The 54,011-nt window shown below is 45.5% G+C and carries 40 protein-coding genes; 23 read left to right on the top strand and 17 right to left on the bottom strand.

Going from position 1 to position 54,011, the window contains the following annotated elements; genetic code table 11:
- Window positions 1-13: 13 nt before the first annotated feature.
- Both GVO63_RS13010 and GVO63_RS13005 read left to right on the top strand, forming a co-directional pair.
- Window positions 14-823, top strand: coding sequence for a DVU3141 family protein (locus GVO63_RS13010; RefSeq protein ID WP_236552142.1), 810 nt, complete (start codon window positions 14-16; stop codon window positions 821-823).
- On the top strand, window positions 813-1,334 hold the full coding sequence (locus tag GVO63_RS13005; protein ID WP_159493936.1) for a hypothetical protein: 522 nt from the start codon (window positions 813-815) through the stop codon (window positions 1,332-1,334). The genes GVO63_RS13010 and GVO63_RS13005 overlap by 11 nt, the downstream gene beginning before the upstream one ends.
- 196 nt (window positions 1,335-1,530) lie before the next feature.
- Here the strand turns inward: GVO63_RS13005 and GVO63_RS13000 are convergent, their stop codons facing one another.
- The 7 genes from GVO63_RS13000 to GVO63_RS12970 all read right to left on the bottom strand — a co-directional run bounded on the left by GVO63_RS13000 (window position 1,531) and on the right by GVO63_RS12970 (window position 9,087).
- Window positions 1,531-1,722, bottom strand: coding sequence for a CsbD family protein (locus GVO63_RS13000; RefSeq protein ID WP_136782577.1), 192 nt, complete (start codon window positions 1,720-1,722; stop codon window positions 1,531-1,533).
- Between the two features lie 199 nt (window positions 1,723-1,921).
- Window positions 1,922-2,695 carry a siderophore-interacting protein gene (locus GVO63_RS12995; RefSeq protein ID WP_159580414.1) on the bottom strand — a complete coding sequence of 258 codons (774 nt, stop codon included), beginning with the start codon at window positions 2,693-2,695 and terminating at the stop codon, window positions 1,922-1,924.
- Between the two features lie 672 nt (window positions 2,696-3,367).
- A complete protein-coding gene (locus GVO63_RS12990; protein WP_159580412.1) occupies window positions 3,368-4,615 on the bottom strand; it encodes an MFS transporter in 1,248 nt (415 codons plus the stop codon).
- Between the two features lie 695 nt (window positions 4,616-5,310).
- Window positions 5,311-7,194: a tetratricopeptide repeat-containing diguanylate cyclase gene (locus GVO63_RS12985; protein WP_159580410.1), complete on the bottom strand. Its 1,884-nt coding sequence runs from the start codon at window positions 7,192-7,194 to the stop codon at window positions 5,311-5,313.
- Between the two features lie 395 nt (window positions 7,195-7,589).
- Window positions 7,590-8,387: a 5'-nucleotidase, lipoprotein e(P4) family gene (locus GVO63_RS12980; RefSeq protein WP_159493987.1), complete on the bottom strand. Its 798-nt coding sequence runs from the start codon at window positions 8,385-8,387 to the stop codon at window positions 7,590-7,592.
- A 62-nt stretch (window positions 8,388-8,449) separates the two neighbouring features.
- A complete protein-coding gene (locus tag GVO63_RS12975; protein WP_236552141.1) occupies window positions 8,450-8,569 on the bottom strand; it encodes a hypothetical protein in 120 nt (39 codons plus the stop codon).
- 110 nt (window positions 8,570-8,679) lie between these two features.
- Complete coding sequence (locus tag GVO63_RS12970) at window positions 8,680-9,087, bottom strand: nuclear transport factor 2 family protein (RefSeq protein WP_159580408.1); 408 nt, start codon at window positions 9,085-9,087, stop codon at window positions 8,680-8,682.
- A gap of 392 nt (window positions 9,088-9,479) precedes the next feature.
- On the opposite strand from GVO63_RS12970, the gene GVO63_RS12965 reads away from it, so the two are divergent.
- Window positions 9,480-10,250 (top strand): sulfite exporter TauE/SafE family protein, encoded by a 771-nt coding sequence (locus tag GVO63_RS12965; RefSeq protein ID WP_159493989.1) that lies wholly within the window; start codon window positions 9,480-9,482, stop codon window positions 10,248-10,250.
- 47 nt (window positions 10,251-10,297) lie between these two features.
- Here the strand turns inward: GVO63_RS12965 and GVO63_RS12960 are convergent, their stop codons facing one another.
- Window positions 10,298-12,673: a TonB-dependent receptor gene (locus tag GVO63_RS12960; protein WP_159580406.1), complete on the bottom strand. Its 2,376-nt coding sequence runs from the start codon at window positions 12,671-12,673 to the stop codon at window positions 10,298-10,300.
- A gap of 350 nt (window positions 12,674-13,023) precedes the next feature.
- On the opposite strand from GVO63_RS12960, the gene GVO63_RS12955 reads away from it, so the two are divergent.
- Window positions 13,024-14,367: a dienelactone hydrolase gene (locus GVO63_RS12955; protein WP_159580404.1), complete on the top strand. Its 1,344-nt coding sequence runs from the start codon at window positions 13,024-13,026 to the stop codon at window positions 14,365-14,367.
- Window positions 14,368-14,447: 80 nt separating this feature from the next.
- On the opposite strand, the gene GVO63_RS12950 is transcribed toward GVO63_RS12955, so the two are convergent.
- The 3 genes from GVO63_RS12950 to GVO63_RS12940 all read right to left on the bottom strand — a co-directional run bounded on the left by GVO63_RS12950 (window position 14,448) and on the right by GVO63_RS12940 (window position 18,432).
- Window positions 14,448-16,565 (bottom strand): TonB-dependent siderophore receptor, encoded by a 2,118-nt coding sequence (locus GVO63_RS12950; RefSeq protein ID WP_159580402.1) that lies wholly within the window; start codon window positions 16,563-16,565, stop codon window positions 14,448-14,450.
- A 71-nt stretch (window positions 16,566-16,636) separates the two neighbouring features.
- Window positions 16,637-17,047, bottom strand: coding sequence for a hypothetical protein (locus GVO63_RS12945; protein WP_159580400.1), 411 nt, complete (start codon window positions 17,045-17,047; stop codon window positions 16,637-16,639).
- Window positions 17,048-17,109: 62 nt separating this feature from the next.
- Window positions 17,110-18,432, bottom strand: a complete 1,323-nt coding sequence (locus tag GVO63_RS12940) for a sigma-54-dependent Fis family transcriptional regulator (protein WP_159580424.1) — start codon at window positions 18,430-18,432, stop codon at window positions 17,110-17,112.
- Between the two features lie 151 nt (window positions 18,433-18,583).
- On the opposite strand from GVO63_RS12940, the gene GVO63_RS12935 reads away from it, so the two are divergent.
- The 6 genes from GVO63_RS12935 (at window position 18,584) to GVO63_RS12910 (ending at window position 25,972) form a co-directional block, all read left to right on the top strand.
- Window positions 18,584-19,186, top strand: coding sequence for a DUF3365 domain-containing protein (locus tag GVO63_RS12935; protein WP_159580398.1), 603 nt, complete (start codon window positions 18,584-18,586; stop codon window positions 19,184-19,186).
- Between the two features lie 368 nt (window positions 19,187-19,554).
- Window positions 19,555-21,135, top strand: coding sequence for a cytochrome ubiquinol oxidase subunit I (locus GVO63_RS12930; RefSeq protein WP_159580396.1), 1,581 nt, complete (start codon window positions 19,555-19,557; stop codon window positions 21,133-21,135).
- Entirely contained in the window at window positions 21,132-22,268 is a 1,137-nt protein-coding gene (gene cydB / locus GVO63_RS12925) for a cytochrome d ubiquinol oxidase subunit II (protein WP_159580394.1), read from the top strand. Before GVO63_RS12930 ends, cydB begins: the two co-directional genes overlap by 4 nt.
- 10 nt (window positions 22,269-22,278) lie before the next feature.
- On the top strand, window positions 22,279-22,392 hold the full coding sequence (gene cydX, locus GVO63_RS12920; protein WP_012519975.1) for a cytochrome bd-I oxidase subunit CydX: 114 nt from the start codon (window positions 22,279-22,281) through the stop codon (window positions 22,390-22,392).
- A gap of 207 nt (window positions 22,393-22,599) precedes the next feature.
- On the top strand, window positions 22,600-24,312 hold the full coding sequence (locus GVO63_RS12915) for an ABC transporter transmembrane domain-containing protein (RefSeq protein ID WP_159580422.1): 1,713 nt from the start codon (window positions 22,600-22,602) through the stop codon (window positions 24,310-24,312).
- On the top strand, window positions 24,305-25,972 hold the full coding sequence (locus GVO63_RS12910; RefSeq protein ID WP_159580392.1) for an ATP-binding cassette domain-containing protein: 1,668 nt from the start codon (window positions 24,305-24,307) through the stop codon (window positions 25,970-25,972). Before GVO63_RS12915 ends, GVO63_RS12910 begins: the two co-directional genes overlap by 8 nt.
- On the opposite strand, the gene GVO63_RS12905 is transcribed toward GVO63_RS12910, so the two are convergent.
- From GVO63_RS12905 to GVO63_RS12895, 3 genes are read right to left on the bottom strand one after another with little or no spacing between them, the layout of a single operon-like run.
- On the bottom strand, window positions 25,962-27,536 hold the full coding sequence (locus GVO63_RS12905; RefSeq protein ID WP_159580390.1) for a sugar porter family MFS transporter: 1,575 nt from the start codon (window positions 27,534-27,536) through the stop codon (window positions 25,962-25,964). The genes GVO63_RS12910 and GVO63_RS12905 overlap by 11 nt on opposite strands.
- Before the next feature lies 1 nt (window position 27,537).
- Window positions 27,538-28,539 carry a LacI family DNA-binding transcriptional regulator gene (locus GVO63_RS12900; RefSeq protein WP_159580388.1) on the bottom strand — a complete coding sequence of 334 codons (1,002 nt, stop codon included), beginning with the start codon at window positions 28,537-28,539 and terminating at the stop codon, window positions 27,538-27,540.
- Window positions 28,540-28,557: 18 nt separating this feature from the next.
- The gene (locus tag GVO63_RS12895; RefSeq protein WP_159580386.1) at window positions 28,558-29,916 is read right to left on the bottom strand and encodes a GH1 family beta-glucosidase; all 1,359 of its coding nucleotides are present in this window, start codon (window positions 29,914-29,916) and stop codon (window positions 28,558-28,560) included.
- Window positions 29,917-30,134: 218 nt separating this feature from the next.
- Between GVO63_RS12895 and GVO63_RS12890 the strand changes: the two genes are divergently transcribed.
- From GVO63_RS12890 to GVO63_RS12855, 8 genes are all read left to right on the top strand, one after another.
- Complete coding sequence (locus GVO63_RS12890; RefSeq protein ID WP_159580384.1) at window positions 30,135-31,397, top strand: sugar MFS transporter; 1,263 nt, start codon at window positions 30,135-30,137, stop codon at window positions 31,395-31,397.
- A 12-nt stretch (window positions 31,398-31,409) separates the two neighbouring features.
- Window positions 31,410-33,962, top strand: a complete 2,553-nt coding sequence (locus GVO63_RS12885) for an exo 1,3/1,4-beta-D-glucan glucohydrolase (RefSeq protein WP_159580382.1) — start codon at window positions 31,410-31,412, stop codon at window positions 33,960-33,962.
- A gap of 606 nt (window positions 33,963-34,568) precedes the next feature.
- Window positions 34,569-37,520, top strand: a complete 2,952-nt coding sequence (locus tag GVO63_RS12880) for a TonB-dependent receptor (protein WP_201285106.1) — start codon at window positions 34,569-34,571, stop codon at window positions 37,518-37,520.
- A gap of 120 nt (window positions 37,521-37,640) precedes the next feature.
- Entirely contained in the window at window positions 37,641-39,221 is a 1,581-nt protein-coding gene (locus tag GVO63_RS12875) for a tryptophan halogenase family protein (RefSeq protein ID WP_159580380.1), read from the top strand.
- Between the two features lie 9 nt (window positions 39,222-39,230).
- A complete protein-coding gene (locus tag GVO63_RS12870) occupies window positions 39,231-39,947 on the top strand; it encodes a SapC family protein (RefSeq protein WP_159580378.1) in 717 nt (238 codons plus the stop codon).
- Between the two features lie 18 nt (window positions 39,948-39,965).
- A complete protein-coding gene (locus GVO63_RS12865; protein ID WP_236552138.1) occupies window positions 39,966-41,033 on the top strand; it encodes a cupin-like domain-containing protein in 1,068 nt (355 codons plus the stop codon).
- 13 nt (window positions 41,034-41,046) lie between these two features.
- Entirely contained in the window at window positions 41,047-42,531 is a 1,485-nt protein-coding gene (locus GVO63_RS12860) for a tryptophan halogenase family protein (protein ID WP_159580376.1), read from the top strand.
- Window positions 42,532-42,662: 131 nt separating this feature from the next.
- Window positions 42,663-43,613 carry a cation diffusion facilitator family transporter gene (locus GVO63_RS12855; RefSeq protein ID WP_159580374.1) on the top strand — a complete coding sequence of 317 codons (951 nt, stop codon included), beginning with the start codon at window positions 42,663-42,665 and terminating at the stop codon, window positions 43,611-43,613.
- Here the strand turns inward: GVO63_RS12855 and GVO63_RS12850 are convergent.
- From GVO63_RS12850 to GVO63_RS12840, 3 genes are all read right to left on the bottom strand, one after another.
- On the bottom strand, window positions 43,610-45,337 hold the full coding sequence (locus tag GVO63_RS12850) for a solute:sodium symporter family transporter (RefSeq protein ID WP_159580372.1): 1,728 nt from the start codon (window positions 45,335-45,337) through the stop codon (window positions 43,610-43,612). The genes GVO63_RS12855 and GVO63_RS12850 overlap by 4 nt on opposite strands.
- 16 nt (window positions 45,338-45,353) lie before the next feature.
- Window positions 45,354-47,420: an alpha-xylosidase gene (locus tag GVO63_RS12845; protein ID WP_159580370.1), complete on the bottom strand. Its 2,067-nt coding sequence runs from the start codon at window positions 47,418-47,420 to the stop codon at window positions 45,354-45,356.
- Window positions 47,421-47,622: 202 nt separating this feature from the next.
- Window positions 47,623-48,375: a sulfite exporter TauE/SafE family protein gene (locus GVO63_RS12840; RefSeq protein ID WP_159580368.1), complete on the bottom strand. Its 753-nt coding sequence runs from the start codon at window positions 48,373-48,375 to the stop codon at window positions 47,623-47,625.
- Window positions 48,376-48,473: 98 nt separating this feature from the next.
- Between GVO63_RS12840 and GVO63_RS12835 the strand changes: the two genes are divergently transcribed.
- The 5 genes from GVO63_RS12835 (at window position 48,474) to GVO63_RS12815 (ending at window position 53,976) form a co-directional block, all read left to right on the top strand.
- Complete coding sequence (locus GVO63_RS12835) at window positions 48,474-49,223, top strand: GntR family transcriptional regulator (RefSeq protein WP_159494012.1); 750 nt, start codon at window positions 48,474-48,476, stop codon at window positions 49,221-49,223.
- Window positions 49,224-49,610: 387 nt separating this feature from the next.
- Entirely contained in the window at window positions 49,611-50,564 is a 954-nt protein-coding gene (locus GVO63_RS12830; protein ID WP_159580366.1) for an aldo/keto reductase, read from the top strand.
- A gap of 9 nt (window positions 50,565-50,573) precedes the next feature.
- The gene (locus tag GVO63_RS12825; protein ID WP_201281912.1) at window positions 50,574-51,581 is read left to right on the top strand and encodes a TauD/TfdA family dioxygenase; all 1,008 of its coding nucleotides are present in this window, start codon (window positions 50,574-50,576) and stop codon (window positions 51,579-51,581) included.
- Window positions 51,582-51,585: 4 nt separating this feature from the next.
- Entirely contained in the window at window positions 51,586-52,611 is a 1,026-nt protein-coding gene (locus tag GVO63_RS12820) for a YeiH family protein (RefSeq protein ID WP_159580364.1), read from the top strand.
- Between the two features lie 108 nt (window positions 52,612-52,719).
- On the top strand, window positions 52,720-53,976 hold the full coding sequence (locus tag GVO63_RS12815) for a sulfite oxidase (protein WP_236552139.1): 1,257 nt from the start codon (window positions 52,720-52,722) through the stop codon (window positions 53,974-53,976).
- The last annotated feature ends 35 nt before the right edge of the window (window positions 53,977-54,011 follow it).

The following is a 54,011-nucleotide window of genomic DNA, read 5'->3' as shown; positions in this document are numbered from 1 at the left end:
TGACGCTGTAGAGATGGAAATGGTTCGCGAGGCAATAGCACAAGACGCCACTGTTTCAGACCGACTTGCCGCACTTGCAGACGTAGACAGAGTCGTCAAAGCCGCCGCAGAGAAGGCGACGTCCGTAGCACTACCAGAAGAAATTGTGGCCCTTTTAAGCGATGAAAGCGAAAGCAGAGTCGAAAATAGAACAATCAATGAAAACGAAGCGCCAGTCTCTGATGTGAATTCAGTCAATGAGGGCGTCGCTGAGCCAAGCGCAAAGAGCTCTTCAACTGAAAATATTACGCCGTTTGTGTCAAAAGCGAATATTTCTCGTGGTAGTTCAGGTACACAAACAACGTGGAGAACACCGTTCGCTATAGCCGCAAGTGTGGCAGTGCTTGCAGGTTTGGTATTGTTCAATCAACAAGGCGCTGATACAACGCAGCCTTCACATTGGGCTAACGTGTCGTCCGTGCTTGACAGCAACCTTACGGGTGAATCAACCACGTTTGAGTCTGGGGTTACGGTTACCCCCCAGTTGTCTTTTTTAAACACGGACTTTAACTATTGCCGACAGGCGAAAATAGCATCACAAGATGAGCTGAATGTAATGATTGCATGTAAAGACAGCCAAGGCTCATGGATGCTTGCCGCGAGCAAATTGGACGAGTTAGGCGGAAATACAGGTGAATATCAAACCGCGAGTAGCGCTAAATTATTAGAAGATGAGTTGAATAAAATGATGGCCTCTGCGCCGTTAAATCGAGAACAAGAGCAAAATGCAATTGAAGCAACTTGGCTAGCTGAAAAAGCCGAAGGAGTAAACGATGAAAACTAAGATTATGTTAGTACTTGCAGTTTTAATTATGGCGGGCTGTGCGAGTCAACCCGACTATAGACAGGCTGAAAAAGGTGGCTTTGGTTACACCGAAACGAAGTTAAGCGATACGCAATATCGCGTGCATTTCAAAGCGAAGGGATCGGATAAACCTAAAGCGATGGATTACGCCATGTTGCGCGCTGCCGAGCTTACGCTGTTAGAAGGTTACGATTGGTTCGTCGTCACCGACCGCGAAACCTTAGTAGACAAAGAAACGGTTCAAACTACGCCTACAGCGGGGTTTAGCCAGCGTTACGCACGCGTAACTGACTGTGGTGTGCTTACTTGCCGTACATCGTATCACCCTACTACCCAGTTCGAGACCGGTGTATTTGTAGGCGGTTCTCAACAAAGTGAAATCGAGAGTATTTTAAACATTGAATTGGGTAAAGGTACTCGCCCCACGTCGGCAACCAGTTTTGATGCAAGGGAAGTGCGTGAAAACCTTCAGCCGAAGATAGATGAATAGACGATTACGGGCTAGGTAAGGCTGTGCGCAGCGCTGTCTGACAGTCTTGCTGCAGCGCTAGACCTGAGTGCGTATGGAGCTAAGCACTAAATAGGGCCACAACATCACGTTGTGGCCCTTTTTAATTGTGTCTAAGCAAACAGCGTCTATTAAAAAGACGGCCTTTGCATTCGCACGCTAAGGTGGATACGCGCGATTAATTGAAGTATTCGTTCACTTCTTTTTCAGCTTCATCGCGCGTTTTACCGTACTCTTGCTGAATCTTACCTACTAACTCTTCACGGCGACCGTCGATCACATCTAGGTCGTCATCGGTAAGCTTGCCCCACTTCTGCTGCACCTTACCTTTCATTTCTTTCCAATTACCTTCAATACGATCACTGTTCATAATTTGCTCTCCTTATCTAAACAATTGGTTGAGAAAACTGGCAAAAAAAGTAGCCAGCTATATTAAGTGAAGCAAATGCTGTTCCTTGATATAAGTTTATGATAATTATAGTTTATATTGATTTTTAATCTAAAATGAAGCGCCTTTTTATACAAGATTTACACGCTTTTGCAAACACTACAGAGCTGTGTGTGAGTCGTTACGTGAGTGATTGTGCAAACGCTTCACTGTCCAGCCTCTTTTCTATTTTATGCTGATCTTCACTACGACCTTTTTTCCAATAGCTACTAATATAAATATTCTTGTGCGCAACCGCTTTTTCATCTCTAAGCCATGCCCTTATCGCTCGCATATCAGAGAACTCGCAGGCTACCCAAATCGCAGGTATGCCTTCCAACCAAGTCAGTTGAGTAAGACGAAAAGGTAACGGTTGTTCATGTTCCCATATCACTGTCACTCCATCAGGTTTTTTAAGTGCAACCGCGTCTTGTTTATCTTCAATTTGGATTACCGCATAACCTCTGACATGCAAAGGAAGCTCTGCAAGGTGATTTCTAATACTGGGAAGTGCTGTCATGTCGCCCGCTAGCAGTACCCAATCATAATCTTCACTTAACCCTTTACTTGAGCCCGGGCCTGCCAGTGTAATTATGTCACCAGGTTTAGCACTGGTAGCCCATGCTGAAGCGGGCCCTGTTTTTCCATCGTGGGCATGAATGACCATATCGAGAGTCATCTCAGCTGTATCAGCATTAAAGTGGGAAACCGTGTAAGTGCGCATGGCGACTTCACTCATATCGGTGGGTTGGCTAAGCGGATTTCCGAATTTATCGAACATAAGCTTTACGTAAGCGCCTGCAGATACGGCAGGAAAAGCGCGAAGATCTTCACCACCTAAAACAATACGCTGCATAGTAGGGCTTATACGAACGGACTGTATAACAACAGCTTGGCGAGGTTGTGGTCTAGACATTAGCTTCTCCTTGGAAATTTAATCAATATTTTATATGATAATGGTTATCATTTATATTTCTTAAGGTGGAATGATAAGGTTTGTTTTGTTCTACTTTTCAGATTGAACGGTGGATGATGCTAGAGGAGCGCATCAATTGGCCAGATTTATAGAGGATACGTGCTGAAAGTCGCACTTTAATAGAAAAGAGCAGGCAAAAGAAAAGGGGCTAAAAGCCCCTTAAAAACCACAACATAACTTGGAAAACACATTTACACACCACAAAGACGCACACTCAACGACTTTATGTATAAGTTAAGATAGCCTAATTCAAAAAAGGTTCCGTTTTTTTAAAAATAAAAGGTAAAAATTTAAATACCTTTGCATTTAGCTGTTTCAAAACCCGTTAAGATCTTGTTATACCATTAATCCGCATAGCTAATAGCCCACTCAGAAGGTGCCGGTAAGTTTCCTGGCGAAGCGTAGGAATGCAGGAGTGGCTGTTGCCTTTCAAATTCCCAGATGAAGCTTGCCAGACCTTCCCGTAGGGCGAGTTTAAAATGTCCGTACTCTTTGTTGTGTCACCTTGATATATAACCACTATACCTACAGTAACACGCCGCGATTACGAACATTTTAACTCTCGCTGAATGGGTAATTATCTATGCGGACTGGTATTATTGCTTTCACACGTTAGTTTGATTTCTTGTGTTGTCTCAGCGTTATATATGTCGTACATGCTGTAATAGCAATCAGCAATGCCGCCGTAGCGAAGGGTAAGGCGATGTCAAACTGATATATCAACGCGGCGAGTGGAGGCCCTATAATATAGCCCATCGCTGTTGTTGCTGTTATCAACCCTGTTATCGATGACTGCTGAGCGGGAGTGCAATAGGTGGTGGCGGCAGCTGCTAAAGAAGGGTAAGCCATACCCATGCCCAAACCCATGAATGTCATTGCAGTATAAAGAATGAATAGCGAACCCTGCAGGAATAGCAACAGATAGGCCAAGCCGAGAAGCGGTAACGAAAGCATGATCATTGTCTCTTTACTAACACGACCTTTTTGAACCCATCCAAATTGTGCAGTGAGTGATGCTGCCGCACTCACCATCATGGCAAACCCAACTTGTCTCGCAGCTTGCACAGGCGTGTAGTGATAAAAATCAATAAAGAAAAAGCCCAGTGTTTGTTGCATCATCGCCATGGCGCAAAAAACGCAAACGCATGCGCCAACAAATATGTAAGGAGTTTTGGTCTTAGATGGGGCGCCAGACTCAATGACTTGCGTTGGATGTTGTTGGGACGGTGGGGGAAGAACCGGCAGCTTGAAATACACGAGTGCCAATGCCAACAAGGTGAGTATAACAATACTATACAAAGGAGCGAGCAAGCCGAAGCCCACCAATAAACCCGCATAGGCAGGGCCAATAATCTGCCCTACATTGCTCGCCGATGTGACTTTACTTATTGCGCCTACTCGCCCCTGCGCAGAACTTATTGCAACCGCATAGCCCACCGCTGACGGAGGCGTTGCTGACATAATAGTGGACTGCATGCTGCGACTAATTAGCAGGGCCAAGAATAGGTTGGTTCCACTAATAATACCGGAAAAGCCCGCCATCCAAGCGCTTGCAAAGGCCAACGTACCTAAGCTATAACCAGTCAAGCCCACCATAAGAATGCGTTTGAACCCGGCACGCTTAGCTATTTTGCTCCACACATTTGTACCTATGGCGAAGATAAGCGCAGAGCTAGACATGATGGTAGCAATATGAAATTCAGAGAGACTGGCCTGTCTTCCTAGGGAAGGAAGTGTAGTGAGCATAACACTTTGGCCAATAGACGTAGCGAGCAATGCACAAAAAAGAATTCTGAATACGATGGTCGTGGAAGAAGGCGAAAGCACGCAATGAACTCTTCTAGTAGGTGATGGAGACATAATCGATCTTATCATAAAGGAAGATAAAAAAATGCCCGCCAAAGGCGGGCCAAAATCAGAGGTATGTAAAGGCCGGGATGGGCCTTTGAGGGGAGAGGAATGTCGTCGGGTGACAACTCACTAATAACATCGACGACATTACCAGTGTCCTCACTATGGTCTCGCTGAAGCAACACACAGGTACGTTCAACGAATCCAAATAGGGTCAACAATCCTTTGCTGCACGAGACATCACTGTCAGTGCTTGCGATGTAGGTACTCGGTGCCTGTTTGCAATCCTTATGAAACAAGGCCTTTGCATCCTGCGAGTTTAATTAGGGTGTCTTTTCCCTAACCTCATCATCGACCAGCAGTTTAACGAATCTTCACCAGTCATCCTTAAGTTTAAATACTGATGTGTCCTTTCTTCCTTGGCGACCACTCCATGTACTTCCTGTGTCGTCACCTTCAGTATCATCAACCTGCGCAGTTTGGCCTCTCCGTCGCTAAAGCTATCCTAGCTACAAGCTGCACTCTGTTGTTATCCGTTAGTCTAATGTATGCTGCATTTGTGCCATAGTTTTATTGTTGCTAATAAAATATTTTAAATTATTGATTTTATTGGGTTATATTCTATTTCCGGGCTTGTGGGTAAGAGGGAGGATTCTGTGAGGGAGAACGGGGCATGTAGTTTTTTCCCATTAGTGTGTATCAAATTACAAACATTTAATTATGGCGGTTTTATCTCTGCCGGTTTCTTTCGCTTCGTAAAGTGCTCTATCCGTATCTTCTAAAATAGCAGTCGTACTTTGCGGTGAGTTAACGACCTTAAGCCCTGCAGAAAATGTTAGTTTGATCTCCTCGCATAGCTGGTGGGTAGAAGCCGTTTTCAGCATCTGACGAAAGCTATCGAGTTGTTCATAAATTTGGTGTTCATCAGTACCGTGAAAGATAAACAGGAACTCTTCACCACCTAACCTACCCATATCGACGTGATTAGGAAAACGCTGTCGCGCAGTGTGAGCGAAAAGACGCAATGCATCATCTCCCATTTTATGACCATATTTGTCGTTTATAGATTTAAAGAAGTCGATGTCCAACATGACAACGCAGAATTTTTGGTCGGTGTTTTCAATATTTTTCAGACAGCCATCTAGCAGTTCCAGAATTTTAGCTCTGTTGTAAAAACGGGTTAATCCATCGGTAGTGGCAAGCCGTTCAAGTCTTGTCTGGTATCGCGCGCGCTTGACGTAGAGTATAAATAGTAGGGCGCTTAGTATGAGAAATAAGCCTGTGATCACTGCTAGTAAGACGTTGCGCTGCTGGTTCAGTGCAATTTTGTCCGCTTGTAAATTTGTTATTGCTTTTAAATCGCTATTTTCAGCTTCAACTTCATCTAACTCATAAAGTGTACGTAATATTTGTATCCTAGACTTATCTAGTGATTCTGTTATCGCCTCATTTAATGCAATATATTGCTTCAGTCCATCAATAGTGGCCTGCTTGTCGCCAGAGGCCTCTAGAATAGTAAGTTTGAGGTAGGCTGCTTCAAGATGGGGGAAGCCTACTTCAGTATTCTCTATTACTGTTTCCGCAAGTTTCACCTTTTCTAACGCTTGTGCTTTATCCCCATTAGCGAGAGCGAGACGAGAAAGTGCGATAAGCGAATCAAAATAGATACTTTTAGACTCTAAATTGCGTGCAAGGCTGGCTGCTTCCTCAAATAACAAATGCGCGGTGTTAGTTGTCTTTACTGTGTTTTCTTGGCCTAACAACATTTTTCCTTTCCCAATGAGTGCGCTGGTTAGAAGGGGGAAATCGTTATTTTTTCGCGCAATATTTATGGCCGTATCATAAAACTCCATGGCGGCAGTGAAGTTTGAGAGCCCTGACTCTACACGAGCAAGCTTTTCAGCCAAATGACTTTGGTTAACACTGTTTTTCTTTTTAACGGCAAATTCATAGGCTTCATTGAGATAACTTTTGGCTTCAGCAAATCTAGATTGTTGTAAAAAGATAGCACCGATCAAACCCGCAATATGGGAAGGGGGAACTTGAGTCTTAAACTGTGTCGCTAAATCGTAAGCTGACAGGTAGTTATTAAGGGCAAGCTTTGGCTCCTTAATATTTTCGAACGCAGCGCCTAGCGTCATTAAGGCACCAATATTTAATTGGATCACGCCATGGTTCATAGACCATTGTTTTATCGTGTTGAGAATGCCAATTGCCTCTTCAATATCACCAGTATTTGAAAGTATTTTGGCTTTGAGCAATTTAGCGCGCTGCTGCATAAGGGCACTCGTATTGGCATCATCAATACAGCGTTCTACTAGAGTAAGTGCCTCTCCATATTCACCTCGTTTTTCTTTTCCCAAAGCATACAGGTATAACCATTCATGCCGCTTGGCAGAGGATTGATTCGAGTCAAGAAGCGACTTTAATCGGGCCATTTCTTTCTCAGGTGATCGATGAAGGGCTTTTATACCGGCTATAACGTCATCGTTCGGTGCTGGATTTATTAGGTTTGTTTTGGGGAATGCAGGCTTTAACGCAAAAAAAGTAATTAATAAACTTGTGACAAAAAGTCCAGTTTTAGTCATACCGCCATGTGCCTTTTGCAGCGAAACTCCATTCCCTCAACTATAGACGCTATTTTCGAGCTTCGACAATATTGAAACAACTTTCTTGCTGTGAGGTGTTCAACCAACATTATGCACAGAAAAACGGAGGGTGATTTTTTTGAATACAAAGAAGGCACTACAGTTAAAAACTTGTATGGCCCCTATTGATTTGAAAGCACGGTAAAGATAGGCAATCACTAAAGCGTACCGGGCCTCTCTGCCTATTCACTAGCGCTAGACAGCTTTGTACGTTAAGAGGAATAACTGAATTTAAAAGAAGCTCGACTCAGCTAAAGCTCAAACTCAAACTCACGTAGTGGCGTTAGGTGAAGTACGTTAACCTAACGCCACAAGTATTAATCTTATTCTGTCGCTCACCAAGAGCCGTACATTGGGTTTGGCAGAATAAAAATCTCTGTGCCCACTCGCGGCATGAGCGATTCAACGTTGGCGGATTCTTGGGTTACGCCGCCCACATCTTCAATGTTGTCACCAATTTGCATGATAATAGTGTGAGGCACTGCCCATGTAGACGTGGCGTCTTTAGACGTATTTGAACATGCGATCTTGCCCTGGGTAAGCTGCATTCTGCGCAAGTCTTTGTCATTGACCATACCTTCTAAGCCCACTGCTTTTTTATCTTCAGCAGTGCGGCCAACTACACAGGTATTACTGGTGTTAAGCGGTAAACCTTGTGCCAAAAGATTGTTCCACGTGTGCTTATCCAGTGCTTTATCGCGATTGGTAATCAGCGCCACCTTACCATTTCGTGCAACAACTTCCTCAATAAAGGCGGCTACACCTGGCACCAGTGTGGCTTCTTCACGTTTTACCCAATCAGCCCAGCTTTGTGAAGAATATCCCAAGCCGACACTTTCACGTTCTTTTTGATAGGTGCTGTTGTCTAGCACGGTTTCATCAACATCCATGACTACAACGTTGCCATCAGCAAAGCGCGTTGGCAGCGCGGCAATAGCCTGATTGTACACAAAGCTCGAGAGGACGGGATATTCTTTGCTGCTAGTTTGGTATGTCACGGCAGTTGACAGAGTGTGTGATTTTGCGCCAGCAAGCGGGGTTGATGGCGTAGATGAGCACGCCGCTATAGCGGATAATGCAGCGCCTATGCACACTGTTTTGCTGATGTAAGAGAGCTTGTTAAGAGATAACAATGTTATTTTCCTTTTATCATTTCTTTTGCCTACCGGTTTAAACACCCAAATAATGACTGAATTTATCGATGAACTGGGCCTGATAATTCAGCAATAGCGTCGTGTGCATGCAGACTTTCTTGATGTTCTACTTTTACACGAAAATAGGTCGCTTGGTAATATGTGCTGAACGCTTCATGCAGTCGCCTTATCGATTCTTAAAAAACATGAGGTTTTCAGTATGGGTTCTAGCGCCATTCGGCCTACCCCATAACGCAGCAGGCGTTATTTTTCAGGTTTAAACTTGCTGGTACTATGCAAAATCTAACAAGTCAGTACCGAAGAAGTTATCGATGACACAGCGCCATTCACCACTTGCATCCCTCTGCATGACGTAAACGGCCCGTTTTCCCTCGCACGGTAATGCGTTGGGTGTGGCTTTGGGAACGAGGTAGAGTTTGGCAACCACTAGCGCTATGTCACCGGCTTGTATAACCCGTTCATCCCCAGTAGTGACAAAATGATCGGGCATAAATTTCTTTTGAAATTTGAGTAGTGCGTCAACGCAGTCGCGCTGAGAGGCCTGATCTTTTGTTGTACTGGACATAGGAGTCGCTATTACTTTTGCATCGCAAGCATAATATTGAGCTAAAGCGTCTTGGTCGCCGCGGTTTACTGCGTCGTGCAACTGTTGTAACACGTGAGATATTGGATTGTTCATGGCTGTCGTTCCGTTTTTACCGCAAGACGAGCCAATAAAAAACCCGCCTTTGCGGCGGGTTTAGTGTATTTTATTTACGCACTAGCTAACCCGCCCATTCCTTAGAATAGCGAGAATAATAATCAGCGCAGATGCTGAATAAGCAGTATGTATATTGCTGTTTAGAGACATAGTGATTAAAAACAATGTGCTGCTAGTGAGTAATTAGTGGCCTGAGTATCCTGCGCATAAAAGAGAAAGTCAATGGGTTTTCCGGGTGAAGCAGGTGTTCCACGTTGGCTGAATGAATAGCGGTAAAATTGGGATTTGGTGCTAGGCTAAGCTTCAAATAGCGTTATGCGAATAATCGAGCCCTGCTTCATACAGTCATAAATAAAGTTGGAGTTTGACCCTTGGAGTTACTTTATAGCTGGTTGACGGCCTTTGATGCGTTGTCGATGTCAACGGCACTGTTGCTCGTTGTTATGTCTTTTTTTACTTCGATGATGACAGCAACACTGGGCATTGGTGGCGGAGTGTTATTGCTGGCGGTAATGGCCGGCACTTTGCCGGTAAGCGCGCTGATCCCGGTGCACGGGCTAGTACAGCTAGGTTCAAACGGTAACCGTGCCCTAATGACGGCAAAGCATATTGACTGGACCATGCTAAGGTACTTTTCTTTAGGTGCCATCGTTGGGGCTTTCCTGGCGTCATTTATTGTCGTGCAGCTGCCGCTGGTTATTATTCAATTTGCAGTTGCCGCATTTATTTTATTTCTAGTGTGGGGGAGCAAACCCAAAGCACAAGAAATGAAGCCCGCAGGTAGGGCATTAGCGGGCTTAGTGACCACGTTAGTTTCAATGTTTGTAGGGGCAACCGGGCCTTTGGTCGCAGCTTTCGTTCACCGAAATAATTACAGAAAAATGCAGATAACCGCTACGTTTGCCAGCTGTATGACATTTCAACACGGGCTTAAAGCGTTCGTTTTTACCTTCGTGGGTTTTTCTTTCGCACAGTGGGCGGGCCTTGTCATTATCATGATTGCCAGCGGTGCTCTAGGCACATTCTTTGGGTTGAAGGCGTTAAAGCGGATCCCTGCTGAAAAATTTATGCTGACGTTCAAAATTGTGGTGACACTGTTAGCGCTGCGTCTACTGTGGCAGGCGAGTGCGTCTTTGATGTAAAAAAGGCACTCTTTTTTACTTCAGAGTGCCTTCCAGGGAGACGTATTTTAGAATTTAGCGCGAAGTTGAACGCCAAAGTAACGGTCGGCGTCCCGTGGTATCTGGTAACGGAAATTATCGCCGCTGTAGGTTGTAACAAAACTCTCGTCCGTCAGGTTTTTACCTATTAAGCTAATACGATATGCGTCATCGTTGAAAGAAAATGCCACGCTCGCGTTCACTATGGCGTAGTCAGGCAGCACGGCAGGGTCATTTTCGGTCGCAAATGCTCCTGGTGCACCGGCAAACATCTCGTCGGTGTAAACATATGAACCGTTGAAAATAACGTCCATATTGTCAAATTCCAAGAAGTATTCCCCTACTACTGAATACTTAAGGTCAGGAGAGAAAGGTAAATCTGCGCCTGCACCACCCACACAATCCACATCAGGGCAGTTAAATTTGTCTACTTCAGCGTCTACTTTTGATAACCCACCAGTCAGTGAGAAGTTATCGTTGACTTGCCACATAAAGTCGAATTCATAGCCTTCAGTTATTACAGAACCTGCATTTGTTAATCGGGAAATGGTTACGCCATCTAATAGTTCAGAATTATTGGCCTGAAATCCGTCTATCTCGGTTCTAAAAATTGCTGCATTAAATACGATGTTACTGGCTGCGTATTTATAACCAAGTTCATAGGCATCTGAGGACTCTTTTCCAATAGGCAAGGTGTCTGTATCTGACATATTGTAAAACACGTTGAACGCAGGGCCCTTATAGCCTTGTGAAAAAGTAAAGTAAGCCATGCTGTTGTCGGTTAGGTCGTATTGAACCCCAAGTTTTCCAGAAAGATCTGTCTCACTTGTCTTCCCACTGTAGTCAGTTTCAAATCCGCGCACGCCAACACCTGTGCGTTTGAACTGATCATTGCTGCGACGGTCATGGGAATAGCTTACTTCATCATCGGTGTAACGGAGGCCAAACAGTAAGCGAAAATCTTCAGTAAAGTGGTACTTACCGTCGGCGAAAAGCGCCCAGTTATCAAATTGCGTTTCCATGAAAGCTGTGGCGCTCACAATGTCATTTGAGTTACATGACAAACCTTCGCTAGCAATGAATTCATCAACCTGTTCAGACGTTGGATTTTCTACGCCAAGTGTATCTGTTAAATAAGCGCTAATAGCTGCTGGAAATTGGCCTGCGTTATTTTGGCAGCTTGCATCACGAGTAAAGTTACGTTCAGATTTTTGCGTCCACCAGAATGCGCCAACTTGATAATCAAAATCATTGCCAAGAGGGGAGGCAATTCTTATTTCCTGCGATGTCTGTTTCCAGTTTTGAGCACCTATATCATGAAGTTGAAACGGTTCGCCAAATACTGGAAAAGGCCTTGTACCAGCGATAGAAGTGAAATCACCCTCGCGGAACTCGGTATTATCCCAACTTCTATAGGCGGTAATTGAGGTCAGCTCATGGTCGCCTAGCATGGTATCAACCTGCATAGAGAAACCTGTTGTTTCGTCGAGCGTTCGCGTTTCAAAGTCATGATCTATCAAACGCTGTGATAAATCCAAATCACCCGTACCGGTACTATTAGGTACAGCTTCTGAGTTCGGATTACGGCCACTTGGTGAGAGCTCTAAATCAGCACAACAGCTGTCATCCGACTTCATGTTTTCGAAAATAAGAAGTATGTCGGTGTCGTTGCTGGCTTCAATATTCAGCTTAGCGCGCACGCCTTCTTTGTCGTATCCATTGGTATCTTCATTGGTGTAAACGTTTTTAATATATCCATCAAATGCAGACTTCAAAACGGTGAGACTGCCGCTTACGTTATCAGTAAGACCACCAGAAACACGGGTTCTTAGGCGATACTCGTTGTCTTGGAAAAGCGATACTTCTGCAACACCTTCAAATTCGTCTGATGGGCGCTTAGTCGTAATATTAACAACACCAGCAGACGCATTTTTACCAAATAATGTGCCTTGTGGACCGCGAAGAACTTCAATGCGCTCAAGATCATAAAGATCAACAAATGCCTGACCGGAACGACCCATAACCACACCATCTACCACAGTGGATACGCTAGGTTCAGCAGCAACACTAAAAGAAATAGTACCTATGCCGCGAACGGTAATGGCGGAGTTTCGAGTTGTGTTGCCCTTTCGAAAACTTACTGATGGCACTAATGCTTGCAAGCTTTCTATATTATTGGCGAATGCGGAATTTATCTGATCTTCTCTCAAGACTGAAACAGCAACAGGCACTTCATTTAGCCTTTCAACACGTTTCTGTGATGTAACGGTGATCTGTTCAATGAGGTTTTTTTCTTTTTCTTTGCTAACTTCCTGTGCATGTGCTGCTGCGCTTAGACCTACGCAAGTAGTAAGTGCAAGCGCTTGAATTATACCTTTGTGTATACGGCTATAGTTCAATGACATGATGTTCTCCGCTGTTGTATTTGTTGTGTTCAAGTCATGTGTAAGTGTGGTCAATCGAGACAGTTAAGCAGGGTGTTTGTCTCTATCTGATATCTTATATAAGACATTGGATAGACAAAATTTAACCAGAAAGTAAATTAAATGCAACGCATTTGTTAAATTTAAAGGAGTGATTTATGCCAGAGTTTATCTATTATTAATAAAAACAGATAAATAGCTAGTTTTTTCAAGGCTTGAATAGTCGTAATAATTTGCTTTTATAATCGTGAGTAACAGGAATAAAGTTGCTTTAAGAGAAACAATAGTAATATCTTATGATGTCTTATATATGACTAAAGGGTGGGTACATTATGACGGATACGTTTTATTTAAAATACGCGACGAGATTTATGGCTTGCGTTGTCACCCTATTTTTTATGAATTCTAGCCTTGCAAGAAATCATATAGATACTCAAAGGCCTGATGCCCCGGCTCTGTCTGCATATGGAAAATATGCAGTCGGCGTAAAAACACTACACTTCACGTTTACCGATCACGTTGATGTTTTACAATTATTAGAAATAAAGGATAAACCTTTAGAGCTGCCTCGTAAGGACCGTCAATTAGTTGTTGAACTCTGGTATCCGGCTGATCATGAAGGTATTGAAGACATTCCGCCGGAAAATCGCGTTTTAAATGCGTACCTTAGGGATGGGAAAACCCAAGTAGAATTATTTGGAAACGCTGTGCGCGATGCCATTGCAGTGAATTCAGACACGCCGTTTCCTCTAGTAATAGTGTCTCATGGGTATCCAGGAAACCGTTATCTCCTCGCTCACTTAGCGGAAAACATCGCCTCTAAAGGCTATATTGTCGCATCGATAGATCACACCGACTCAACGTACAGAACGAAAGCGGCGTTTGCGTCCACACTCTACAATAGACCGATTGACCAAATCTTAGTATTGGATCAAATCGAAAAACTGTCTCACGATGAGAATTCATTTTTAAACGGTAACGTTGATACACGCAACACGGCGATAGTTGGGTATTCAATGGGAGGATACGGCGCGGTCGTAAATGCAGGCGCAACGTTGTCAGAGGCCGCTATAAAAAGCCCCGTAGCACCGCCTTTCGAGTTGCTAAAAATTTATCAAAAACAGAGCCAACGTGGGGTAGATAGTCGAATAAAAACGGTAATTGCGTTCGCGCCTTGGGGAATGAATTACGGTGTATTTACCGCAGATACAATGGCTGAAGTAAAAGTGCCAATTTTGTTTGTTGCTGGTTCTCAAGATGATGTATCCGGTTATGAAAATGGCGTGAAGGCAATGTGGAAAAGTGCTGTGCATGTTGATAGAGCGCTCTTGACATATGAAAACGCAAATCACAACGCTGGTGCGGTGATGCCTGCACCTGAAGAAGCTTTTTTCTTCGATAAAGACTTAGGTATCAACGTGAGCGAACATTATATCGATGCTGTGTGGGATAACACGAGAATGAATAATATAGCGCAGCATTTTGCTACGGCTTGGCTTGCCAAATACCTTAAAAGCCAGGATACATCAGAATATTTAGATTTAGTGCCCTCCTCAAATGACGGGGTTTGGGCGCTTGATGACGAAGGCAATTCACGTGCTCAGCATACCTATTGGAAAGGATTTAAAAATAGGACAGCAAAGGGGCTAAAGTTCGAAGTCCTCCAAGCCAAGTAGGCTTATTAGCTTGTAGAGTGGGGCTTACTTACGGCCCCACACTTAAATTCTGCATTGGTTCACAATAGACTGCCGAAAACTTAAAAACGATAGTTTAACGACAGATGCCACTCCCGCCCAGCGCCAGGCACGCGTTCACCTACTTCAATATCGGCATTCATTACACGATTAATGCCGGCTGTGTGTGGGGCGTATTGTTTGTCGAGCAGGTTATGAATAGTTGCCGTAACCTGAAGATTTGAGTGCGCATTGTCAAAAAGTGTTAAAAGCCCCGTAATGTGTACTAACCCATAGCCAGCAGTAGGTGCTTCATTCTGCAGTGCTGAAACGTGGTTTTGTGCGCCAGCTAATTCAGATGTAAGCTGCATATGAAGCGGCGCATCAAATACTTGCGTATTCCATTGAATTGTTGTTGTTAACTGTTCTGGAGCAATGCGGAACAAAGCATCATCAATGTCATCACGGTTACCATGCTGAATGGTTGCTACGGCTCGCACACTTAAGTTTTCACTAAGCTGACCTTGCACCGTCATGTCGGCACCCTTGATAACAGCATCGGTATTTGTCCACTGAAACGGTTCAGTACCAGTCATCATAGAAGACACCATGTTCGCCGCCATATTCGTACTAGGTGAGCCGGTGATGTAATCCTCAATGTCTTGATAGAAAAATCGGGGTGATATGGTCCAATTCCCATAGGTGTAATCAACCCCCACATCTAATTTGCGCGCGGTCTCATTGTCTAATTCAAGGTTGCCGATGTAATTAAATCCGTCGGCCATGCCGCCCGAGATGCCAAGCGGTAGCCAGGTGTAGCGCTCGAAATAGGTAGGGGCACGATTTTTCTGAGAAATGCCAAGTACGATATCGAGCGAGTCGTTCGCATGGTATCGCGTGGTAGCGGCGATATCTAACATGCTGTAGTTTTTGTCGCGGTCGCCAGCGTTGAAGTTGTTTACAAGCGTTGCAATAGCAGGGTTCATCATCACCATATTAGAACCCGCTTCTCCGGCATCCATGCTAACCCGGGTGTATCGCGTACCTAGCGTAGACGAATAGGCTTCTTTGTTTATTGTCCATTGGGCATAAATACTCGCGGTATCTCTTTCTGCATTAGTAAAATTATTTACAAAGAGCATACCGTTATTAGGGTTAGTAATAACAGAGTTATTCCGGGTGTGGTGTAGGTAAGCGCCCAATTCTAGCTCGCTACTATCTAATGGCATAACGTATTTTGCATCCAGCCCTTGAGCGACAGCGTCAGCGTTGTTCTCTCGCGCCATGCTCTCAGACATTATCATGCGCTGGGAAAAGTTATCCATGGCATGTTGATTACTGTTGCCAAACCAATTCATAGCAAAGTACTCAGCTTCCCCGGCGTTATAGCGATAACCGACTCGATACCATGCTGCATCGATAAAACCTATATCCATAGCTAAGGCCGGTGTGCCGCTTTCATTCGTATTTAGCTGTTGATAGCTAGCATCGAATTGGTGTTTTCCCCATTCATAGCCAAGTCTAAATTTACCGCCATTTCGCTGATAATAGCTGTTAGGTATAACGGTGTTATCACTAGACTCTCGTTTGTCACGCTGCTGATGCATAAACGCGCCGCTAAAGAAAGCTTGGTCCGTTTTGTAAAGTACATTGCCCTGATATTGTTGACCGCTACCCGGGTTTATTAAGCTGGCATTTACACTGCCAGTAATACCGCTTTCTAAAGCAAAAAGGGATGTCGCATCGGCGTTAATACGCAGTTTGCCGCCTAGCGTTTGTACGCCAGCATTCACCGGTACGATACCGCGATATAAAGTCACGGTAAGGCCTGGTTCTGGCAAAACGTGGGATAATGGCGAGTCCATTGAATTAGGACCAGCGCCAGCGATGTCAACGCCGTCAACGGATACACCCACTCTATCACCAAACAGCCCTCGGTATTGAATAAGGCCTGTAACCGGGCCGTTTCGGGAAACGGATACGCCCGGTAATTGCGCTAACTGATCGCCAAAGTCAGCGTCTATGTTGGCTGTGGCAGTCACCGCTTCTCGCTCCATTTCTTTCACATTATTATCAAGCGAAGAGCCAATCACAGTAATCACTTCTGTCGAAGCGCTATCAATGAACTCAGATGTGTTTGCATAAACCTGTGCAGACGTGCAGGCTGCAGAAACAGCGAATGCCAGTAAAGAATACTTCATAACAATTCCATTAAATAAACGAACTATGTGCACGGTTAAACCATGCGTGTTAAGTGTGTTTTTAGGTTTTGTTATGCAATTGGTGGGGCGCGGCCTAGCGGGGCGGCAAAGGCAAACAATGTGTAGGGCGCTGCTGCAAGGCGAGACGCTAAGGCGCGATAGCGCACAAGGGAAAGCACCGTCGTTGGATCTACCGGGACATTGTCAATGTGCGGAAGGTCTGCCAGCGTACCGTTGGTACAATCTACGTGCTCAACAGATGCTTTAAGTAGCTCTGGGCTTATAAATACAAACTCACCTTCAAGCTCTGTTGCACTTACCGATATATAGCGCATGGTTTTGCCAGTACAGATAAGCTCAATGTCATCGCCCACGAACCCACGAGCATTCTGCATAGTATGCGAAGCAAGGCCTAGTGCTAATGCATTTTGCAAAAGCATACAAAGGCAGAGTGTTAAGGCTGTCAGGTGTTTAATCGACATTGTTTATCTTTTTACGTTGCGCATTGTTATCATAGCGTGCGTTGGATGGATATTTCCATATTTTAATTAAGTTCTTTAATACCGGCCTTTTTAAGCTTTCGGTAAAGCGTGCGGGTACTTACGCCTAGTGCGGCTGCGAGGCTATTTATATCGCCTTTAAAGGAGCTTGCTACCTGAGTTATGTAAGTCTCTTCTACTTCGCCGAGAGTCATAATACCCTTGCTAAGATTAATCCCGCTTGTTGTTAGTGGCTCTTCCTCATAGTTACTCACCATTGAAGCGTGGCCCTCACCGGTGAAATCGTCTAAAACGGGCAAGTCCGACTCGTAGATTATTGTCTCATCGGCAAGTAATACAGCTTGGTCAACGATGTTGCGCAACTCGCGAATATTACCCGGAAAGGCGTAACTGCTTAATTTTTCGAGGGCTTTTTTATGGAAACGCTTTTTCTCGTGGGACTGGGCTAAAAAATGCGTTGCAATCAGTGCAATATCTGACTTTCTCTCTCGTAAGGACGGAAGGCTGATAGGGAAGCCAGCTATTCGATAGTAAAGGTCACGCCTGAATTCCCCCTTTTCTACCATTTGCTTTAAATTTTTATGCGATGCACACACCAATCGAAAATTGGCCTTCTTGGAGACCACGCTTCCCACAGGGCGGTAAGTTTGGGTTTCAAAAAGCCTTAGCAGCTTCACCTGCATGACAAGGGGAATATCGCCTACTTCGTCAAAAAATAAGGTTCCACCCTCAGCCGCTTCTACTAGTCCTTTTTTGTTAGTGGTCGCGCCGGTAAACGCGCCTTTTTCATAGCCAAATAACTCACTTTCAAGCAACGCATCAGACAATCCGGTACATTCAATCACAACGAAGGGTTTTTCAGCGCGATGGCTACTTGAGTGCAGAGCCTGAGACACCAGTTCTTTCCCGGTTCCGGTTTCGCCATACAGTAAAACGGATATATCTGAGTTCGCAGCGCGGTTAATTTTATTCAGCATCATTTTAAATGCTTCTGACTCGCCAATCATTTTTCCAGCAGAGGGGCGGTTAGACGCAAAGGCAAGCTTATCTAGAATCTCCAGATAACCTATTAAATCCCCGTGACCGTCGAAGATAGGTCGCATCAGAATGTCGCAGTAGCTTTGGCCCTCGCTGGTGGTATGGATATGCACCACACTTGCTGTCCGGCCCGACTTTTTACTCTCCTGCATAGGGCACTGCTCGCCGCATTGGTCACAGGGCTTATTGTTTCGGTGAGATACCTGATAACAGGTGCTATAACCAAGCTTGATATCGACAGGGTAAGTATTTCTGTAAGGCGCATTGACCGCCTCAATAATGTAGTCTTGATTGATGAAAATAGCGGGCTTGTCTATTGCATCTATCATTGCTTGTACAATTGATATGTTCATTGTCAGCGTATTAGTTAATGCTACTTTTATCCTGCCAACTTAACATATTGGCATAGGGCTTGTTCATTGTTTTAGTTGAATCACAATGCCTGAGAGCTAATACGTCCGTCAATAGGAGAGTTACACAATGAAAAAACGCATCTTTTTAATTGCGTTGGGGTTAGCCGTAAGCACCGGATGCCCTCTTGCTAATGCACAAAACAATGAGCCAGCTGACAGCGAAGTGCAAACAAAAGTGAAGCAGGCAAGAGTCCACGCTAAAGCCCTTGGTGGAGCGCTTAAATCTAGGCTAAAACAGGCAATTCAGTCTGGCGGTTTGGAAGCGGGTGTAGAAGAGTGCAAGTTGGCCGCCGAGCCTATCGCCGAGGGGCTTAGCCAAAATGGCTGGGCAGTAGGACGTACTGCGCTCAAAGTGAGAAACCCGAATAACGCGCCAGACGAGTGGGAGCGCGAGCAACTAGCGCTTTTCGCCTCTCTATTGGAAAAGACTAAGCTAGAGGATAAACAGCCGTCTACGCCTATAGATACCTATAAGTATGACAGTGACAGTGGCGAATTCCGGTACATGATGGCTATTCAACAAGGTCAAGTTTGCATGGCTTGCCACGGCGCCCAAGTTTCACCTTCAGTGAAAGAAACCATTTTAAAACATTACCCTGAGGATGAGGCCACTGGGTTTGAACTTGGTGAATTGCGCGGCGCGTTTACGCTGACCTATTCGCCGCAGTAACTTAAGTTAATATTTTATCAGCTGAAGCGAAAGCTCTATTCTCAACCATTTTAAACCACACTACGACGTTCCCGCCTTCTCTTTATTTGTGTCAATTCTGTCACTGACAATGACAAAATTGGCGCAAGCTTGATGTTAGATCCTTGCGATGGATCAAAGTGCGCAACTTTTCGCCATGGAATAATTGTCCTGCACAGTACGAATAGACTGCCATTCATCGGTTGTTGGTTCAGATTAACGAGAAATATGATGTATGGCACAAACCATGCTCTAGCTGTGTTGAATGTTCATGTGATAACCACTGAATAACCAATAAATTTATTTAAGGTCAAGCGCTTATCGCGCAAAAGAGACAAGGGAGATAACCCATGAGCGATACGTTAATAGAACTATCGCGGTGGCAATTTGCATTAACTGCAATGTTCCACTTTATTTTTGTACCCTTAACACTAGGGCTAAGCTTTCTACTTGCCATCATGGAGTCGGTCTATGTAATGACAGGTAAAGAGATATACAAGCAAATGACCCAGTTTTGGGGAAAGTTGTTTGGTATTAACTTTGCCATTGGGGTCGCCACAGGCTTAACCATGGAGTTCCAGTTCGGTATGAACTGGTCATATTATTCTCATTATGTCGGCGATATCTTTGGTGCGCCGCTGGCTATTGAAGGGCTAATGGCGTTCTTTTTAGAATCGACTTTCGTCGGCCTGTTTTTCTTTGGCTGGGACAAAATGTCTAAGGTGAAGCACCTTATGGCTACTTGGCTGGTTGCCATAGGTTCTAACTTCTCAGCGCTTTGGATTCTAATCGCTAATGGCTGGATGCAGTACCCAGTAGGCGCTGAATTCAACTTTGAAGCTATGCGTATGGAAATGACCAGCTTCGCAGACGTTATTTTTAATCCGGTAGCACAGGTTAAGTTCGTTCATACGGTTTCAGCAGGCTACGTGACCGGTGCCATGTTTGTATTGGCAATTTCTAGCTACTACTTACTTAATCACAAGCATATTGCGTTTGCCCGCCGTTCATTTGCGATTGCAGCAAGCTTTGGCTTAGCGGCAACCCTGTCAGTGATTGTTTTAGGTGACGAAAGTGGCTATGAACTTGGTGACGTGCAAAAAGTGAAATTAGCTGCAGTTGAAGCTGAATACGAAACCCACCCTGCGCCAGCACCCTTCACTGTTTTTGGTATACCTAACGATGAAAAAGAAGAAACCGAATACGCCCTTCAAATTCCCTGGGCAATGGGCATTATCGCAACACGCTCGTTAACCGAAGAAGTGAAAGGTATTAAGGATCTTAAAGAAGAGAATCGCGAGCGTATTTTAAGCGGCATCAAAGCTTATGAAGTGCTCAATGACGTAAGAAATGGTACGGCGACAGCTGAGCAACGCGCTGCATTTGAGGCAAATAAAGACAGTCTTGGCTACGCTATGCTGCTTGAACCCTATACTGACGATGTTTCAAACCCATCAGAAACCGCAATTCAACAAGCTGTTGACTACAGCATTCCTCCGGTGGCCCCGCTATTTTGGAGTTTCCGAATCATGGTTGCCGCAGGCTTTATTATGCTTGCTCTGTTCTTGTGTGCATTTTATTACAGCACAAAACATAAAATCACCAAGCCTCGCTGGCTACTAAGAGGCGCTCTCTATGGTTTGCCACTTCCTTGGGTGGCCTGTGAAGCAGGCTGGTTCGTTGCTGAATATGGTCGTCAGCCATGGTCTATTGCAGAAGTATTGCCAGTGCATACCTCAGTGTCTAACTTGGCGATTAGCGATGTGGTAACCACGATTGTTGCCTATACCGTCTTCTACACAGCAATGTTCATCATTGGCTTTTACCTAATGAAAAAATTCGCGAAGAAAGGTCCTGTGCCTCCAGAAGATACAAAGACTGAAACTGAGCTTGATCTTATTGACCTTGATGAGCAAGGAGCAAAAGCATGATTGATTATGAACTGTTACGCGTTATTTGGTGGTGCTTAGTTGGCGTGCTGCTAATTGGGTTTGCCGTAACTGACGGCTTCGACTTAGGGGTGGGCGCTTTGCTTACCCTTATCGGGAAAAATGACAAAGAACGTCGTGTGATGATTAACACTGTTGGACCTCACTGGGATGGAAATCAGGTGTGGTTTATTACGGCAGGTGGCGCCATCTTTGCGGCGTGGCCAATGATTTATGCTACCGCGTTTTCCGGTTTTTACCTTGCTTTGGCTTTAACGTTAATTGCCCTATGGATGCGTCCTATTGGTTTTGATTACCGCAGTAAACTGCCAAACCCACAGTGGCGCAAAGCTTGGGACTGGGCGTTATTTGCTGGTGGCATTATTCCGTCGCTCATCTTTGGTGTGGCGTTCGGTAACCTGCTATTAGGTGTGCCTTTCGAGCTAGATAGCACCCTTAAATCAACCTATACAGGTTCGTTCTTTGGTTTGCTAACGCCTTTTGCCTTGGTGAGCGGATTGCTGTCAGTGGCTATTTTACTTAACCACGGTGCAACCTGGCTACAAATGAAAACCGATGGCTTTATTGAAGTTCGTGCCCGTGCGGTGTCGGTAATATTGAGCTTGGTGGGCGTAGCGCTGTTTGTGATTGCTGGTGTGTGGGTGGCATTTGGTTTGGATGGCTTTGTGATTACCTCTGCGGTAGACACTATTGCTACATCTAACCCGCTTAAGAAAGAGGTAGCTATTGAAGCGGGAGCTTGGATGAGTAATTACAGCACATATCCCTTTATGGTGGTAGCGCCTGTATTAGGTGTAGTAGCTGGCCTTGCCTGCGCGTTCTTCTCTAAGAAGGGAAATGCAGGCATGGCGTTTGTGTCAAGCGCACTATTTATCACAGGCGTAATTTTAACAGCGGGCTTCTCAATGTTCCCGTTCTTAATGCCAAGTATCACCATGCCAGAAGCTAGCCTTACGGTATGGGATGCAACGTCTAGCCATATGACCTTAAATGTCATGTTCATCGTTGCCTGCATCTTTGTGCCTATTGTACTGAGCTACACTGCCTATAGTTTTTACGTGATGCGCGGTCGTATCAAAAGCGACGACCTCGACCAATCTCACACTATCTATTAAGGAGATATTTATGTGGTATTTCGCTTGGATATTAGGTGTTTTACTGGCGTGCTCTTTCGGCATTATTAATGCGATGTGGTTGGAAGCAACGGAAAATATGGATCGACCCGAAGACCAAGAATAGAAGTGGAGGTAGGCTGGCAGCAAGAACACGCCGTTATCCCATCCATGGGGGCTTCGCAGCGGCATCCCTGCCGCTGAGAGTTCTTGCAGCCAGCCCACCACTTCAAAAAAAGTTAAAAATAAACGAAACAACATAAAAAGATAGAAACGAACAGTGATTAAAGAAAAGATTCCCAGCAGACAAACACTTACTCAGTGGTGTAAGGAGATGGATAGCGCGCAATCGCTTGGCTTGCGCCGTTCGCTTATGTCACAGGTAGCGGTTAAGTGTTTGTCGCTTTTTTCTTTAATAATTGGCTTTTATTACTTTTCTAATATTGCCCAAGACTGGGTGGTGAATAAAACGCCCGCTACCCGTGGCGATATAGTAGGGCTTTCTAGCTGTTTAGCGTTGTGCTGGTTATTCCAAGGCGCGTTTAACGCCCTTTCCAGTAGGGGGAAGGTGAAGGCACTTGATAAACTTGAAGCACGTTTGAAACAGGTGTTTGTGGCGCGTCAGCATGCGCTAATTCGCCAGCACTCGGTTTATTACTGGCAAACCCTTTGGCTGCAGCACATACAGGCTTTTACTGATTGGGCGCTAGAATATCGCGTGCAGCAAATGATCGCTGTAATAGTGCCACTGCTGGCTTTGGCCGTTATTTTCTATGTAAATCCTGTGATTGGGCTTGGTTTGCTACTGACACTACCGGTTGTGCCACTTTTTATGATCATCGTGGGGAAAGGGGCGGCAGCCTTGCATCGGAAGCACTTTGTTGCGCTTGAACGACTGGGCAGTTTGTTTACTGACCGCTTGGCCGCACTGCCCATGTTGGCAAGTTTTCAGGCCCATCAAAAACAAACTGACCTGCTGAAACAAGCCAGTGAAAACTTAAATGCGCGAACAATGAAAGTGGTGAGTGTGGCTTTTCTATCTAACAGCGTCCTCGACTTTTTTGCCACGCTTGCCGTGGCCTTAGTGGCAGTATTTATCGGTTTTTCATTGCTGGGCGAATTAACTATTGGGCCAACAATAACATTACAGCAAGGTTTGTGGGTGCTGCTTACTGTTCCCCTGCTATTAAGTGAAATGAAAAAGTTGGGCCAGGTATATCATCAAAAAGCACAGGCAGAAGCCGCGCAAGACGAACTATATCCTTTATTTTCTATTCCTATTCAAGCTCACGCACAAGATAAAACGCATTCAGACGAAAAGGTAGAAGGCTATTTTGAAAGTATAAATAAACGACCAAGTGAATCTTTGCTTACAGCCTCTAACGTTAACGTTTTTGAGATGAACGCCTCTCTTTATAGTTCATTATCTTCTTGTGAAAGCGAAACCCCAGTGCTGCTCTGTGCAGATCGCCTTAATGTTTCCAAAGGCGATAAAATTTTACTTAGTGGCGCCTCAGGCTCCGGAAAGACGCTACTTCTAGAAGCACTGGGTGGGCAACGCCCCGCTTCCCACAAATTTAACGAACCGGTTGTGTGGATCACTCAGCACCCAGTGGTTACACCAGGTTCGGTACGAGAGAACCTATGCCTTGACGATAGTTTTACGGATGAAGCGCTTAACGAGGTACTGCAAGCGGTAGAACTCGGCCCGTGGCTAACGTTATTGCCTTATGGGTTAGACACGGTAATGACAGACTACCCATTACTTTCTGGAGGCGAAGCACAGCGCCTGTCCTTGGCTAGAGCATTGCTTAGAAAAGTAAATATCTGGCTATTGGACGAGCCAACAGCGCATTTACCAGATTCCCAACACCATAGACTGGCCCAACTCATCAACCGATTAGGTGAGAATAAAACGCTTATATGGGCTTCACACAAAGCACTGCCCGCCAATTGGTTTACACACTTCTGGGCTATTAAAGATGGTAAGGTAAAAGTCGCTTCAATGGTTAGCCAAAACGAAGATCAGGAGGCGACAAATGAATAATGCTAAACCTGCCTATATAACCTTATTGCTCGCGCTACTGCATGGTGTAGCAGGCATAAGTATTCTGGTTATTTCTTCTTGGTTCATTGCAGTCAGTGCAATTGCGCCGGTGGGCTTTAACTATGTCATTCCTGCTGTTGTTATCCGCGCACTTGCGCTACTTCGCATTGCATCAGGCTACGCCAGTATGTGGGTAGGTCATAACGATTTGCTGGCGCGGATAGCCAATATAAGGTTGTCTGTATTTAGTCAGCTTGAAAACGCGCAAATTAATGAAAAAGCATTAACGACAGAAGCGCTAGCCCAACACACAGAAGAGCTTGCTAGCCGCTGGATTGCGTGGATAGCGCCACTATCTAGCGCGACGTTTATTTTTACGTGTCTTTGTGCGGTGGCTGTGGGGTTTGGCTTTCCTGGGGCAGGATTGCTAATTGCATTGTTTGTTGTGTGGTCAATCGCCTTGGTATTACAAGGGATAGGGGCGCTTCGTATAGCTAAGCGTGCGACTCACGCCAATGCCCAATTTAGACAAGGGTCAACCAACTTTCTAAACAGTAGTGCTATCTGGCATTTAAGTACAGCGTTTACGAATATGCGCGAAGGCAAAACGACCTGTGCAGATGAAAGTCATACTTTGCAAGGTCCAGAACGCGACGTTGCCAGAAACTTAGAGACCGCAGAGGCAAGCGCCCCAGATATAAATATAAAAGACGTGAGTGCTAAAGTAGTATGGCTCGAAAAGATAGCGCAAAAAAATACCGCGAATCGTATGGCGTGGTGGTTTCAAGGGATGGCATTTCTATTGGTTGTGTTAACAATGTCTGGGGCCTTTTCCATTGCATCAGCGCTGCTTTTTACACCCATCGCGATTGTCGTGCCCATGGTATTACTTGCGGCGCCCGATTGGGCGGGAAACGCTTTTTCAAGCATATCTAAGTTTGCGCAATACAAGCAAAGTGTAAAAGCGCTTCAGCAGATGAAAGCGACACCCATTAAAATGCTTTGTGAAAGAGAGATAAATACCGCGGTAACGTTAACTGAGTTTTCGGTAACAGGTCGTCGCACGAGCAAGGTGAATACTAACTTGCCAGCAAGAGGCGTGGTTTGTGTCACAGGTTCCTCTGGTTGTGGAAAGTCATCTTTGCTTCAGGGTTTCGCGGGGTTGCTTCCTGCTCACGGGAAACGAAAGATTGATGGTGTTAATCTGCCACCCGGCTTAGTCACAAACTGGCGCTATGTTGAGCAAGAACCCGTTATATTATCCGGCAGTCTTGCCTTGAATTTAGACCCTGCTGGAAGGGGCATATCACACAGTGAATTCATTACGCTAATGCAAGAGTTAGGGTTGGAGAAGCTTTTGCCTTTAACGACGTGGGTAGGCAAAGCCGGAAGACCATTGTCCGGTGGTGAAAGAAAACGCGTCGCGCTAGCTCGGGCTATTTTGGCTAAACCACGGGTACTACTTGTTGATGAGCCGTTCGAAGGCTTAGACATTCACACACAACACCGTGTCTGTACCGTGTTAAATCGCTATGCAAAAGATAATCTAGTGATTATTGCTTCACACGTCACCCCTAAAGCCCTAGTGGTGCGAAAAAACGTACAGTTAGACGGAGCGAGCATTGTTACCGTCAATGGCGACCATCGCGCTACTTTGTAGCGTACTGCTCGAAGTCTTTTGTAATGTCTTCTAGGCTTCTTCCTTTCGTTTCAGGGAAGAGTTTTGCAACCAGAATCAAACTGACTAAGGCAAAACCACCGTATATGGCAAAGGTGGCAGCGGCGCCCAAATTGGCCAATTCCCAAGGAAATACCATTTGCACCAAGAAACTTGTCAGTGAGTTCACCATTCCCACTAAAGATATAGCGAGAGCTCGGGTTTGATTAGGAAAAATCTCGGCCAGCATGGCCCACATCACAGGCCCCAGCGACATTGCGAACGAGGCGACAAAGGCGATAATACCAAAAAGTACTAATGGCGCATTCATAGTGATACTGCTAGTGAGCAGCGACTGCTGATAAGTATCGTATTCGTTACTTGTCAGCGTGGTTTTAAGAGCACGTTTGAAGTCGACATCAGAAAAATAGGTTTCCTCTATGAGTGGCGTAAGTTTGGCTGCCACAGAAGGACTTTCTTGAGAAAGCGTTACAACCGCGGTTTGCTGTATTTGATATGTCGCCTGTTTAAAACCATAAGTGCATATAGCCATACTGATCACTACGCCGGTAAGGCCTATCAGTAACAAGGGCTTTCGGCCCCATTTATCGATGGTCAGCATGGCGGCTATTGTGAACGCGACGTTAACTACGCCAATCAATACCGCTTGCATAAAGGCTGCATTGGTACCTACACCACTTTGTTCAAAAATAGTGGGGGCATAGAAAAAGATAACGTTGATGCCGGTAATTTGCTGGGCAATAGCGATAATAATGCCCACCATCAGAGGAAAACGCATGGCTTTTGTTTTCAAAAAACCAAGGCGCTCGCCAAGTGACCACGACTTCTCTTTCAGCGATGACGAAATGTCTTCAACCAGCGCCTTGGCCTGTGCGTGGTCGAATAGGCGGTTAATTACCTGCTCTGCCTCTTCCTGACGCCCCTTCAATACCAACCACCGTGGACTGCGAGGAATAGTAAAAAGCAAACTAAACCATAGAAGTGCAGGGATAATTTCTAGGCCCAACATGTAGCGCCACAAATGTGTATTTAAACCTATGTCGGTAACCCAAGGCGTTCCGCTATTGCTAAGCTGCAGTAAATAATAGTTTGTGAAATAAGACAGGGCGAAACCAAACACAATATTGAGTTGGTTTACCGACACCATTTTTCCTCTATTTTGCGGTGCGCTAATTTCCGAGATATACAGAGGCGCAATGATCAGCGAACAAAATGCGATGCCCCCAATAAAGCGAGAGAGCACTAAAAATGCAAAGTTTGGCGCAAGTGCAGAGCCAACCGATGATAACAGATAAAGAAACGCAACCAGAATAAGCGCTTTTCGCCTGCCTATTGCGTCACTGATGCCGCCTGCAAACAGCATGGCGATAAGCGCCCCTAACGTGGGGGAGCTCACAACAAACCCTTGCTGCCAGTCATTTAAACCAAATTCAGCATCTATAAAACCGTTTGCGCCTGCAATGACACTGGCATCGAAGCCAAAAATAAAGCCTCCAAGAGAAACGATCAGGGTGTAGTAAAGCGACGGAGACAGGGCTTTTTTCATTTTATAGGTTGCCTAAAGTATCCCTATTTATCATTTCAGGAACAAACAGATGCTCAATGGGTATCGGGCTTTTTATGTTATATACATGTTGAAGCACCCAATAAGCCGCCATTTCTCCCATTGCATGAATAGGGTTATTAATTGTAGTAAGTTTAGGGTATAGGTAGCGCGCAAGTAATACGTTATCGAAGCCAACGATGGAAAGTTGACTGGGAATATCAAAACCAGCTTCTCTTGCTGCTGTCATGGCACCTGAAGCCATTTCATCGTTCGCGCAAACTAGCGCAGTCAAATTAGGATAGTGTGTTTGAAAGTGAAGCATGCCTTCTTGGCCCGCCGATTCGTGAAAATCGCCTTCAAATACACTGTCGTCTTTAAATGCAATACCCGCCTCTTTCAGAGCGCGCTTATGGCCAGCTAGTCGGTCACTGGCGTCTTTTTTAAACAGTGGGCCGCTGATATACGCTATCTCTGTGTGGCCCGCATTGATTACAGCTTGTGTGGCCATGTAGCCACCTTGCTCGTTGTCTACGACAAAGCAATTGTCGGGCAAATCATCGACTTTACGGTTAATAACGACAACGGGGATGTTGCCGTCGACGAGTTGTTTGAGGTAATCATCAGAGACGGCTTCTGCGTGTAAAATGAGTGCATCACAACGACGACTTTTCAAAAACTCAATGGCCTCGTGTTCACGTTTTTCATCTACGTGGCCGGCGGTGATAATAACGTGCTTACCATTTTGTTTTAGTATCTGTTCTACCGTGCTCATCAAGTCACCAAAGTAAGAGCCGTGCAGTTCTGATACGAGTAAGCCGACGCTATTCGTGCGGTTCGACGCCAGAGATTGGGCAATCGCGTTAGGCTGGTATCCCAATGAAGCCATTGCATCTTCTACTTTCTTACGCGTGCGCTCACTTACCCTTGCGTTGCCGTTCATAACGCGAGAAACGGTGGCTAGCGAGACCCCCGCAGCTTCAGAGACTTGATAAATAGTTGCCATACAGTCGGTTACTTGTCCTTATTTAATACCGCTAATGTACCCATTTATACGGCTCTTCACCAGTTCTGAGTAGGCTAAAGCACTTTGCTTTAAAATCCGTTTCTGCGTCTCGTAGTCTACATAAACAATGCCAAAACGTTTCGAATAGCCCAGCGCCCACTCAAAGTTGTCCATCAAGCTCCACGCAAAATATCCGCGTATATCGACTCCTTGTTCCATAGCTTGGTTGACGGCATTTAGGTGGGAGTGGAAATAGGCGGTTCGGTCATCATCTTTTACTTCGCCGTCAATGAGTTCATCATTCATAGCCGCCCCATTCTCAGTGATGTAAATAGGCGGCAGTGCATAGCGCTTATGTAGGTCGACTAATAACTCAGTGAATGCGTCAGGGGTAATTTCCCAGCCCATAGCTGTAAGTTCGGTGGTAGCTGGAGGGACAACTTCAAACCAATCTGCACCGTCGCTTTTATACAAAGTGCGCGTGTAAAAGTTAATGCCCAAGTAATCGATGGGCTGTGAAATAATGTCCATATCACCGTCAAGAATCTCAGGCCTGACATCTGCATCGAGTCTGTTGATAACATCAGGGTACTTGCCTTCAATAATTGGCTGTAAGTACCATTGATTGTGGTACTCATCGGCAAGTTTTGCCGCTTGAAGATCTTGAGCATCATTGCCCACTGTGTGGCAGTTACTGAAGTTGAGCACAACACCGTTTTGGCTTTTTGGACAAAGACGTTTTAGTACCTTAAGCGCTAGACCATGGGCTAGCAGTAGGTGATGCGCAGCGCGTCGCCCATTCGCCATACCTGTTTTGCCTGGCGCGTGGATCCCTTCCTCATAACCCAAGTACGCTGAGCAGAAAGGTTCATTTAATGTGGCGTAAGAATACACCTTTTGACCCAGCGCGTTTGCGACAGCTTCGGCATATTTTTCAAATTCAAAAGCCGTGTCGCGATTGAGCCAGCCGCCGTTGTCTTCAAGATGCTGCGGAAGGTCCCAGTGATAAAGTGTCACAAATACCTTCATGCCACGTCTGATAACCTCATCCACCAGGTTCACGTAAAACTGCATACCGACTTCGTTCACCGTGCCGTCTTGGTTCATCACGCGAGGCCAGGAGATAGAGAGACGGTAGGCATCCAAGCCTAGCGAATCGATGAGTTCGATATCCTGTTTCCAACGCTTTACATGGTCGCAGGCAATATCACCATTGGTGTTATCAGAAATGGTATTTTCTTCTTCACAGAACGTGTCCCATATGCAGTCCAATCTTCCCTCTCTGTCGCCTTCTATTTGAAAGCTCGATGTAGCGACACCAAACAAAAAATCTTTCGATAACATCATAGAATTAGAAGGAAGGTTAATTTCTGGCATCGTGAGAATGTCCTGATTATTACAAAATCTTATATTTACATTGCGCAATACAAAGTAAATAACATCATATTTACATTGAATTCAATAACGCTTCATGTAATTATCTGCTCAATGTAAGCGCTTACAAATGACTTTTACAGCTATTGTGAACTGGTTTGTGTAAGCGCTTTCAAATTTAAATTTATCATTAATTCGAAAAATAGCAACAGAGGTTATTCGTGGACACACCAATACAGTCTAATATTTCAGACACCCAAGAGGGAGGCGCGAACGGTGGTTACCGCTTTGCTATCATCTCGCTTACAACGTTGTTTTTCATGTGGGGTTTTATAACGTGCTTGAATGACATACTTATTCCCTACCTCAAAGGAGCATTCAGCCTAAGCTTCACGCAAGCGATGCTGATACAGTTTTGCTTCTTTAGTGCCTATTTTATTGTCTCTTTGCCAGCAGGTATGGTGGTGTCGCGCATTGGTTATCAAAAAGGCATTGTACTTGGGTTAGGTATAGCCTGTGTTGGGTGTTTACTGTTTTTTCCAGCGGCCTCTAGCCAGATATACGGTGTTTTTTTACTCGCGCTTTTTGTACTTGCTTCTGGGATAACTATCCTTCAAGTCTCTGCAAATCCTTACGTTACTGCGCTTGGCGATCCGAAAACCGCCTCTTCACGTCTTACAATGACGCAGGCGTTCAACGCGTTTGGAACCACCGTGGCCCCGTTTTTTGGTTCTTACCTGATATACGGCGCGACCGGTGAGCATGGCGGCGGTACGCCGAGCGCCTCCGACGTTCAGGTGCCTTACCTCATTCTAGCGGGCTTGCTCCTTCTCTTAGCCCTTGTTTTTATGTATTTAAAGTTACCAAAACTGAATCACACAAGCGCAAGCACAGGTGTGTTTAAGGGCGGCGCATGGCATCACAAACACCTTGTTTTGGGTGCGGTAGGGATCTTCATGTACGTAGGTGCTGAAGTTGCTATTGGTAGTATGTTGGTGAATTATCTAGCTAGCCCTGCGGTGGGTGGACTGACCGAGGCAGGCGCTGCAAAACTGTTGGCTTACTACTGGGGTGGGGCCATGGTAGGTCGCTTTATCGGTGCAGTAGTCATGCAAAAAATCTCTGGCGGCTATGTATTGTGTTTTAACGCCTGTGTGGCAATCGCACTTATTTTGTTATCTCTTTCAAGCACTGGCAGTGTGGCGTTGTGGAGTATTCTCGGTGTCGGCCTCTTTAATTCCATCATGTTCCCTACTATCTTTAGCCTTGCCCTACAGCAATTGGGTAAAGACACACCTCAAGGGTCAGGTATTCTATGCTTGGCCATTGTTGGTGGAGCAATTGTGCCTTTGCTTCAAGGAATGCTGGCTGACTCGATCGGCGTTGCACTATCGTTTTTACTTCCTGCTTCTTGCTATATTTATATTGCGTATTATGGCCTTGTCGGAAGTCGTGTATCAAAATTTCAACCCACTGAAAAGTAACGAGGATTTATAATGCGAAAACGTCTTATCGCTAAAGTGGTTACCGGTGCACTGGTTAGCGTTTTAGTCAGTGCGTGTTCAAATGATGAAAACGCTCCTTCAGTTAACAGTGCCAAGGTTAAAACGAGCAAAGCCGGTGAAATATGGCCTGCGCTTAATATTGAGGTTAAAGCTGACCCGACGGTAGAAAGTAAAGTGTCAGACATTCTTTCTACTATGACGCTTGAGCAAAAAATTGCGCAGATGATTCAGCCAGAGATTCGAAATATCACTGTTGAAGATATGCGCCAATATGGGTTTGGCTCCTATCTTAATGGCGGGGGGGCATTCCCGAATAACGACAAACATGCGACGCCAGACGACTGGGTAGCACTTGCAGAGAAACTCTATCAAGCGTCTATTGACGACAGTTTAGATGGCTCAACTATTCCTACTATGTGGGGCACCGACGCAGTTCATGGTCATAACAATGTTATTGGTGCGACCTTGTTTCCCCATAACATTGCCTTAGGTGCAGCGAATAACCCTGCGCTTGTTGAAAAAATTGCGCATATCACGGCTAAAGAGGTTATGGCAACGGGGATTGATTGGGTGTTTGCACCGACCGTTGCCGTGGTCCGCGACGACCGCTGGGGCCGGACCTATGAAAGTTATTCTGAAGACCCTGCTATTGTTAGAGAATATGCCGCTTCAGTGGTAAAAGGTCTTCAAGGTGCAGCCGACAAAGACTTCTTAAGCGATCAGCGTGTTATTAGCACAGTTAAACACTTCGTGGGTGACGGTGGCACGGTGGGGGGAGATGACCAAGGCGATAATGTGGCTACTGAACAAGACTTGTTTGATATTCACGCGCAAGGCTACGTGGGCGGATTGACCGCGGGGGCACAGTCAGTCATGGCATCATTTAACAGCTGGAATGGTGAAAAGCTCCACGGACACAAGTATTTACTCACCGATGTACTTAAAGACCAAATGGGTTTTGACGGCTTCGTGGTAGGTGATTGGAATGGCCACGGTCAAGTAGCAGGTTGTAATAATGAAGACTGTGCGCAAGCAATCAACGCCGGTTTAGATATCTTTATGGTGCCTAATGATTGGAAGGCACTTTACGACAATACCCTTGCTCAAGTAAAAGATGGCACGATTGCGATGTCGCGAATTGACGATGCGGTTCGTCGAATATTGCGTGTCAAAGTGCGTGCAGGTCTGTTTGACAAACCTAGCCCAGCGAATCGTCCGCTATCGGGAGACCGCTCTTTGATAGGTAAAGCTGAACACCGTGAAGTGGCGGCACAAGCAGTACGCGAATCGCTAGTGCTGCTAAAAAACAAGGATAAGACATTACCGCTTTCGGCGAGTAAACGCATACTCGTTGCCGGTGATGGTGCCGATAACATTGGTAAGCAATCTGGTGGCTGGAGTATTACGTGGCAAGGCACGAATAATACTAACGATGATTTTCCTGGCGGCAGTTCTATCTATGACGGTATTAAAGCTCATGTAGAAAACGCTGGTGGAAATGTGCAGCTTTCGGTTGACGGTAGTTTTGAAACAAAGCCTGACGTCGCGATAGTGGTGTTTGGCGAAGAGCCCTATGCTGAAGGCCATGGCGACAGAGAAACCTTAATTTACCAGCACGGCAGCAAGCAAGACCTGGCGCTACTTGAAAAGCTTAAGTCACAGGGTATTCCGGTAGTATCGGTATTTATTAGCGGCCGCCCGATGTGGGTTAATGCTGAGCTAAATGCCTCAGATGCATTCGTCGCTGCATGGTTACCTGGTTCTGAAGGGGCTGCAGTAGCCGATGTACTTTTTGGTAAGCAAGACTTTAAAGGCAAGCTGTCCTTTTCTTGGCCGTCAGAACCTCAGCAAATTGTAAATAAAGGCGATGAAACCTACGAGCCGTTGCTTCCCTATGGTTTTGGATTAACGTTTAACGATGACAATGTTTTAAGTGATTCGCTAAATACTGACATTAGGGTAAGTGCTGATAACAGTCAGCCAATGGAGATTCTCAACGGCGCTGTTCAGTCGCCCTGGGTATTGTGGCTATATTCTGGTGACGATGCATTAACAGTAAATGCGAGCACCCACACCATTGGTGCCATAACGTATCGCACCGTAGATAAAGTTGTGCAAGAAGATGCTCGCAAAGTGACATTCGACGGTTCTGAGTTCGCGGCAATGCGTTTTGCAAGTAAGAGCTTTTTCCGTGAAGATCTCAGTGCGCAATTACTGACGAAAGCATCGCTGAGCTTTAATATAAGTCGTCATTCAGAGATTACTCAGCCTGTTACTGTGGGTATGAATTGCGAGGGCGAAGGTGATGCACCTGGCAGTTGTTCAACGCAGATAGACATTAGCGATCAGCTTAAAGCCATGCCTGCAGACACCTGGACGAATGTAAGCATTGACCTACAATGCTTTGTCGACAATGGCATTGATTTTACAGGTCTTGTAGTGCCGTTCGAACTGGGTAGTTCAGGTAAAGCGAGTTTGAGTGTGGCTGATATTCAATTCATGCCTGATTCTGCTGAGTCAGCGAGCATTAGCTGTCAGAATTAAACGTTTTTTACAAATACAGTAAAATCCGATGATAGAACGTCGTTATGGTCTGAAAGGCCATGGCGACGTTTTTTTATTCATTGTGATTTTACGCGCTACGAAATTTAATCATAGAATTTACCCTCCCCAACACGTCGGCTCTGTGCTTTCTTTTTTGCATTTAAATGTAAGATATTATGGCCAGTAGTGACCGTTTTTGACAGCGCTAGCGCATTGCTGTCACGTCTTCTTTATCTTTATTTTGTTAATTAAAAACAATGGTTTGAGTTTGTTTTTTGATAGGCTTTGTTCGTGGTTCTACGTTTTTTTATTTACAGGGATTTAACTTTTCCGTGTCTTTCTTAGGTAGTGCTTGAAACGTTTTTTAAACACTTTTTTAATTGTTATTAAAAATTAACATTCATTAGACACTTGCATTACATCTATTCTGATCGTATTGTTTTATGTAAGCGCTTTCAAAAATTCCGCACTCTTTTGTAAGCGCTTACATTGGGTATCGAATTTAGATATCAAATTTAAGTATCGAATTAAAAGTGTGGGGTGAGGGCAACGCTCTTGAAGCTAGCGCTTTTCCTACATCCCTTAAACAGTAATGCTGGGATACACATGACTACATTTAAGAAAACACGTTTGGCATCTAGCATGTCATTAGTACTAGGCGCACTTGTAGCGTCTCCAGTACATGCGCAGGAAAGCGACAAAGAAATCGAAGCAGGAAACTTTGAAGTTATTGAAGTAAGCGGTATTAGAGAAAGTTTGACGAAGGCCATGCTGACTAAGAAAGCAGCATCTGGTGTTGTTGACGCTATCTCTGCTGAAGATATTGGTAAGTTTCCTGATACGAACTTGGCGGAATCTTTGCAACGAATTACTGGTGTTTCGATTGATCGCTCTCAGGGCGAAGGTAGTCGAATTACAGTACGTGGTTTTGGTCCAGACTATAACTTGGTGACGTTAAACGGTCGTCAAATGCCTGCGGCGAACATTGCAGCCACTTCCGCATCGTCTTCACGTTCATACGACTTTGCTAATTTGGCTTCAGAGGGTGTGTCAGCGGTAGAAGTGTACAAGACAAGTCTTGCATCCCAGCCTACAGGTGGCATCGGTTCTACGGTTAACCTCGTTACTGCAAAACCACTGGCAAACCCAGGAAGAAAGGCCACGATAACGGCAAAAGGCATGATGGATGGTTCAACCGAGACCGGTAGCACTATCACGCCACTCGTGTCGGGCATCTACAGTGAAACGTTCAACGACGATAAGTTTGGTATTCAGATTATCGGTTCTTATCAAGAGCGTGACGGTGGGCAAGCCAGTGCAGAGACGGGCAACGGTTGGTACACCATCAAAGGTGATGGCGGTGACTGGGGTTCACTTCCTCGCGATGGTTCATTTACCAATATTCCTGGTCCAAACGATGTTTATTCCACACCTCGAAACCTTGCATATAACTTTGATGAATTCAGCAGAACAAGAACAAATGGCCAATTGACACTTCAATATGCGCCTAATGACAGAATTACTACATCATTAGATTACACCTACTCTGAGTTGGAAGTTCAAACGCAGAGGCAGCAGCTTTCTACGTGGTTCAACGGTCTTCCTGCCTATGGTGAATATACGCCTGGCACGAACTCCGAAGGCTCTGTAATGGGCCCAGTGATTTACGCTGATTCCACATGCTGTGACATTGGCTTAGGTACGTCGGATACGTCAACCTATAACGAAAATAAATCACTTGGTTTCAACGTAGAGTGGGTTGCAACTGACAACCTTACGTTAGAGTTGGACGTGCATTCATCTACCGCTGAAGCCGGCCCTTCTAATGACTTAGGTACTGACAACGTGGTTAGCGCCGTGTCATTCGACCGCGTATTGACGGAAGTTGACTATTCACAAGACTTCCCAGTAATGGATATTACTTATGCAGATGGCGTAAATGGATTAGATCCTTCACGCATGTCTACATCGGGTACGTCATTTAGAAATAGCTACATGAAGTCTGACATTGACCAGCTTCAGTTCCGTGGTAACTACTTCTTCGACGAAGGCACAATCACCAGCATTGACTTCGGTATTACAGCGATGGAAGCGAAGAACCGCTCTGCATATTCCGTTGCGCAGCGTGACACCTGGGGTGGTTATGGTACGGCTGACGACTATCCAGATGACATCTTCATTCAAGAAGATCTGCCTAGTCGTTTCGATGATGTATTAGGAAGTAATGGTGCTGACCTAGAACCCTTCTATTATTCATCAAATATGCAGGACCTTATCAGTGCGATAAGCGCAGTAGCTGCAGCAAATGGTGAAACTATCAGTCCATGTGGTACGCGTCTATGTATGGACCCTAATTACCAAGTCGACCGTCGTGTGACTGAAACCCAAATCGCTGCGTATTTGCAAGCAAATATGGAGTTTGAGTTGGCTGGAAAACCGGTATGGGTGAGTGCGGGTCTGCGCTACGAAGACACTGAAGTAGAGTCTACGGCTCTTGTACCTCAGTTCACAACGATTCAGTGGTCAGGTGCAAACGAGTTCAACGCAGTGATTGACGGCGAAACGTTCACCACACTTGAAGGTGGCTATGATCACTTCCTTCCATCACTTGATTTCAAGATGGAACTGAAAGAAGACTGGTACGTAAGAGCGTCGTACAGTGAAACCATTACACGTCCTGGGTATGGCGATATTCAAGGTGGTTTGACGGTGAATCAGCTTGCGCGCTTTAACGGCGGTACAGGTAATGCGGGTAACCCAAATCTATTACCATTTGAATCAACAAATATCGACTTCTCAACGGAATATTATTACGGCGAAGGCAGTTATGTATCTATCGGTTACTTCGACAAAACAGTAGATAACTTCATTGGTTCAGATACGTTCGTAGATACGATTTTTGACTTACCAACCCCGTTTGGTGGACCGCGTTATGATGAGGCTGTTGCCGCATTAGGTACAGACGATGCGGGCGCCGTATTAGAGTACTTGCGAGCAAACTTCGGTGACCCGGTTCAAGGTATTCGCGGCGAAGATCCGTTGCTGCCTATTACGGTGACTCAGGCGGTAAACTCTGATACGTCTCGTTCAGTAGACGGCTTCGAAATGGCGGTTCAGCATATATTCGGTGAGACGGGCTTCGGTGTTATTGTTAACTATACTACGGTAGACGGTGACGTTACCTACGATAACTACAACACGAACAAAGGAGAAGGTGTACAAAACCAGTTTGTGCTTCTTGGTCTAAGCGATACGGCAAACGCAGTCCTTTTCTATGAAAAAGACGAGTGGGAAGTGCGTGTTGCATGGAACTGGCGTGATAAGTTCCTGTCAGGCACCGTTGACGGAAACGGTGAACGTAACCCAACCTACATAGAAGCCTACGATCAAATTGATGTTAACGTGCGTTATAACGTTAATGAAAACCTTGAACTCTTTGTTGAAGGCATTAACGTAACTGGCGAATATCAGAGATCGCATGGCAGACATCCAAATATGCTTATGGGCATTTATGATGTAGAGCCTCGCTACAATGTTGGTGTCCGTTACAGCTTTTAATAATTACTAAGTTGTAACTTAAAGAGCGTTGTGGCTTTTGCCGTAACGCTCTATTTTTATCTGCGTTATAAATAGAGTAGTGTTCATTAGGTCGAAAACCCATCATTGTTGGTAAGTAGTATGAAGGAATCACATTTCCAAGCTCCATTAACTTCCATTGTCGTGGCGGGCGGCGGTGCCGCTGGGTGGTTAACGGCGGCTATTCTCGCTGCAGAGCACAACATAAAAAACAATGACAGCGTGTCAGTGACACTTGTGGAATCTCCTGATGTAAAAATTTTAGGGGTTGGCGAGGGTACATGGCCCACGATGCGCGATACACTGAGAAAAATAGGTATAAAAGAGGCCGATTTTATCTCTGCATGCGATGCGTCGTTCAAGCAGGGCACTCGTTTTATCAACTGGAAGTCGACAGATTCGAAAAACGTGTACGACCATCCATTCAGCCTCCCTGCGGGATTTTTTGAAGGCGAAGTGGCCGCTTGGTGGCTATCACAAGCCCACCACTGTAAAAAGACAACTTTCTCCGAGATGTTCAGTACGCAGTCCTTGCTGTGTAACTTTTCAAAGGCTCCAAAACAGGTTCAAACTCCACCTTATGCCGCTGTGGCTAATTATGGCTATCATCTCGATGCGCACAAATTCGCAGAGTTACTAAAAACACACTGTATTCAAAACTTGGGTGTCAGTTATGTCAGTGACCATATTGAGCATGTTCAAGAAGACGCAGAGGGCTATATCACAAGCTTGCATTGTAAGTCGAAAGAGGTGCAGGGCGACTTATTCGTTGATTGCACTGGATTTTCCGCAAGTTTGATTGGCAAACATTTTAACTCACCTATTACTGATGTATCAGACGGTCTGAAAAATAACAGTGCAATAGCAGTGCAGGCTGGATACGTTGACGAAAACGTCGATATAGCTTCTGCCACCTTGTCAACAGCCCATGAGAACGGATGGATTTGGGACATAGGTCTACCGCACAGAAAGGGCGTTGGCTGTGTATACAGCAGCGAATTCGCTAGCGATGATAAAGCGGCAGAAACGCTGAAAGCCTATCTGACGTCGTGTGAGAAAACGAAAGATGTATCAGAAAGTGATTTTAGAAAAATTACGTTTAATCCAGGGTATCGAAAAGCTGCATGGGTGAAAAATTGTGTGGCCATTGGAACGAGTGCAGGTTTTGTTGAGCCACTAGAAGCCTCCGCTCTGGTGATGGTGGAAATGTCCGCCCGTTTTCTATCGGAGCACCTACCTGCTCATCGGGATATAGTGCCTTCCGTAAGCAACAGCTTTAATAGGAATTTCACGCGTCGCTGGGAGCGTATTGTTGATTTTCTCAAGCTGCATTACGTGTTAAGTGACAGGCAGGATTCGCCCTATTGGCGCTTTATGACTAACCTTAATAATGCTTCTGAGCAGCTCAACGATTGGCTGTCAGAATGGCAGTACAGACCCATCTCTTTAACTGATTTCTGCTATGCCGACGAGCTCTTCCCTGCGGCTAGCTATATGTACGTACTTTACGGTATGAGAGCGCCAGAGCAATTTGCTATCAATTTTTCTCGATATTCTGATAGCGCAATGGGGCAAACGTTGAATGCTGTAATGGCTAACGAAAAAATGTCTGAAAAGCATATTGCCGCTCTTCCGACTAATCGTGAATTAATTAAAGCAATTCGCGCATCGAATTGCGTCTAGGAGAAAATGATGGCAAATCATGTTTTGCTAAATAATGTGGAACACAAAGACCTGAAAGTATTGCAAGACTTTTCGCTTTCACCAGATGCCAAGCAAATGTGTGTAGCAGCCTTTCCTATTGAAGCTAGACATGCTCAAGCACATTACCCTCTTATTTTCGCAAAAGATGGTGAAGGTAAGTTTCAGATGGTCGCGCTACTCGGGTTAGAGCAAGGTGAAAATTTATTTCTCAACGCTAACAAATGGCAGGCATCGTATCGCCCATTAGTGATTGAAAAGGGACCGTTTTTAATTGGTAGAAGCAATACCGATGGTCAAGAGCGATTATCTATCCACGTGGATATTGATGATCCAAGAGTGGTAAACGAAACTCGCGAAAATGCGGTTGACGTATTCTTACCTCATGGGGGGAATAGCGAGTACATTGATAATATAGCGAATGTGCTTAGTACACTGCACGAGGCACAAGCTAATCACGCGAACTTTATTGAAGCGCTTGAGGCACATAATCTGATTGAGTCATTCGTGGTAGATATAGACTTGGACGGCAGCGGAACGAGTCGTTTGTCTGGCTTTTACACGATTAATGAAGATGTGCTTAAGGCTTTGGACAAAGACGCGCTCGGTGAGCTACACGAAAAAGGTCACCTGAATACGATTTATATGATGCTAGCGTCGATGTCCCAAATGCGAGCACTTGTCGAATTGAAAAAAGAACGTGCGTGAGCAAAATGATAAATAGCCGTGACAGATACAAAAAAGTCGTGTTTGACCATGGATAAAATGTGGCAGCGTCACTGCCCTTCACCAGAAACAGTTACATTGTCGGAAATGGCGTGCGCCTATGATGGGCTTGTTGCATGTCTTACCCAACGTGACCAACCCCTTGTTATTAAACAGCTGGTTTCTGAGTGGCCGCTCGTTCAGGCGGCCAGAATGGGCAACGAGTCTTTGTGCGAATACCTTCTCAAGTACGATAGAGGCGCGGTTGTCGATGCGATTCGTTTACCCGCTTCCGCTGATGGCCGCATGTTTTATAACGACGATATGAACGGCTTCAATTTCACGCGAGCTAAAATGCCGTTTAAAAATGCCCTCGCCGCCCTATTGTCGCAGCAGCATGATGCCATGGCTGATACGCTTTATGTGGGTTCCACAACGGTTGATACCTGTCTGCCCGGCTTGCTAGAAACAAACAAAATAGCGTTGGCATCGTTAAATCCATTGGGAACGCTGTGGATAGGTAACAAAAGTCGAATCGCGGCGCATTATGACGCACCCGATAACTTGATTTGTGTCGCGTCAGGTAAGCGAAGGGTAACCTTGTTTCCTCCATCACAGACAAAAAACCTTTATGTTGGGCCGCTTCATTTTACCCCAGCTGGTCAGGCGATTAGCATGGTCGATTTTAGTGAACCAGACTTGAAGCAATATCCACGATTTGAAAGGGCGATTGAGCATGCCTTAGTGGTAGAGCTACTGCCGGGTGATGCCCTGTATATACCTTCAATGTGGTGGCATCACATTGAAGGTACCGAGTCAATCAACTTACTGATTAACTACTGGTGGCGGGATGTCCCTGCTTACATTGGCCGCTCTGAAAATGTCCTTTATCACGCTTTGCTGACGCTAAAGCAGTTACCCGAACCACAGCGGGAAGCATGGCGAGCTCTCTTTGATTTTTATGTTTTTGATAGCGACGGCGCTCGCTTTAATCATATTCCTTTGTCAAAGCAAGGGCCGCTGGGCGAATTAGATGAAAATACCGTACGCCAGTTCAAAGCATGGCTAGTTAACAATTTAAAGCATTAAATTAGAGGTAAACATGGTATCAACGCAGACGAAGAAAAAGCAGCGACTGGTCATTGCGGGTGGAGGCACCGCCGGCTGGATGGCTGCAGCCGCATTCACGCGGCTATTAGGTAAAGAAGTTGATGTTACGCTAATTGAAAGCTCTGAGATTGGCACTGTGGGGGTAGGCGAGGCGACGATCCCAACGCTTGTCTTTTTTCATAAGCTGCTCAAAATTAATGAGCAAGAGTTTATGGCTCAGACCAATGCAACATTTAAGTTAGGCATTAACTTTGAAAATTGGAAAGAGTTGGAACATGCTTACTTACATGCTTTTGGTGTAACGGGGAAAGACTGCTGGGCGGCGGGTTTTCAGCATTTTTGGATGCGAGGCCTAAAAGAAGGTATCGCGACAGATTTTGGCGATTACTGCCTAGAAAGAAAAGCAGCAGAGGCGAATAAATTTGCACACTTACCTAACAACGGCTTGAATTACGCCTACCACATTGACGCTACCCGCTATGCTGCATTTTTACGAAATTTGGCAGAGAAAGAAGGGCTGCGTCGTATTGACTCTACAATAAAAGAAGTCACAACAAGAGAGCAGGACGGTTTTATAACGTCATTAACGTTAGCCTCTGGTGAAGTGGTTGAAGGTGATTTCTTCATTGATTGCACAGGCTTCAAAGGCTTGTTGATAGAAAAAGCACTCCATACAGGCTATGAAGATTGGTCACATTGGTTACCTTGTGATAGCGCCGTTGCCGTCCAGACAGAGTCGGTAGGCGACCCTATCCCTTATACGCGTTGTATTGCACATGAAGCGGGCTGGCAATGGAGAATTCCTCTTCAAAACCGTGTTGGCAATGGCATGGTGTTTTGCAGCAATTATTTTTCTGATGATGAAGTCATTGAGAAACTACTGAATAACGTTGAAGGCAAACCACTCAATAATCCTAAAGTTATTCATTTTAGAACGGGAAGGCGTCGCAAGCAGTGGAACCGAAACTGTCTAGCACTAGGGCTGGCCAGTGGCTTCCTAGAGCCTTTGGAGTCTACAAGTATTCACCTTATTCAGCAGGGTATAGTGCGCTTTCTTCGCATGTTTCCAACGGCAGGAATTGTGCAAGAGGACATTGATGAGTTTAACCGTCAAGCTGACTTTGACATAGAGCACATCCGAGATTTCATCATCCTTCACTATCATGTGACCAACAGGACGGATTCACCGTTTTGGCGTCACTGTCGTCAAATGGATATTCCAGCCTCTTTGCGGCATCGTATTGATTTATTCAAGAAAACAGGGCGAGTGTTTAGAGAAGGCAGTGAACTATTCGATGATTCTTGGCAGCAAGTCATGATTGGACAAGGGTTAACACCCCAAAGTTACCACCCAATTGTCGATACAATGAGCCGACAAGAGTTGGAAACCCTATTAAATGGTATCAAGCAAGGCATTGAAAAAACCGTTGCTAAGTTGCCTCCACACCAAGACTACATTACTCGGTTCTGCGGGTAAGCATCAAAGAGAACGTTTAGCTTGGCGTGCAATGGGCACGCTAAGCTACACCCATCTATCCCAAGAGTGTCAAAAAGAAGATGAAACGAATTGGTATGATATAGTAGGTATAAATCGCATCGGACACTAACATGCACCACCATCATCACGGGCACCACCATTGTGCCCCTTCGGCGAGTAACGAAGACTCCAAGCGCATCGGATGGGCATTTTGGCTCAATTTTATATTCACTATTATTGAATTTATTGGCGGGTGGCTAACGAATAGCGTCGCCATTATGGCAGACGCGGTGCATGATTTAGGTGACTCACTTTCAATAGGCCTAGCATGGTATTTGAGCAAGCTCGGGCACAAGGCGTCAACGGAAAAATACACTTACGGTTTCAAGCGATTGAGCTTGATGGGGGCGATGGTAAATGGCGTGATCCTTGTTGTAGGGTCTGTATGGATATTGTCTGAGGCCATCCCCCGATTATTTAACCCAGAAATGCCGGTTACCGAGGGGATGATTGGGCTGGCGATACTTGGCATTATTGTGAATGGCGTCGCCGCTTATAAACTTCACGGCGGTCACTCAATGAATGAAAAGGTACTTAACTGGCACCTGATTGAAGACGCAATGGGGTGGGTCGCCGTACTGGTTGTTGCTATCGTTCTTCATTTTGTTGAATGGCCTATTCTTGACCCAATTTTGTCGATTGGTTTTACGCTTTTTATTCTCATTAACGTGGTGCGATACATAGTCCAAACCATGACCCTGTTCTTGCAGGGCGTACCTGATTTGGCTACAAGGAATGCAATTAGCGACGCGCTATTGTCTATGCCGCATGTTGAGGAAGTTCATCACGTGCATTTTTGGTCGCTCGACGGCGAGCAGCACGTGCTCACTGCACATGTGGTAATAAACTGCGCGATAGACAATGACAAACTTAGATTACTCAAAGAAGACGTCCATACGAGCTTAGCGCCGTATGGACTTGCGCATACTACGATAGAGTTTGAATTGCCAGGAGAGCCTTGCCGCGATGAGAATGACCATTTACACGCTCATTCCCATAAACAAGAGCACGAGGAGCTTTAAGCGGGCTGCGAAGTTAGGCGATGTAGGCCTCTCTCGTATCTTATTCGCCACCACTTTACACTGACGCCAATGGCGACAAAACAGGTCGCCCAAAGGCCAACGAGAGCAGGTAAAAAGGCGTTACTAAGACCACCAACAAACCCTATCGGAGAGAACATAAGATAGAGTGTGGTGATAAGGCCAACGAGTATGATGGCGCAGGGAATAGCATAGCGCCATGGCGTCATATTGACTGCGGCTTTCGGCGTGAATTGCCACGGGGTTGCCATCGGGTACAGCTTGCCTATGGTCAACATTATTGCCAGTTCGATGGCGAACAAAATGGCATAGATATGAATAAAATTAATATCCACTTCCCACACAAACTTCAATAACCCGTAAGCAATCACATGGAAAATGATAGCGACCTTCGCGGCTAGCGCGGGCACGCGTTTTGTAAACAAACCAACAAGTACGATAGTAATGACAGGAATATTGTAGAAGCCCGTAAATATACGAATGATTTGCCACAACCCTTCAGGAGCAAACATCAATAGCGGCGCAGTGATAAAAGAAAGTACGGCAATAACAATACTGGTGATTTTGGCGACGCGAATAAGTTTTTCATCAGTCACGTTATTTTTCTTGAAGGGTTTATAAACATCCAAACAAAACAGGGTCGCAGCACTATTAAGAAGTGAGTTAAAAGAGCTAAACACCGCGCCCAGTAATACTGCTAAAAAGAACCCTGACAAGTACTGCGGCAGCACATCTTTGACTAAATGGGGATAGGCAAGATCGATAGTTTGCAGATTTTCGTCCTGATATAGATGATAAGCAATGACACCAGGTAGCATCATCATAAAGGGCACGAGCACTTTGAAGTAGCCTGAAAACAACACCCCTTTTTGGCCCTCAACCAGATTTTTCGCCCCAAGAGTGCGTTGGATTACGTATTGGTTGGTACCCCAGTAGAACAGATTAGCTAAAATCATGCCCGTAAAAATAGTGCCAAAGGGCACAGGGTCATCCGCTCCACCTATCGCATTAAGTTTTTCGGTTTCCGTTGTGGCAATAGTAGAAAGGCCCTCACTAAAGCTGCCGTCTCCTAGCGCAACTAAGCCAAGAATAGGAACCAGTAATCCCACAATTAAAAGCCCTACACCGTTAATGGTATCTGAAACAGCGACGGCTTTTAAGCCACCGAATATGGCATAAAGTGCCCCAATCGTGCCAACGATAACAATGGTGAGTACCAACCCCATTTCATAGCTTACGTTGAAAAGCGCAGGTACATCAAAAAGCCTCAGCACGGCGATAGAGCCAGAGTAAAGCACCGACGGAATTGTAATGAGTGAATAGCCCACCATAAACAGCACCACCGTCATTCTGCGCACGCTGTCGTCGAAGCGGTCACGCAAGAATTCAGGCAGTGTCGAAAAAGCGCCAGCAAGATATCTAGGAAGGAAAATTAACGCCATGATAATGGTAGAAATACCGGCCGTGACCTCCCACGCCATCGCACTTAAATTGTAGCCGAACGCAGAGCCATTTAAGCCAATAAGCTGCTCTGCAGAGAGGTTGGTAAGGATCATGGAGCCAGCAATAAAAGTGCCGGTTAGCCCTCTTCCAGCAAGAAAGTAACCGTCTTGCGTGTTAACTTCCCCTTTTGTTTTCATGTAAGAAATAACGGCAACCAGTGCCATAAATGCCAAGCATGACAACAGGGTAAGGGTGATATCCATGAACTGCTCCTTCGCGCTATGCTGGCCAATGCGTTGTGTTAGACATGTCCATATCGGTATGTTGAACATCAGGGCCTAGCACGATGCGTCTGCCTTTTCGGATAAACACAGCGACGTCGTGCAGCGTGAGTATTTCTTCCTTATACTGCTCCCCCTTGACGATTTCATCAGTACCAAAGCGCACCCATTCGCCTTTGGGCAAGTAGTACTTAATCTTGCCCCCAGGTACGACACAAGGAATAACGAGTAAGTCATCGCCACACATAAACTGCTGTTCGAAGTTATGGGATAGTGGCTCGTTAGGGAATGCTAACGCCATGGCGCGCTGCACCGGAAGACCGGTTTGTGATGCCTTTTCTGCGGTTTCTTTCAAGTAAGGAATAAGCTTATATCTTAGCCTCAGTGCCTCAAATACTGCATCAGAAGCAGCATCGCCGTATGACCAAGGCTCACGAGGCCCAATTCCGTGCAATCGCATATGGGCACTAAACACTGACGCCTGCGCCCATCTTACGTATAGCTCTGCATCTCGGGTATCTTTGTAAAAACCACCAATGTCGGTGGCAAAGAACGGGCCGCCTGACATGCCCCAAGACAAACTGCCACGAATACTTGCTGCTAGCCCGTGCCAATCGGCTTGGGGGTCGCCGCCCCACTGCGATGGATAACGCTGACTTCCCGTCCAAGCAGAACGGCTGAATAGAAAAGGGCCGGTTTTACAGTAGGCTACTGCAGCTTCATAGACACAGCGGTTGTATAGCATACTGTAAACATTGTGTAGCCGATTACCTGAATCACCGCTATAAGACAGCATATTGTCGTCCTCTAGCTGTTCGCCAAAGTCAGCCTTGATCATGTCTACACCAAGGTCAAACAAAGGTTTATGTGAGGTTTTCCAAAACTCGTAAGCGTCTGGGTTAGTAAAGTCTAAAATACCTGAATCTGGCAGTGGTGTGAGTACTTCACCGAAGGGGCTTAAGTCCCATTCATAGCGATAAGCTTCCCCAGTGCGTTTATCCTTTATTAGCCAGCCTTTTTCAGCGGCTTGTTTGTAAAGGGGGTTGTTCACCGAAATCATGGGATATTCCCACACGCAGATCTTAAACCCTAACGCTTTCAGTTCATCAATAACAGGCTGCGGGTCGGCGTAGCGCTTAGGGTCCCACTCAAAAGCGAATCGTGTATCCGTATCTTGCCATGCACGTCCATCAAGGGTAATGACATCGCAAGGCATATTCTTTTCGCGCACTTCCCTAGCAACCGCAAGAAGCTCATCAGCGTCTTTGTAATACGCTTTAGATAGAATGACACCTAAGCTCCATGTTGGTGGTATTGGGGCAAAGCCGGTAAGTTCGCTGTAGGTTTTAAGGCTTTTAGCTGGCGAGTCTTGGTGGAATAAAAACAGGTCGAGTAAACCGTCTTCAACCAAGCATACATACGCTCGCTGTGACCAGAGCGCATAGCCGACACCATGAGTGACAGGAGCGGGTGTATGCACAAATAAGTTCCAGCCTTCAGGGCTCCATGCGTAAGGCGTATTTTTGTAAGACTTTTCAGCGTTTACACCCAAGGCATCGTGATTATATGAGCGAATAAGCTGGCCGCGCTTGTCAAGCTTGCCCCATTTCTCGCCAAGACCATAAACCGCCTCGTCGTAGCTGAGCTCTAAACTTATAAGCCAACCGTGATCAGTTTTGGCGAAGGGCGGCAAGCGGTGCTGACGTACAAAGTGCCCGTCAGTGGCGCTTTGCTGAACAAGCATGTCATTTTTGTACAGCTTGAAATGGAGGGGGGACGCAAAAATTTCCAGCCGGTAGTCGCCAGCGGTAAGAGTACTGTGTGATTTGTCACCCGAAAGCAATAACGTAAGGCTTGCTGGTGCTTGAGCAAGCATACCGAAGTTATCAGTTTGGTTAACGTCGCTTTGAATACGTAAACCAAACTGACTAATGCTTAGATTCAATTCACCATATTGTGTAGGGACGATGAGTGTTTTTTCGTCTGACAAAAAGGGCTGCTCAGTGATGTCAGCAGCTTTAATATTGTTCCAGTCTGGTTCTGTTACACAAAACGCGTTATTCATTCCTAGATTACCCTTCATGTCTTATATAAGACATAAGTTAATGAAATGTAACTTAGGTGTCAATCGGCAATTAGAATTTTATGAAGATTTAAAGCGGCGTTAATATCAATTTGCATAGATCATTGCCCACTGTGAAGGCGCTGGCAAGTTTCCTCGCAAAGCGTGGGAAAGCAAGGGTAGCTGTTTCCTTTCAAGCTCCCAGCTAAAAATGGATATTTTTTACAATAAGCGTTGCGCCACTTAACGCGAGCATAGTTAAGGCTAACAGTCTGACAGATGCAGCGGGCACGCGGGCTGCAATTATTCGCCCCAAGCGAGTGAAAACGAGGATGACGGGTACAGCAAGGACTGCACAGAGAATCACGTCGTTAGAAGGCAGGGTGCCGAATGGAATTATGGCAAGACGTATAAGTGAAGTCACGCTGAACACAGCGAGAAGCGTGATCCTAATTTCATTGATTGGCCACGTTTGTCGATAGCATTGAAACACGACGGGAGGACCGAACGTAGAGAAAAGGCCACCTAATAACCCGCCTAAAGCGCCTGCAATACTGAAACCATAGGCGCGACCGGATGGCTGCGCACGTTTTCTTTTTACAAGCAAAAGGCCACAGCAACTGAGTATAGCGAATCCGAGCAAAAGGTTTAGCCACGTTGCCATGCCAACGGATAAATACTCTAATAGCGCATATCCAATGCCCATGAACGGAATGCCACTAAGAAGCATGATAGTGAAAGCGCGTTTGTTTACCTGCTCGGTGTTTTTTACCACTAAACTCACAGAGTTGAAAAGGCTCAAAAAACTCACCATAAATGTGGTTGCTGTGAGCGGTAAAATACCAAACAGAGTAAAGCTGGACACCACCATAAGCCCGAAGCCAAACCCACTCAGGGTTTGAAGAAGCGTCGCAAGGCCTAAAAGCGCGAACATGGGCAGCAGTGTGTCCAAAGGCATGTATGTTATTCCTACGATGTATGTGATTTAAATCAAAAATGCGCTATAACTCTTGTGTATGATATAAAAACAAAAATTAAGCGTTTAGGTTAGGGTTCATGTCTTCATCTCAATTCGATCACAAACTCAGCGGTCCAAGTCTTGCCTTTCAGCCTCTTTATCAACAGGTCGCTGAATACATTAAGCAACTCATTGTTGAGCGTCGATGGCAACCCGGTGAGATGCTGCCCAGCGAGTTTAAACTTGCTGACGAATTCAAAGTGAGCCAAGGAACCGTTCGTAAAGCGTTGACGCTGCTAACAGATACTAAAATTGTAACCCGCAGACAAGGTGTGGGTACATTTGTTTCTGAACATACCGCTCAAGATGCTTTATTTCGTTTCTTTCCATTACAAGCCGACGGAAAAGGCGCCGATTTACCCAAAGCAGAGCTAATAAGCAAAGAGCTTGTAGAGCCGAATGAAACCGTTCAGCAAGCACTGGCGATAACAGTAAAAGAGAAAACCGTAAAGCTGAAACGCAGACGCATACTAGAAAACGAATTCTGTATGTTAGAAACCATTTTTCTGCCCTTTAAGTTTTTTCCTCATATCGAAAAGCGTGAAGACATACCTCATACTCTGTATCACTTTTATCAAACCGACTATAACCAAACCGTGTTTAAAACACGTGACAGTATCAAAGCCGTCCTTGCATCAAAAAGTGATGCAAAAAGCTTAGGTATTGAAAAGGGAACGCCGTTACTCTTAGTCACTCGCGTTACCGAATCAATTGATGGTAAGTTAATAGAATATCGCGAAAGTAAATGCCGAACCGATCATTATCATTACCAAGTTGAGCTTGACTAAATAACGGCACCTTTGCTCTATTGCCAGGTTATTAAACCGGTTTATTGGGACGCCGAGGCGACAATGCAGTGCTCTCTAGCAGTCCCAATCCTCATTTGAATAGTCTTCCGTTATGCTCATCTCTATCTCTTTCGAGGCTTTACTCTTCTAAACCTTGGTTGAATCATTAGTAAGACTAACCTGCTTACAGCGAATATTAACGTCAGCCAATTCATTCTTACGACAATCTTTTGACTTAGTCTGTTAACACTTTGTTGACATCATAATGTCCGTGTAATAACTTATGTCTTATACAAGACTAAAGTTTGAAGCTGAAGTTATACAAGAGCATAGTGGTAAAGTAAAACGAATTAGCTTAATGCAACGAATTCTAAGGTGAATGAAACAATGAATAAAATACCTGAGGTAGGTTTTGGTTTTTGGAAAGTGGATACTGCGATTTGCGCCGACACAACCTACCAAGCAATTAAAGCTGGCTATAGACATTTAGATTGTGCTGCAGATTATGGTAATGAAAAAGAAGTAGGCGAAGGTATAAAACGCGCTATTGATGAAGGCTTATGCACCAGAGAAGACTTGTGGGTAACATCGAAGCTCTGGAACACGTTTCACGCTCCTGAGCATGTAGAGTTAGCGCTCGAAAAAACGCTGTCTGATTTACAGCTAGAGTACGTAGACTTGTATCTTATTCATTTTCCTATCGCACAGAAGTTCGTACCAATAGAAACCCGATATCCGCCGGAATGGTTTTACGATCCTGACGCTGCTGAGCCCAAAATGGAGCTCGCGCCGGTGCCGCTTCACAAAACGTGGGAAGCAATGGAAGCTTTAGCGGATAAGGGTAAAGCTAAACAAATTGGTGTGTGTAACTACAACACAGGCTTGCTAAACGATCTAATGAGCTACGCGCGAATTAAGCCGGCAATGCTGCAAATAGAATCTCACCCTTATCTGACGCAAGAGCGTTTAATTCGCTTAGCAAAAGACTATGGATTGAGTGTTACGGCGTTCTCGCCTTTAGGTGCGCTTTCCTACCTAGAGCTTGAAATGGCTGACCAAACTGAATCTGTGCTTAAACAGGATGTAGTGAAAGCGGCGGCAGAAGCGCATGGTAAAACGCCAGCGCAAATTGTATTGCGTTGGGGCATCCAGCGCGGAAACGCTATTATCCCGAAAACGTCAAAAGTAGAACGGATGAAAGAAAACTTATCGCTTTTTGATTTCTCACTAAGTGAAAGTGAAATGCAGGCTATTTCTGCATTGAACATAAATCGTCGATTTAACGATCCGGGTCACTTCTGTGAAGCTGCCTTTAATCGTTTTTACCCCATTTACGACTAGGAGTTAACTATGAAAAACGTCAATGACAGCTCTGCGGTAGCGTACGCAAGTGTGCCTACGCAGCATAATTACAACGGTGGCGTGTTTCCTGAAATAGTCGTGAACAACGAAAATTGTTCTACCGTAGAGGAAACGGTTGCCTTCGTTAAAGCGAACCAAGCAGAACTTGAAGCAAAATTAGCCAAATCTGGAGCGCTGCTATTTAGAGGGTTCCCCCTTGATTCAGCAGAGACCTTTGACGTTTTTTCAGCAGGCTTCGGCTATCCTAATTTTACGTATCAAGAGTCGTTGTCTAACGCGGTGCGTATCAACTATACCGAACGCGTATTTACCGCTAACGAAGCGCCCAAAGATGTGGAAATTTTTTTGCATCACGAAATGGCTCAAACGCCGATTTCTCCCAGTAAGCTTTTCTTCTTTTGTAAAACCGCAGCAGATGAAGGCGGTGCTACACCTCTGTGTCGTTCAGACAAATTGTTTGAAGCATTGAAGGCAGAAAATCCTGAACTGGCAGGCGATTTTAAAGAAAAGGGTTTAAAGTACACAACGACCATGCCTGCGGCTAATGACATTAGCTCGGGTCAGGGTCGTAGCTGGAAAAGCACGTTAAGTGTTGAAACCGTCGACGAGGGTGAGGCGAAGCTTAAAGAGCTCGGTTATGACTGGGAATGGTTGGAAGACGGTAGCTTAAAAGCTATTACTCCCGTACTTCCTGCGGTCATCGAGCTAGATGACGGTTCTGAAGTGTTTTACAACCAGCTGATTGCTGCCTATATGGGGTGGAAAGGGGTTCGAGAAAACCCATCTTCCGCCATCACATTCGGTGACGGTAGCGCTATTCCAAAAGAAGGGCTTGAGCGCATCTCTGAACTGTCGGAGGACTTTACCTTCGACCTAGAATGGCAAGATGGCGACGTCGCGATTGTTGATAACTATCGCGCAATGCACGGGCGTCGCCCTTATTCTGGTGACCGCAAACGTGTGGTGCTGGTTGCTTTGGTTGCTTCAGAGCGTTAATACAATGAATGACATAGCAGTAAAATGTAAAAACATATGGCCCGGGCTGGGTATTGCCACTATCACTGGGATGGCGGCATTGTTTTTAAGTGAGCATTACCATGCGCCTGCTATGTTGTTCGCATTATTATTAGGCATGGCGGTATCGTTTCTTTACCAAAACAATACGCCATGCGCCTGTGGTATCGATTTTACCGCAAGTACCTTGCTGCGGGCAGGCGTTGTTTTGCTCGGGCTACGAATTGCGTTAGGCGACTTAGCGGTGCTAGGTTGGCAAACAGCGCTAATGCTAGCAGGTGCCATAATGACGACCATTGTTGTTGGTGTAGGGTTGGCAAAAGCGCTGGGGCTTCAAAAGCGCTTTGGTGCGCTCACCGGTGGCTCCGTTGCTATCTGTGGTGCCTCTGCAGCGCTGGCCATATCTACCATTCTCCCTAAAGGTGAAAACCATGAGCGAGATACATTACTTACGGTGATAGGCGTAACGGCGATGTCCACCATCGCCATGGTGCTTTACCCAATAATAGCAGGCCAATTAGGTATGACAGATACCGAAGCGGGTATCTTTCTGGGCGGCACCATTCACGATGTGGCACAGGTAGTAGGGGCTGGTTACTCGGTATCAGAAAGTGCTGGCGATTTGGCTACGCTTACCAAACTTGTTCGCGTTGCTATGCTAATTGTTCGCGTTGCTATGCTAATGCCGGTTGTGCTGATTATGATGGTTTTCATCAAGCATTTTTTTCACGCTAAAAACCGCGCTGAAAGTAATGAAGTCCCTAAAATGCCTCTGTTTCTCATCGGTTTCATTGCACTAATGCTCCTCAATAGCTTTGTTGTTTTACCCGAATTTGTTATTGAGACAGGCACGCAGATTTCTCGTTTCTTTTTAGTTGTTTCCATTACCGCTATCGGCATGAAATCAAACTTAGGCAAGCTTGCCGAAGTGGGTGTGCTACCCATTGTCATGATCGTTGCAGAAACCCTATGGATTGCGCTGCTAATTCTTGGTTTTCTATATGCTATGTAAGGCTAGTCTTCGCCTTGCCACAGCAGTTTTTAAACATACATCGTTGGTACCGATAAGGTGGTTTAAGTGAAAAAACACGGTCTACATGAACTTTATGCCAAAGATCCTGTGAAAGCCGATGAGCAGGTTTTTAAAAGAACCAGTAATGCGCTTAGTCGCCGAGGCTTTATCAAAGGTTTAAAATCGCTGTCTTTGTTGCTGGGCGCTGAAGTGGTGTACGGACAATTTATGCCTGCAGGTCTTATTCCAGCAGCATTTGCTCAAGCGGACACGCCTTTTTCTATAGAGGGCAAAGATGGCTTAATCATACTCAACGACAGACCCCTAAACGCAGAGACCCCTGCACATTTACTCGATGATGTGGTCACGCCGGCTTCTCGGTTTTTCGTAAGAAATAATGGCATTCCTCCGCAAGAGCCAGATGCGAATAGCTGGACACTTACCATTGAAGGCGAGTCTGCAGCGCAGTCGAAGACGTTTACTCTAGAAGAACTTAAAACCCAATTTAAGCATTACACCTATCAGCTAACGCTAGAGTGCGGGGGCAATGGCCGCGCAGAGTTTTCACCTGCTGCGACAGGTAACCAATGGACAACAGGAGCGGTAGGGTGTCCACGTTGGACAGGCGTGCGACTCAAAGATGTGTTGCAGGCTGTCGGTGTGAAAGAAACGGCGGTTTATATTGGCTACTATGGTGATGATCAGCATTTAAGCCGCACGCCGGGCAAAGCCGCCATTTCACGTGGTGTACCTATTTCAAAAGCGATGGAAGAAGAATCACTCATTGCATGGGCAATGAATGATGAACCGCTTCCATTAATGAATGGCTATCCCCTGAGATTGGTGTTTGGTGGCTGGCCTGCGTCGACATCGGGTAAGTGGCTCAAGAAAATAGTGATTCGAGACCGGGTACATGACGGTGCAAAAATGCTGGGGAAAGCCTACCGCATTCCCTGCAAACCCGTTGCTCCTGGGGCGGACGTTGAAGACAAAGACATGTGTATTATCGAAGCCATGCCTGTAAAGTCGCTCATTACTTTTCCGCGCTCGGGTAGCGACCACCTTTTATCTAAGTCATTAAATGTGCGAGGTCATGCATGGAGTGGTGAAGGCAGGGTCGCTAAGGTGCATACGTCTATTGATTTTGGACAAACCTGGCAGGTGGCACAGTTGAGTTTACCTGCAAATAGACATGCGTGGCAGCAATTCAGTACGACTCTTAACTTTCCCCAGCAAGGCTATTATGAGGTATGGGCAAAAGCTGAAGATGAGCACGGAAAGTCACAGCCTATGGTTTTACCGGGATGGAATCCGAAAGGTTACTTAAACAATGCCTGCCACCGTATTGCTGTGCGTGTGGTTTAATACCAGTCCGCATAGATCATTACCCACTCAGCGAG

Source organism: Alteromonas sp. KUL106 (genome assembly GCF_009811415.1).
GTDB lineage: Bacteria > Pseudomonadota > Gammaproteobacteria > Enterobacterales > Alteromonadaceae > Alteromonas.
This window is presented reverse-complemented; position numbering and strand designations above follow the sequence as displayed.

What these genes read in the sequence shown, in the direction of transcription:
- GVO63_RS13010 (WP_236552142.1), top strand. Translation starts at nt 14, where the DNA reads ATGGAAATGGTTCGCGAGGCAATAGCACAAGACGCCACTGTTTCAGAC.
- GVO63_RS13005 (WP_159493936.1), top strand. Translation starts at nt 813, where the DNA reads ATGAAAACTAAGATTATGTTAGTACTTGCAGTTTTAATTATGGCGGGC.
- GVO63_RS13000 (WP_136782577.1), bottom strand. Translation starts at nt 1,722, where the DNA reads ATGAACAGTGATCGTATTGAAGGTAATTGGAAAGAAATGAAAGGTAAG.
- GVO63_RS12995 (WP_159580414.1), bottom strand. Translation starts at nt 2,695, where the DNA reads ATGTCTAGACCACAACCTCGCCAAGCTGTTGTTATACAGTCCGTTCGT.
- GVO63_RS12990 (WP_159580412.1), bottom strand. Translation starts at nt 4,615, where the DNA reads ATGTCTCCATCACCTACTAGAAGAGTTCATTGCGTGCTTTCGCCTTCT.
- GVO63_RS12985 (WP_159580410.1), bottom strand. Translation starts at nt 7,194, where the DNA reads ATGACTAAAACTGGACTTTTTGTCACAAGTTTATTAATTACTTTTTTT.
- GVO63_RS12970 (WP_159580408.1), bottom strand. Translation starts at nt 9,087, where the DNA reads ATGAACAATCCAATATCTCACGTGTTACAACAGTTGCACGACGCAGTA.
- GVO63_RS12960 (WP_159580406.1), bottom strand. Translation starts at nt 12,673, where the DNA reads ATGTCATTGAACTATAGCCGTATACACAAAGGTATAATTCAAGCGCTT.
- GVO63_RS12955 (WP_159580404.1), top strand. Translation starts at nt 13,024, where the DNA reads ATGACGGATACGTTTTATTTAAAATACGCGACGAGATTTATGGCTTGC.
- GVO63_RS12950 (WP_159580402.1), bottom strand. Translation starts at nt 16,565, where the DNA reads ATGAAGTATTCTTTACTGGCATTCGCTGTTTCTGCAGCCTGCACGTCT.
- GVO63_RS12945 (WP_159580400.1), bottom strand. Translation starts at nt 17,047, where the DNA reads ATGTCGATTAAACACCTGACAGCCTTAACACTCTGCCTTTGTATGCTT.
- GVO63_RS12940 (WP_159580424.1), bottom strand. Translation starts at nt 18,432, where the DNA reads ATGATAGATGCAATAGACAAGCCCGCTATTTTCATCAATCAAGACTAC.
- GVO63_RS12935 (WP_159580398.1), top strand. Translation starts at nt 18,584, where the DNA reads ATGAAAAAACGCATCTTTTTAATTGCGTTGGGGTTAGCCGTAAGCACC.
- GVO63_RS12930 (WP_159580396.1), top strand. Translation starts at nt 19,555, where the DNA reads ATGAGCGATACGTTAATAGAACTATCGCGGTGGCAATTTGCATTAACT.
- cydB (WP_159580394.1), top strand. Translation starts at nt 21,132, where the DNA reads ATGATTGATTATGAACTGTTACGCGTTATTTGGTGGTGCTTAGTTGGC.
- cydX (WP_012519975.1), top strand. Translation starts at nt 22,279, where the DNA reads ATGTGGTATTTCGCTTGGATATTAGGTGTTTTACTGGCGTGCTCTTTC.
- GVO63_RS12915 (WP_159580422.1), top strand. Translation starts at nt 22,600, where the DNA reads ATGGATAGCGCGCAATCGCTTGGCTTGCGCCGTTCGCTTATGTCACAG.
- GVO63_RS12910 (WP_159580392.1), top strand. Translation starts at nt 24,305, where the DNA reads ATGAATAATGCTAAACCTGCCTATATAACCTTATTGCTCGCGCTACTG.
- GVO63_RS12905 (WP_159580390.1), bottom strand. Translation starts at nt 27,536, where the DNA reads ATGAAAAAAGCCCTGTCTCCGTCGCTTTACTACACCCTGATCGTTTCT.
- GVO63_RS12900 (WP_159580388.1), bottom strand. Translation starts at nt 28,539, where the DNA reads ATGGCAACTATTTATCAAGTCTCTGAAGCTGCGGGGGTCTCGCTAGCC.
- GVO63_RS12895 (WP_159580386.1), bottom strand. Translation starts at nt 29,916, where the DNA reads ATGCCAGAAATTAACCTTCCTTCTAATTCTATGATGTTATCGAAAGAT.
- GVO63_RS12885 (WP_159580382.1), top strand. Translation starts at nt 31,410, where the DNA reads ATGCGAAAACGTCTTATCGCTAAAGTGGTTACCGGTGCACTGGTTAGC.
- GVO63_RS12880 (WP_201285106.1), top strand. Translation starts at nt 34,569, where the DNA reads ATGACTACATTTAAGAAAACACGTTTGGCATCTAGCATGTCATTAGTA.
- GVO63_RS12875 (WP_159580380.1), top strand. Translation starts at nt 37,641, where the DNA reads ATGAAGGAATCACATTTCCAAGCTCCATTAACTTCCATTGTCGTGGCG.
- GVO63_RS12870 (WP_159580378.1), top strand. Translation starts at nt 39,231, where the DNA reads ATGGCAAATCATGTTTTGCTAAATAATGTGGAACACAAAGACCTGAAA.
- GVO63_RS12860 (WP_159580376.1), top strand. Translation starts at nt 41,047, where the DNA reads ATGGTATCAACGCAGACGAAGAAAAAGCAGCGACTGGTCATTGCGGGT.
- GVO63_RS12855 (WP_159580374.1), top strand. Translation starts at nt 42,663, where the DNA reads ATGCACCACCATCATCACGGGCACCACCATTGTGCCCCTTCGGCGAGT.
- GVO63_RS12850 (WP_159580372.1), bottom strand. Translation starts at nt 45,337, where the DNA reads ATGGATATCACCCTTACCCTGTTGTCATGCTTGGCATTTATGGCACTG.
- GVO63_RS12845 (WP_159580370.1), bottom strand. Translation starts at nt 47,420, where the DNA reads ATGAATAACGCGTTTTGTGTAACAGAACCAGACTGGAACAATATTAAA.
- GVO63_RS12840 (WP_159580368.1), bottom strand. Translation starts at nt 48,375, where the DNA reads ATGCCTTTGGACACACTGCTGCCCATGTTCGCGCTTTTAGGCCTTGCG.
- GVO63_RS12835 (WP_159494012.1), top strand. Translation starts at nt 48,474, where the DNA reads ATGTCTTCATCTCAATTCGATCACAAACTCAGCGGTCCAAGTCTTGCC.
- GVO63_RS12830 (WP_159580366.1), top strand. Translation starts at nt 49,611, where the DNA reads ATGAATAAAATACCTGAGGTAGGTTTTGGTTTTTGGAAAGTGGATACT.
- GVO63_RS12825 (WP_201281912.1), top strand. Translation starts at nt 50,574, where the DNA reads ATGAAAAACGTCAATGACAGCTCTGCGGTAGCGTACGCAAGTGTGCCT.
- GVO63_RS12820 (WP_159580364.1), top strand. Translation starts at nt 51,586, where the DNA reads ATGAATGACATAGCAGTAAAATGTAAAAACATATGGCCCGGGCTGGGT.